At 70.4% G+C, this 56,657-nt stretch carries 46 protein-coding genes and 8 pseudogenes (1 of these 54 running past the window's edge); 21 read left to right on the top strand and 33 right to left on the bottom strand.

Annotated elements, in window-relative coordinates; all coding sequences use genetic code 11:
* Positions 1-90: 90 nt before the first annotated feature.
* The 4 genes and pseudogenes from ACZ4UB_RS32325 to ACZ4UB_RS32340 all read right to left on the bottom strand — a co-directional run bounded on the left by ACZ4UB_RS32325 (position 91) and on the right by ACZ4UB_RS32340 (position 4,652).
* Entirely contained in the window at positions 91-936 is an 846-nt protein-coding gene (locus ACZ4UB_RS32325) for a transposase (protein WP_468075703.1), read from the bottom strand.
* Positions 937-982: 46 nt separating this feature from the next.
* Positions 983-1,267 (bottom strand): annotated as a pseudogene (locus ACZ4UB_RS32330) (transposase); the annotation flags it as partial.
* Between the two features lie 244 nt (positions 1,268-1,511).
* Positions 1,512-2,981 carry a peptidoglycan D,D-transpeptidase FtsI family protein gene (locus tag ACZ4UB_RS32335; RefSeq protein WP_468075705.1) on the bottom strand — a complete coding sequence of 490 codons (1,470 nt, stop codon included), beginning with the start codon at positions 2,979-2,981 and terminating at the stop codon, positions 1,512-1,514.
* Positions 2,982-3,035: 54 nt separating this feature from the next.
* The gene (locus ACZ4UB_RS32340) at positions 3,036-4,652 is read right to left on the bottom strand and encodes a penicillin-binding transpeptidase domain-containing protein (protein ID WP_468075707.1); all 1,617 of its coding nucleotides are present in this window, start codon (positions 4,650-4,652) and stop codon (positions 3,036-3,038) included.
* A 426-nt stretch (positions 4,653-5,078) separates the two neighbouring features.
* Between ACZ4UB_RS32340 and ACZ4UB_RS32345 the strand changes: the two genes are divergently transcribed.
* The gene (locus tag ACZ4UB_RS32345; RefSeq protein ID WP_468075709.1) at positions 5,079-6,044 is read left to right on the top strand and encodes a LysR family transcriptional regulator; all 966 of its coding nucleotides are present in this window, start codon (positions 5,079-5,081) and stop codon (positions 6,042-6,044) included.
* Positions 6,035-6,916, top strand: a complete 882-nt coding sequence (locus ACZ4UB_RS32350; RefSeq protein ID WP_468075847.1) for a serine hydrolase — start codon at positions 6,035-6,037, stop codon at positions 6,914-6,916. Before ACZ4UB_RS32345 ends, ACZ4UB_RS32350 begins: the two co-directional genes overlap by 10 nt.
* 28 nt (positions 6,917-6,944) lie before the next feature.
* Here the strand turns inward: ACZ4UB_RS32350 and ACZ4UB_RS32355 are convergent, their stop codons facing one another.
* Entirely contained in the window at positions 6,945-7,214 is a 270-nt protein-coding gene (locus ACZ4UB_RS32355; protein ID WP_468075711.1) for a hypothetical protein, read from the bottom strand.
* A 936-nt stretch (positions 7,215-8,150) separates the two neighbouring features.
* On the opposite strand from ACZ4UB_RS32355, the gene ACZ4UB_RS32360 reads away from it, so the two are divergent.
* Positions 8,151-8,318: a hypothetical protein gene (locus ACZ4UB_RS32360; RefSeq protein WP_468075713.1), complete on the top strand. Its 168-nt coding sequence runs from the start codon at positions 8,151-8,153 to the stop codon at positions 8,316-8,318.
* A 160-nt stretch (positions 8,319-8,478) separates the two neighbouring features.
* On the opposite strand, the gene ACZ4UB_RS32365 is transcribed toward ACZ4UB_RS32360, so the two are convergent.
* Both ACZ4UB_RS32365 and ACZ4UB_RS32370 read right to left on the bottom strand, forming a co-directional pair.
* Positions 8,479-8,922: a hypothetical protein gene (locus ACZ4UB_RS32365; RefSeq protein WP_468075715.1), complete on the bottom strand. Its 444-nt coding sequence runs from the start codon at positions 8,920-8,922 to the stop codon at positions 8,479-8,481.
* A 21-nt stretch (positions 8,923-8,943) separates the two neighbouring features.
* Entirely contained in the window at positions 8,944-9,105 is a 162-nt protein-coding gene (locus tag ACZ4UB_RS32370; protein WP_468075717.1) for a hypothetical protein, read from the bottom strand.
* A gap of 698 nt (positions 9,106-9,803) precedes the next feature.
* On the opposite strand from ACZ4UB_RS32370, the gene ACZ4UB_RS32375 reads away from it, so the two are divergent.
* Positions 9,804-10,619, top strand: a complete 816-nt coding sequence (locus ACZ4UB_RS32375; RefSeq protein ID WP_468075719.1) for an alpha/beta hydrolase family protein — start codon at positions 9,804-9,806, stop codon at positions 10,617-10,619.
* Positions 10,620-10,803: 184 nt separating this feature from the next.
* Here the strand turns inward: ACZ4UB_RS32375 and ACZ4UB_RS32380 are convergent, their stop codons facing one another.
* Positions 10,804-11,175 (bottom strand): hypothetical protein, encoded by a 372-nt coding sequence (locus ACZ4UB_RS32380; protein ID WP_468075721.1) that lies wholly within the window; start codon positions 11,173-11,175, stop codon positions 10,804-10,806.
* A 1,005-nt stretch (positions 11,176-12,180) separates the two neighbouring features.
* Between ACZ4UB_RS32380 and ACZ4UB_RS32385 the strand changes: the two are divergent.
* Positions 12,181-12,444, top strand: a pseudogene (locus ACZ4UB_RS32385) (preATP grasp domain-containing protein); the annotation flags it as partial.
* Positions 12,445-12,978: 534 nt separating this feature from the next.
* A pseudogene (locus ACZ4UB_RS32390) lies at positions 12,979-13,800 on the top strand (IS110 family transposase); the annotation flags it as partial.
* A gap of 320 nt (positions 13,801-14,120) precedes the next feature.
* On the opposite strand, the gene ACZ4UB_RS32395 reads toward ACZ4UB_RS32390, so the two are convergent.
* The 4 genes and pseudogenes from ACZ4UB_RS32395 to ACZ4UB_RS32410 all read right to left on the bottom strand — a co-directional run bounded on the left by ACZ4UB_RS32395 (position 14,121) and on the right by ACZ4UB_RS32410 (position 18,147).
* Positions 14,121-15,467 (bottom strand): extracellular catalytic domain type 1 short-chain-length polyhydroxyalkanoate depolymerase, encoded by a 1,347-nt coding sequence (locus tag ACZ4UB_RS32395; protein ID WP_468075723.1) that lies wholly within the window; start codon positions 15,465-15,467, stop codon positions 14,121-14,123.
* 1,222 nt (positions 15,468-16,689) lie between these two features.
* Positions 16,690-16,854: pseudogene (locus tag ACZ4UB_RS32400) on the bottom strand (alpha/beta fold hydrolase); the annotation flags it as partial.
* Between the two features lie 82 nt (positions 16,855-16,936).
* Positions 16,937-17,803 carry a hypothetical protein gene (locus ACZ4UB_RS32405; RefSeq protein ID WP_468075725.1) on the bottom strand — a complete coding sequence of 289 codons (867 nt, stop codon included), beginning with the start codon at positions 17,801-17,803 and terminating at the stop codon, positions 16,937-16,939.
* A gap of 125 nt (positions 17,804-17,928) precedes the next feature.
* Positions 17,929-18,147 carry a peptidase inhibitor family I36 protein gene (locus tag ACZ4UB_RS32410; RefSeq protein WP_468075727.1) on the bottom strand — a complete coding sequence of 73 codons (219 nt, stop codon included), beginning with the start codon at positions 18,145-18,147 and terminating at the stop codon, positions 17,929-17,931.
* A gap of 363 nt (positions 18,148-18,510) precedes the next feature.
* Between ACZ4UB_RS32410 and ACZ4UB_RS32415 the strand changes: the two genes are divergently transcribed.
* Positions 18,511-19,026, top strand: a complete 516-nt coding sequence (locus tag ACZ4UB_RS32415) for an RICIN domain-containing protein (protein WP_468075729.1) — start codon at positions 18,511-18,513, stop codon at positions 19,024-19,026.
* Between the two features lie 285 nt (positions 19,027-19,311).
* Here the strand turns inward: ACZ4UB_RS32415 and ACZ4UB_RS32420 are convergent, their stop codons facing one another.
* Positions 19,312-20,439: a glutamate--cysteine ligase 2 gene (locus tag ACZ4UB_RS32420; protein WP_468075731.1), complete on the bottom strand. Its 1,128-nt coding sequence runs from the start codon at positions 20,437-20,439 to the stop codon at positions 19,312-19,314.
* 209 nt (positions 20,440-20,648) lie between these two features.
* Here ACZ4UB_RS32420 and ACZ4UB_RS32425 point away from each other — a divergent pair, with 209 nt between their 5' ends.
* The 3 genes from ACZ4UB_RS32425 to ACZ4UB_RS32435 all read left to right on the top strand — a co-directional run bounded on the left by ACZ4UB_RS32425 (position 20,649) and on the right by ACZ4UB_RS32435 (position 27,313).
* A complete protein-coding gene (locus ACZ4UB_RS32425) occupies positions 20,649-22,676 on the top strand; it encodes a serine/threonine-protein kinase (protein WP_468075733.1) in 2,028 nt (675 codons plus the stop codon).
* A gap of 38 nt (positions 22,677-22,714) precedes the next feature.
* A complete protein-coding gene (locus tag ACZ4UB_RS32430) occupies positions 22,715-25,054 on the top strand; it encodes an outer membrane protein assembly factor BamB family protein (protein WP_468075735.1) in 2,340 nt (779 codons plus the stop codon).
* A gap of 96 nt (positions 25,055-25,150) precedes the next feature.
* Positions 25,151-27,313, top strand: a complete 2,163-nt coding sequence (locus ACZ4UB_RS32435; RefSeq protein WP_468075737.1) for a protein kinase domain-containing protein — start codon at positions 25,151-25,153, stop codon at positions 27,311-27,313.
* Between the two features lie 498 nt (positions 27,314-27,811).
* Here ACZ4UB_RS32435 and ACZ4UB_RS32440 read toward each other — a convergent pair whose 3' ends face one another.
* Positions 27,812-28,708, bottom strand: a complete 897-nt coding sequence (locus ACZ4UB_RS32440) for an MBL fold metallo-hydrolase (RefSeq protein ID WP_468075739.1) — start codon at positions 28,706-28,708, stop codon at positions 27,812-27,814.
* 82 nt (positions 28,709-28,790) lie between these two features.
* Between ACZ4UB_RS32440 and ACZ4UB_RS32445 the strand changes: the two are divergent.
* Positions 28,791-28,904 (top strand): annotated as a pseudogene (locus ACZ4UB_RS32445) (LysR family transcriptional regulator); the annotation flags it as partial.
* A 164-nt stretch (positions 28,905-29,068) separates the two neighbouring features.
* On the top strand, positions 29,069-29,512 hold the full coding sequence (locus ACZ4UB_RS32450) for a DUF732 domain-containing protein (protein WP_468075741.1): 444 nt from the start codon (positions 29,069-29,071) through the stop codon (positions 29,510-29,512).
* A gap of 183 nt (positions 29,513-29,695) precedes the next feature.
* Here the strand turns inward: ACZ4UB_RS32450 and ACZ4UB_RS32455 are convergent, their stop codons facing one another.
* From ACZ4UB_RS32455 to ACZ4UB_RS32480, 6 genes are all read right to left on the bottom strand, one after another.
* On the bottom strand, positions 29,696-29,974 hold the full coding sequence (locus ACZ4UB_RS32455) for a hypothetical protein (RefSeq protein ID WP_468075743.1): 279 nt from the start codon (positions 29,972-29,974) through the stop codon (positions 29,696-29,698).
* Entirely contained in the window at positions 29,974-30,108 is a 135-nt protein-coding gene (locus ACZ4UB_RS32460) for a hypothetical protein (RefSeq protein WP_468075745.1), read from the bottom strand. The genes ACZ4UB_RS32455 and ACZ4UB_RS32460 overlap by 1 nt, the downstream gene beginning before the upstream one ends.
* A gap of 119 nt (positions 30,109-30,227) precedes the next feature.
* Complete coding sequence (locus ACZ4UB_RS32465) at positions 30,228-30,656, bottom strand: DUF6086 family protein (RefSeq protein WP_468075747.1); 429 nt, start codon at positions 30,654-30,656, stop codon at positions 30,228-30,230.
* 19 nt (positions 30,657-30,675) lie between these two features.
* Complete coding sequence (locus tag ACZ4UB_RS32470) at positions 30,676-31,644, bottom strand: ATP-dependent DNA ligase (RefSeq protein WP_468075749.1); 969 nt, start codon at positions 31,642-31,644, stop codon at positions 30,676-30,678.
* A complete protein-coding gene (locus tag ACZ4UB_RS32475) occupies positions 31,607-31,786 on the bottom strand; it encodes a hypothetical protein (RefSeq protein WP_468075751.1) in 180 nt (59 codons plus the stop codon). The genes ACZ4UB_RS32470 and ACZ4UB_RS32475 overlap by 38 nt, the downstream gene beginning before the upstream one ends.
* Positions 31,787-32,203: 417 nt before the next feature.
* On the bottom strand, positions 32,204-33,196 hold the full coding sequence (locus ACZ4UB_RS32480) for an alpha/beta hydrolase family protein (protein WP_468075753.1): 993 nt from the start codon (positions 33,194-33,196) through the stop codon (positions 32,204-32,206).
* A 189-nt stretch (positions 33,197-33,385) separates the two neighbouring features.
* Between ACZ4UB_RS32480 and ACZ4UB_RS32485 the strand changes: the two genes are divergently transcribed.
* Positions 33,386-34,021 (top strand): GNAT family N-acetyltransferase, encoded by a 636-nt coding sequence (locus ACZ4UB_RS32485; RefSeq protein ID WP_468075755.1) that lies wholly within the window; start codon positions 33,386-33,388, stop codon positions 34,019-34,021.
* 35 nt (positions 34,022-34,056) lie between these two features.
* Complete coding sequence (locus ACZ4UB_RS32490) at positions 34,057-34,902, top strand: PaaX family transcriptional regulator C-terminal domain-containing protein (protein ID WP_468075849.1); 846 nt, start codon at positions 34,057-34,059, stop codon at positions 34,900-34,902.
* A gap of 203 nt (positions 34,903-35,105) precedes the next feature.
* Here the strand turns inward: ACZ4UB_RS32490 and ACZ4UB_RS32495 are convergent, their stop codons facing one another.
* The gene (locus ACZ4UB_RS32495; protein ID WP_468075757.1) at positions 35,106-36,635 is read right to left on the bottom strand and encodes a helix-turn-helix domain-containing protein; all 1,530 of its coding nucleotides are present in this window, start codon (positions 36,633-36,635) and stop codon (positions 35,106-35,108) included.
* Between the two features lie 155 nt (positions 36,636-36,790).
* Here ACZ4UB_RS32495 and ACZ4UB_RS32500 point away from each other — a divergent pair, with 155 nt between their 5' ends.
* On the top strand, positions 36,791-36,943 hold the full coding sequence (locus ACZ4UB_RS32500) for a hypothetical protein (protein WP_468075759.1): 153 nt from the start codon (positions 36,791-36,793) through the stop codon (positions 36,941-36,943).
* Between the two features lie 617 nt (positions 36,944-37,560).
* Here the strand turns inward: ACZ4UB_RS32500 and ACZ4UB_RS32505 are convergent.
* The 5 genes from ACZ4UB_RS32505 to ACZ4UB_RS32525 form a co-directional block, all read right to left on the bottom strand.
* On the bottom strand, positions 37,561-38,202 hold the full coding sequence (locus tag ACZ4UB_RS32505) for an excalibur calcium-binding domain-containing protein (RefSeq protein ID WP_468075761.1): 642 nt from the start codon (positions 38,200-38,202) through the stop codon (positions 37,561-37,563).
* 274 nt (positions 38,203-38,476) lie between these two features.
* Positions 38,477-38,941: a lamin tail domain-containing protein gene (locus ACZ4UB_RS32510; protein ID WP_468075763.1), complete on the bottom strand. Its 465-nt coding sequence runs from the start codon at positions 38,939-38,941 to the stop codon at positions 38,477-38,479.
* Between the two features lie 281 nt (positions 38,942-39,222).
* Positions 39,223-41,130, bottom strand: coding sequence for a YVTN family beta-propeller repeat protein (locus ACZ4UB_RS32515; RefSeq protein WP_468075765.1), 1,908 nt, complete (start codon positions 41,128-41,130; stop codon positions 39,223-39,225).
* Positions 41,131-41,431: 301 nt separating this feature from the next.
* Positions 41,432-41,848, bottom strand: coding sequence for a GNAT family N-acetyltransferase (locus tag ACZ4UB_RS32520; RefSeq protein ID WP_468075767.1), 417 nt, complete (start codon positions 41,846-41,848; stop codon positions 41,432-41,434).
* A gap of 410 nt (positions 41,849-42,258) precedes the next feature.
* The gene (locus ACZ4UB_RS32525) at positions 42,259-44,010 is read right to left on the bottom strand and encodes a DUF7507 domain-containing protein (RefSeq protein WP_468075769.1); all 1,752 of its coding nucleotides are present in this window, start codon (positions 44,008-44,010) and stop codon (positions 42,259-42,261) included.
* A gap of 840 nt (positions 44,011-44,850) precedes the next feature.
* Here ACZ4UB_RS32525 and ACZ4UB_RS32530 point away from each other — a divergent pair.
* Positions 44,851-45,258: a hypothetical protein gene (locus tag ACZ4UB_RS32530; protein ID WP_468075771.1), complete on the top strand. Its 408-nt coding sequence runs from the start codon at positions 44,851-44,853 to the stop codon at positions 45,256-45,258.
* Positions 45,259-45,336: 78 nt separating this feature from the next.
* Here the strand turns inward: ACZ4UB_RS32530 and ACZ4UB_RS32535 are convergent, their stop codons facing one another.
* Together ACZ4UB_RS32535 and ACZ4UB_RS32540 are read right to left on the bottom strand one after the other, a co-directional pair.
* On the bottom strand, positions 45,337-46,287 hold the full coding sequence (locus ACZ4UB_RS32535) for a sigma-70 family RNA polymerase sigma factor (protein ID WP_468075773.1): 951 nt from the start codon (positions 46,285-46,287) through the stop codon (positions 45,337-45,339).
* Between the two features lie 18 nt (positions 46,288-46,305).
* Complete coding sequence (locus ACZ4UB_RS32540; RefSeq protein WP_468075775.1) at positions 46,306-47,535, bottom strand: NAD(P)/FAD-dependent oxidoreductase; 1,230 nt, start codon at positions 47,533-47,535, stop codon at positions 46,306-46,308.
* A gap of 477 nt (positions 47,536-48,012) precedes the next feature.
* Here ACZ4UB_RS32540 and ACZ4UB_RS32545 point away from each other — a divergent pair, with 477 nt between their 5' ends.
* The 3 genes and pseudogenes from ACZ4UB_RS32545 to ACZ4UB_RS32555 all read left to right on the top strand — a co-directional run bounded on the left by ACZ4UB_RS32545 (position 48,013) and on the right by ACZ4UB_RS32555 (position 50,981).
* Positions 48,013-48,603 (top strand): SMI1/KNR4 family protein, encoded by a 591-nt coding sequence (locus ACZ4UB_RS32545; RefSeq protein ID WP_468075777.1) that lies wholly within the window; start codon positions 48,013-48,015, stop codon positions 48,601-48,603.
* 179 nt (positions 48,604-48,782) lie between these two features.
* Positions 48,783-50,165 (top strand): NF041680 family putative transposase, encoded by a 1,383-nt coding sequence (locus ACZ4UB_RS32550; RefSeq protein WP_468075851.1) that lies wholly within the window; start codon positions 48,783-48,785, stop codon positions 50,163-50,165.
* Positions 50,152-50,981 (top strand): annotated as a pseudogene (locus ACZ4UB_RS32555) (IS5 family transposase). The gene ACZ4UB_RS32550 and the pseudogene ACZ4UB_RS32555 overlap by 14 nt, the downstream one beginning before the upstream one ends.
* A 43-nt stretch (positions 50,982-51,024) precedes the next feature.
* On the opposite strand, the gene ACZ4UB_RS32560 reads toward ACZ4UB_RS32555, so the two are convergent.
* The 4 genes and pseudogenes from ACZ4UB_RS32560 to ACZ4UB_RS32575 all read right to left on the bottom strand — a co-directional run bounded on the left by ACZ4UB_RS32560 (position 51,025) and on the right by ACZ4UB_RS32575 (position 53,365).
* Entirely contained in the window at positions 51,025-51,531 is a 507-nt protein-coding gene (locus tag ACZ4UB_RS32560) for a hypothetical protein (protein WP_468075779.1), read from the bottom strand.
* A gap of 347 nt (positions 51,532-51,878) precedes the next feature.
* The gene (locus ACZ4UB_RS32565) at positions 51,879-52,376 is read right to left on the bottom strand and encodes a GNAT family N-acetyltransferase (protein WP_468075781.1); all 498 of its coding nucleotides are present in this window, start codon (positions 52,374-52,376) and stop codon (positions 51,879-51,881) included.
* Positions 52,373-52,747, bottom strand: a complete 375-nt coding sequence (locus ACZ4UB_RS32570; protein WP_468075783.1) for an ArsR/SmtB family transcription factor — start codon at positions 52,745-52,747, stop codon at positions 52,373-52,375. The genes ACZ4UB_RS32565 and ACZ4UB_RS32570 overlap by 4 nt, the downstream gene beginning before the upstream one ends.
* A 4-nt stretch (positions 52,748-52,751) precedes the next feature.
* A pseudogene (locus ACZ4UB_RS32575) lies at positions 52,752-53,365 on the bottom strand (methyltransferase domain-containing protein).
* A gap of 292 nt (positions 53,366-53,657) precedes the next feature.
* Here ACZ4UB_RS32575 and ACZ4UB_RS32580 point away from each other — a divergent pair.
* The gene (locus ACZ4UB_RS32580) at positions 53,658-55,019 is read left to right on the top strand and encodes an FAD-dependent oxidoreductase (protein WP_468075785.1); all 1,362 of its coding nucleotides are present in this window, start codon (positions 53,658-53,660) and stop codon (positions 55,017-55,019) included.
* Between the two features lie 249 nt (positions 55,020-55,268).
* Positions 55,269-55,364: pseudogene (locus ACZ4UB_RS32585) on the top strand (DUF6233 domain-containing protein); the annotation flags it as partial.
* A 386-nt stretch (positions 55,365-55,750) separates the two neighbouring features.
* Here ACZ4UB_RS32585 and ACZ4UB_RS32590 read toward each other — a convergent pair.
* Positions 55,751-56,657 carry the 3' portion of an FAD-dependent monooxygenase gene (locus tag ACZ4UB_RS32590; RefSeq protein WP_468075787.1) on the bottom strand. 389 nt of this gene lie beyond the right edge of the window, so the window shows 907 of its 1,296 coding nt (coding positions 390-1,296); its start codon lies off the right edge, out of view; its stop codon occupies positions 55,751-55,753.

Here is a 56,657-nt window from a genome sequence, read left to right on the forward strand (position 1 = left end):
GCTGGACGGGGGTCTGCATCACCTGCCAGAGGCCCCTCCTCGACACGGCACACACAACCCCAAGATCAAGAACAACCTAACGAAGTCCTACTAGGGGTGGTCCCGTAGATGATCTTTGAGTCGCCCTGGGCAGGGTCGGTCGCGGTGCGATCCGTTGGCCCATCCGGCGATGGCGAGGTTGTGCATGCGGGCGATGCCGAGGACGGCGTGGTGGACTCCGTCGACCTTGAGTCGGCTGAGTCGGCAGTCGCGGAGGATCTTCCAGGTCTTCATGCGGGCGAAGACGTGCTCGACGCGGGCGCGGACCTGCTTGTGGGACTTGTTGTGCGCCTGCTTCCAGTCGGGCAGGTCTTCGCCTTTGCGGCGGTGGTGCGGCATGACGAGTCCGGTGCCGGGATAGCCGCCGTCGGCGATCGTGAGTGTCTTGCCGACGGCGGCTTTGGCGCCGGATTCCTCCCATGCCTTGCAGGCGTTGCGGTTTCCGACATGCGGCCGGCCGACCACGACGACCAGGCGGGTGTCGGCGTCGATGACGATCTGGTGGTTCGTGGAATATCGGTAGTTCTTGGACTGCTCTGCCACGGCGTGGTCGAGGGTGGGCACCAGGGTGCCATCCACGATCATCACGGTGTCCTTGGCGAACCGCTTGCGGGGCTGCAGGGTGCGCATCGGCCCGAGGTGGTCGATGATGCGGTCCGCGGCCGACTTCGAGACCCCGAACAGCGGAGCGAGCTGGCGCATCGTCAAGTTCGTGCGCCAGTACACCGCCACCAGCAGAGCACGGTCCTCCAGCAGACGGCTCCACGGCCGGCCCTTGCGGACCGCGTCCGCACCCTCGCGCCGCAACACGGTCACCAGCTTCCCGAAACAGCGCGGACTCAGCCCCGTGAACAGGGCTATCCAAGACGGCTCCGACGCCGTGATCACACCAGCCACACCAAGATCATCCAACCTGTGACCAGCAGTTACGGGACAACCCTTAGTCTCCCTCCCGCCACTGGCCAGCGTCCACGAGGCGGCCGACGACGTCACGGACCTGGTCGGTGGTGACTGCGGCCAGGTCGGCACCTGGCTCCAGCCAGATGGCGTCCAGCAGTGCGGTCCACGAGGCCCGCTTTGTCTCCAGCGGGGCGACGATCGAGTACGGCCAGCCGGGCATCAGCTGGTGAATGCCAAGGCCTCGGCCGACGGTGTGGCCGAACGAGGGGTCAGAGCACGTGCCGGCGTCCGGCCGCAACCATGGGGTCACGTCCACCACCAACACCAGGCTCGCTGAACGCCGTGCTCGACCAGCCCCACGATGCCAGCCTCCGAGCCTCAGCGAACCTGATCACAGCATCGGATCCGCCGGCCTTTTGCACGTCTGGTGGAACAGCGGAAGCGTGCCGAGCAAGTTCGAGACCCGTTCGCCCCCGGACCGTAAACGGCAGGCTCAGGGCGGGAACCGTGGTGACGCGAGCAGGTACAGATATCCGCCTGCGGCCCAATGGGTGCGCTTGCACGCCTCCGGATCATTGCAGTATGGCGTTCATGACCGCTTTGGCGATGGGTGCGCCGAGCCGGCCGCCGCCGATGTCGGCGGGTGAGATGTTCATGTCCTCGGGGTCGATGAACACGGCCACGGCGACGGGGGAGGTTCCGTCCTTCTGTTTGGCGTAGGAGACGAACCAGGCGTAGGGGCGTTCGTCGTCCACGTTCATGCCGTGTTCGGCGGTGCCGGGTTTCCCGCCGACGGTCGCTCCGGGGACATGTGCTCCGTCGGCGGTTCCCTCGCGGACGGCGTGCTCCATCATCTCCTGCACCTTCTTCGCGGTGCGTTCGGAGACGGCCTGGCCGTGCGCTGTGGAGGTGGTCTTTGCGATGACGGACAGGTCGGGGGCTTGGATCTGCTCGACGAGGTAGGGCTTCATGACGGTGCCGTTGTTGGCGATGCCGGCGGCGACCATGGCCATCTGCATGGGTGTGCTGGTCAGGCTTCCCTGGCCCATGCCGGTGAGCGCGGTTTGGGGCTTATCGAGCTTGTCGGGGTAGGTTGCGGCGGAGGTGCGCACAGGCAGGAAGTGTTCCTGGTTGAAGCCGAACTTCTCGGCGGTTTCGCGCATCTTGTTAACGCCGGTCTTCAGTGCCACGTCCAGGAAGATGTTGTTGCAGGACCACTGCATGGCCGTCTTCATCGAGACCTTGTCGCACTTGGCGTCGGGCACTGAGTTGCCGATCTTCCTCGAGCTGTCAGGTAGCTGATAGGGGGAGGGGATGCCGGAGGAAGCGTCGATGTCGGTGATGGTGCCGTGTTCGAGGGCGGCGGCCGCGGTGAGGATCTTGAAGGTGGAGCCGGGCGGGTACGCCTCGCGGATCGCCCGGTTGCTCAGCGGCTTGTCCTTGGCCTCATCAAGGCGCGTGAACTCCTCACCCTCCTTGCGAGAGTTCCCGGCGAAGACGGACGGGTCGTAGGACGGGGTGCTGGCCATCGCGAGGATCTTCCCGCTGCGGGGGTCGAGCGCGACCACCGCGCCCTTCGCACCGAGATCGGTGAGCCCCTGGTAAGCGGCCTTCTGCGCGTCGGGGTCGATGGTGGTGACAATGTCGCCACCGCGGGTCTCATTCCCCACCAAGGCGTCGAAGACGTTGGTGTGCAGGCGCCGGTCGGTGCCGGCGAGCAGATCACGGTGGACTCCTTCCAGCAGGGTGGCGCCCTGGGCCTGGGAGAGGTAGCCGGTGACCGGCGCGTACATCGGCCCGTCGACGTAGACACGCTTGTACAGCAGTTCGGATCCCGGGGTCGGTATGGAACTGGTGATGGGGCGTCCGCCGACGATGATGTCGCCGCGCGGGCGTCCGAACGCCTCGATCAGGTTTCTGCGGTTGTTCGGGTCTTTGGCGAGGCTCTCGCCGGAGACGGCGTGGATCCAGGTCGCCCGGGCGAGCAGGGCGAAGAACAGCACCCCGAAGAAGACTGCTGCGTGTCGGAGGGTCTTGTCCATGTTCGCTTTCGGAGGAGGTCGTGCCGCAGGTGAGCGGGCGGGAGGCGGACCGGGTCAGGAAGGGTCTTGTGGGAGGGCTTCCAGCAGGTGGCGTACGACGGGGACTGCGGAGGATCCGCCGGTGATGCCGCCTTCGACGACGACGGCGACGGCGACGTTGCCGCGGGTGGCGACGACCCAGCCGTTGTTCGGGGCGCTCTCGCTGACCTCGGCGGTGCCGGTCTTCGCGCTGACGTTCCCGGGCAGGTCGGCCAGGCCGCGGGCGGTGCCGTCGGTGACCGTGGCGCGCATCAGGGCGCGTAGTTGGGTGACGACCTCGGCGGGCAGCGCGGTGGTGGTGGTCCGGTCTTCGGCGTCGGGGGTGATGGTGGGCTGGTGGAAGGAGCCGGAGACGGCGGTCGCGGCGACGGAGGCCATGGTCAGCGGGTTTCCCAGCACACGGCCCTGGCCGATCATCGAGGCGGCCTTCTCGGTCTGGTCACGGGGGGCGGGTACGGATCCGTCGAAGGTGGGAAGGCCCACGTTCCACTGTCGCCCGATGCCGAAGTACTTCTGAGCGACGTCGCCGAGTTCGCTGTCGCCGACCTTGCCGCGCAGGCTGATGAATCCGGTGTTGCAGGATTCGGTGAAGTTCTTGGTGAACGTGGCGCCGGGGAACTCGGAGGTCTCGACGTTGTGGAACTGTTTGCCGACCGTCAGGTACTTGGGGCAGTCCACGATGTCGCCCGGTTTTACGGCGCCGCCCAGGAGCAGCGCGCTGGTGGTGACGATCTTCCAGGTCGAGCCGGGGGCGTAGGTGCCGGAGAGCGCGCGGTTGAACCCGTTGGCCGGTGAGTTCGCCACGGCCAGGATTTCGCCGTTGTCGATGCGCAGGGCCACCAGCGCGGCGTCCTTGCCGCCGGCCTTCGCGGCCAGGGCCTGGTCGGCGGCCGTCTGCCACGTGGAGTCGAGCGTGCTGCGGATGCTCTGTCCGGCCGTGCCGCCCTCTTTGCCGAATCGGGCCTCGATCCCGGTGACCTCACCGCTCGCCCGGTCGACCCGCTCGATCGCACCTCGCGGACCCGCGCCCGCGCGCTGCGCGATCTGGTCGACCACCGGCTTCAAGGACGGGCCGGCGTCTGCCGTCAGCGGCTTGCCGGTGCGGTCGGTGACCGGGGAGATGCCCGTGTCTTCGCGCTGGAGGCGGAACTTCTCGGTGCTGCTCAGATGCGGGTGGACCAGCGACAGGTCCCAGGCGACCTTCCACGCGCCGTCCTTCTGACGGCGCACGGGTATCTGCGCGTCGTAGGACCAGGTCCCCAGGCCGGTGACCGGCATCTTCGCGGAAAACGTGACGGTGACGGTGCCGTCCTCGGCCGCGTTGGCCGCGCCGGCCGTCAGAGCCGGCTTGGCGATATCGAGACCCGCGGTGAAGTTCCGCAAGGTCGTCTGCGCCTGGTCGGGGCTGGTGGTGCGGGCCCCCGCGCTCTCGGCACGCCCGCCCGCCCAGTCCGCCAGGAACGCCTCCGCCTGCGCCACAGCATCCGGATGGACGGCTGGCTGGCCCTGCTCGAACGGTCCCCACTCCGCGGCGTACGCGCCGCCTGCCGCGACTGCGGCAGCCGTCGTTGCGGCGGCGAGTAGGAAGCGCCGACGCCGGCGGGTGGGGGCAAGGCGTTCGAAGTCGGGCATCACAGGGTCCTTCCGTCCTGCAGCTGGGCTGCTTCACGACTGGGGCGGTGGGTATTCCAGGTAGGCAGCTGCTCAGAGCCGGCTGGCGGGGATGCGGACCGCAGTGCGGAATCAGGGGCGGCCCGGGGCGGCAACGCCCCGGGGAGCACGCAGCGAGGACGCAAGCGCCGCGGGCCGTCGGAGCCGCGCAGGCGCTCTTCCTGCGCCCAGCGTGCCGACGCGGGAAACTCCGGACCGGGCCCGGTCCGGGCAGAGACAGGCACGCATGCCAAGCAGACGCCCACGCCGACCGCAAACAGCAGAGCGATCAGAGCCAGAGCGGGGAACGAAGAGGTGGACATGTCCCAAGATCAGCACTACCACACGCATCGTGTCCAATATCAGAATCAAAACCCCCATAATATGATTCTGATATCGTTGCTGGTTGTGGACATAGTCGGACATGTGCGGTGCTTTGTTGCTGTTGCAGAGGAGAGACATTTCGGTCGAGCCGCTGTCCGGCTGGGCATGGCCCAGCCGCCCCTCTCCCAGCGCATCCAGCGGCTGGAGAAGGAGCTCGGCGTACGACTCTTCGAGCGGACCAGCCGCAGCGTCACCCTCACCCAGGGCGGCGCCCTCCTGTTGGACGAGGCGCGCGCGCTCCTCGCCTCTACCGACACGTTCCTGGCCGGCGCTGCCCGCATCCGGGACGGCCGCAGCGGTCTCCTGCGGGCCGCGCTCCCCTCCCGCATCGCCGGCGAGCCCGTCGCCGCGATCCTTGCCGACCTGCGCCGGCATCAGCCCGGCCTCGAGGTGGAACTGCACGAGCTGTCCACCGCCGATCAACTCACCCGCATGGCCGCCCACGAACTCGACGCGGGAGTGATCCACCACCCCTGCGATACCACCGGACTCGAACTCGGCCCGGTCCTGCGCCGCGAACTCGGCGCCCTGCTGCCACCGGCCTCACCCCTGGCCGCACGAGACGAAGTGCCGCTGTCCGCCCTGGCCGGGCACGACCTGATTCTCTTCCCCCGCGCGGACGCTCCCGCCCTCTACGACGAGCTCCTCACCACCTGCGCCCGCGGCGGCTACACCCCCGACACCGTCCGCCACGGCCAGGGCGACAGCTTCATCCGCGGCCTGATCCACTCCGTCAACGCCGTCGCCTTCACCCCACTCGACCCGGGGCACCCAGCTGACGGCGGCGGCCCGGGCCTTGCCTGGCGTCCCCTGACGGGCGCCCCGCTCGCCTGGCGCTTCTCCACGGCCTGGCCCAAGGACCGCAACAGCGCCGCCGTCACCGCTTTCGCCGAAGCCGCCCTCAACGTCCTGCGCAACACCACCGGGGTGTCCGCCGACCTTCCCCAGCGCCCCCTCCACCTGCGCCCGGCATCGGAGTACTGGCTGTGAACCCCCTCCAGCGCATCCACACCGCCTTCGCCGAAGCCGGCGCGACCGGCTGGCTCCACGCCCTCGACATCGACACCGGCGCCGAAATCAACGTCGGTGGCGACCACCTCGTCGTCACCGCCAGCGTCCACAAGCTCTGCCTGCTCCTCACCCTCCACCAGCACGCCGAGCAAGGCCTCCTGGACCTGACCGAACAGCACGAATGCCTACCCGACGGACGCACCTCAGGCCCGACCGGCCTGGCCGCGATGCTCGACCCCGTCCGAATCTCCCTGCGCGACGCCGCCTACCTCATGACGGCCGTCAGCGACAACGCCGCAGCCGAACTCCTCCTGGAACGCGTCGGCCTCGAAGCCGTCAACACCACCACCCAGCGCCTCGGCCTCACCCGCACCCACGCCCTGCACACCTTCGCCCAAACCCTCGCCACCATCCGCGAAGACGCCGGCCCCGCCGGCGCACAGGCCCTCACCGACCCCCGTGTCATCGCCCGCATGCGCGCACTGGATCCTGCCCGCACCAACCACAGCACCCCCCGCGACATGACCCGCCTCCTCGCCGCCATCTGGCGCGACGATGCCTGCACACCCGAACACGGCGCCGCGATCCGCCGCCTCCTCGGCCTTCAGGTCTGGCCCCACCGCTTGGCCTCCGGATTCCCCTTCGACGACGTCCACGTCGCCGGGAAGACCGGCACCCTGCCCACCCTCCGCAACGAGGTCGGCGTCATCGAATACCCCGACGGCGGCCGCTACGCCATCGCCGTATTCACCCGCGCAGACAACCCCGCAGCCACCCTCCCCGCCATCGACGCCATCATCGGAACCACCGCCCGCATCGCCGTCGACGCCCTCCGCACCCGGCAGCAATAGCGGCGGGCCCTACACAGGTGAGTCCTGATCAGTCGTTGCGGACTGCAGACAGGAACGGGCTTCGCAGCAACGGCACGTGGACGCAGAATTCCTCGTCTCCGCAATTGCGTGACGGAGATACGAGCGAGTCTGGTGCCAGCTCTTCGAGGCGGCTGAGGGGCAGACAGAATCCGCGCACTGTCGGCTGGCCGTCCGGAATGCAGGGGGCCAAGGGTGTGGCGGCTGCGGCCGTCACCAGGCCGGACAGGGCGACCAGAGTCCCGGCCGCGAGGACGGCTCCACGGATGGTCTTGCGCATGGCTACCTCCCGATCGCACCCCGCCGGAGGAGGCGCTCAGCCAATCCGAACGGACCCCAAACCCATGCGCACGCCGACCTGCGCCAGACGGCCCAAGGGCCGCGGGGCCACAAACGAGGTCGGCGTCATCGAATACCCCGACGGCAGCCGCTACGCCATCGCCGTATTCACCCGCGCAGACAACCCCCGCCGCCACCATCGACGCCATCAGCAACGGCCCTATCCACTCGACCACAGCCTCTTCGGGACCGAAGTTGCCGCAGGAGAGGGACTCGAATGCGGGTCCTGGCCCGGTCTAGAGGGCCAGGCTCGCTGACGTGTCGTATGGGGTGATGGGCAGCCAGGACCGAGGCGCAAGCGGGGAAGGGGTGATGGGACTGCGCCCTCCAACGCTCTTACCCGGCATCATTCCCCGAGTTGGATTGAACGTTCATAACGTTGCTCTCTCCTGCAATGCTGTAACTGTTCGACTGGTTCTCCTCGGTGGACAGGCCGAGACCTCCGCATTGGTTCGCAGGAGTGCTGACCGACGCGACTGCGCTCAGGGCCGTGCCAATCCCAGTGGCGCCGGTCGGCTGAGCCGACGCAATACCCCCCAACCTATTCACACACATGTTGTCGTGGGCCGAGTTACCGAACCCGATGACGCTGGTGGCACTCGCCGGAACCGCGGTGAGTGCCACCACGGACGCGGTCAGAGTGAAAGCTTTCACTGCGAAATGGGCTCCCATACCACGGGAACGATTTCGCCCCCGCCAAGTCACCCAAACCAATAACGCCACTGATCACCTCAGCCCAGGCCCGCTGTGGGTCTTGGAGCTCGTCACCTACGGCTGTGAACTCTGACGCAAGCAACAGCCGCCGCCAGGGTGGAAGGATGAGTTCCGACCTTCGCGTGATCGTCTACCCACCTGACACCCAGGGGGCGGCCGCCCGGTGCGCTGCGACGGAGAGATCCTCGGCCGCACCCTCAGCGCCGCTGACCTCCTCGAAATCCTGCGGCGGGCCGGCCTGGACCCGGACACCGTCCGGCTGGACGATCCACTGCTGATCGAGTGGCGCGGCGGTGGCCCGGCCGTCTGGAGCCCGGAGGGTCTCGAGTGAGCCAGCCGGACAGCGGTCACAGGGTCTTGCACAACGGCGGCCGCCTGGGCTGCCACGGCCGCTACCGCCACTTCCGGGCGCGGCGCGGCGGCCTGTCAGGCGGGCGTACGGGTCTGGCCCGGTACCTGGAGGAAAGGCCCGCCGCGAAGAGCTCCCTTCTTCAGTCCCGCGGCCGGGTTCCCTGCCCGCAGCACCTGCTCGGCGGCATTTCGTTGTTCGGGCATGAGTGCAAGTCCACCCGCGCGAGGAACGAGGCGTTCACGCCCGGCTCGTCGGCCGGCGGCGCGGGCGCGGTCACGAAGGTGGCCCCGTAGCCGTGGGCGGCCTGGGACGCGTTGAACCGCGCGGTGTCGTACGTGCCGTCCTCCTGCGGGGCGCCGCCCAGGTCGATGACGCTGACGTTGTCCTGCGCGAGGGTCTCCTCACGCAACGCGGGAAGGTCCTTGACGAGATCGGCCATCGTGTAGCCGTCGGCCACCGCCCGCGCGGTGAACGCCTCCGGCAGGACCGCGGCGGTGCTGCCCGCAGCATTCTCCTGCTGGTACAGGCGTCCGAACTCGTGGACCTCCTCCTGCGACAGCAGCATCTGCAACGGCGCAACCATCCGCTGCTCCAGGTCCGTCAGCTACAGCCCGGCCGCCGCGCGCAGCATCACCCCCGGCAGCAGGTTCGTCCCCCGCGGCGGCGTGAGCCGCGCGGCCCGCGGCCCCACCGGGATGCCCCGCAACGTCCCGCGCACCCGCTCCAACCGCTCGGCTTGCGTAGTCCCGGATCCGACGGACTCCATGAACAACTCCCCAAGCTCGGCCCACCGCGGCTCGGACAAAAGACACGGCCGCGCCCACTTGACCCTTCCGAGGCGTTGCGGAAAGCGGCAGAGTGTTCCTGGCCAGTGGTCGACGGGGCTGGCCAGGCGGGAACGTCGGGACGAAATCCGGTGCTACGGGCAGCCCACCGGCAAACGTCGGAAGATGCAGCGTCGAGGTCGGTGATCAGCCCGGCGGCGAAGGAGGCCAGACCGCACCCTGCACGGCGCAGCAACCTCCAAGCGCACCCCCACAGGCCACCGGCCACAGCCGAAAACCCGCTCCCGCCGAGCCCGCCCCGGACGCAGCGGGGATTCCCGCTCAACAGCCCCGATGGATGACCCTGGAACGCAAAGAGGCCAGCCGGCACGCGGACCAGGTCAGCCGCAGAGGCCGGAGCCGGGACCTGTGCGGTGCTACTTCGTGGGCAGCTCTTGGCCGTCGAGCGTGAGGTCGCGGGTGTCCTCGGAGTTGAGGCCGGGTCGTGTGATCAAGCCTGACGAGGGAGTTTTCCCGCCAATGCGTCTGTCCCACCCATGAAGTGCGCGAAACGTCACCGCCTGGGTGGGGGGCGGTTGGGACAGTGAGCGGACGCATCGGGTTCCTGGTCTGGAAGGGGCTCGGGCTGGGGGCGGGGTCCCTGGCTGGCAGGTGCCGTGCGGGACAGGGGAGGGCCTACATGGCCGTTGACGAGCCGACCGCGAAGCCGGACGGCGAAGACAGGGACAGCTGGCGCTACATCGCGCCGCCGGAGGGCCGCCAGCGTGCGGAGGCCGCGCGCAAGGAGCTCGAGGCGCTGCAGCACACCGTGATCGTGGGCGACGAGAAGATCGCCTGCGGAGTTCTGCAGCCGCACGGCGCGCAGCCGGGCCGCAGCGCGGTGGTCCTGCACGGCGCGGGCACCGCGGACCAATCGGTGCACCGGCAGTTGGCGCACCTGTTGGCCGAACGAGGGTGTCGTGTACTCAGTCCCGACTTCTCGGGCCACGGTGCCAGTACCGGCCAGCTGCGCAAGCTGAGTCTCGAGCGCCGATTCCAGCAGGCCCAATCGGTCATCGACGAACTCGTACCGGATACCGACCGCCTGGTGCTGGTCGGTGCGAGCATGAGCGGGCAGACCGTCGGTGACCTCCTTGGCCACTACGGCAACCGCATCACGGCCGTCGCCCTGCTGGCCCCGGCCGTCTACGCGCGCCGGGCCTGGTGCCTCCCCTTCGACGCGGGCTTCACCGAGGTAATCCGCACCCCCGGGGCGTGGCGCGACTCGGCAGCACTGGACGCCTATACAGACTTCCGCGGGCGAGCCGTCCTGGTGGTACCCGCCGAGGACCACGTCATACCCCCCGAAGTGAACCGGGCCCTGGTCCAGGCACTCTCCAGCCGCGCCGACTTCACCCACCTGGTGTTCCCCGCCGCCACCCACCACCTCGGGCGCTACTTCCGGGCCCACCCCGACGCCTGCACCCGGCTCGCCGACGCACTCAGCGCCGTGTAGCCGCACGCCACGCCCGCGCACCCAGCCACTGATATTCATGGTCGGGTCCCGGACCAGCTCGGCGATATTCGTCGGAAGCCGCCCAAGCGAGGAGCCAGTTGCATCCGGCGCCCGTGCCGTCTGCCGGCCTTGACCCGCTCCCCCACGTGGCCGGGGCACTCCTCGTCGTCCTTGCCGGCGGGCCTTAGGGATCCGTTGCCAGAACGGCATGGTTGCCCCGCGGCGGTGCGGGGAGCCCGTATTCCTTGCGGAGCGCCGCGACCATGTGATTGCTCACGCTGAAGCGGCGGCCGGTCTCTGCCTGGGAGGAGTGTCGTGCGAGCTGCGCCAATGCCACTCTGGGCAGGCGGCGTTTGAGTTCCTCACGCTTCGTTCCGGCGAGCCGTGCCTGGTAGAGGTTCTGCGCGAGAGGCGCTCGCTCAAGGATGTGGTGGATCGCGTGGGAGGAGGTGCCGAGCTGGCCGGCGGTCTGGGCGGCGGTCAGGACCTGTTTCCGCATCAGTTCATGAATCTCCTGGGCCTGTACTGCTGCCGGGTCGAAGCCGGGCAGGGTCAAGCCGCCGAGCCCGAATTCGCCGATCTGCTGGGCAGCATCGAGGCCCGACTGGATGTCCTCGGTGCCCGTGGTGGCGCCCGGGTTGGTGGTCGCTCGGTGCCGGGCTGCCCCCGAGCGGTGACGGTGTCAGCCGTGGAGGGTGTGGCCCAGACGATCATTCCGTGGCCGGGTTCCGCGGAAGGCTGGATCAGCGGCTGCGGCCTGAGACAGGATGAGGAATGCCTGTCAAAAAGGGTTTTTCATGCATCAGGAGACAGCAGACACCTCCGCCGGGGTCGCCGTGCGGCCCGCCCCCGGCAGGGAGCTGGGCGTGTTCGCACTGCGTGACTATGCACCCGGCGACACGGTCCTGATCGGCCGGCCCACCGAACGCCTGGACCGGCGCACGGACCGCTCTTTCCAGACCAGCTGGGATACCCACGTCGAACTCGACGCCCCGGCCCGGCTGGTCAACCACTCCTGCTCCCCGAATACCGGACTGCGCGACAACGCCGCGGGCGGCTACGACTTCTCACCCTGCACCCGATCGAGGCCGGTACCGAGATCGCCTGGGACTACGCCACCACCGAGTGGGAGAGCATCGCCGTCCCGCGCTGCGCCTGCGGCAGCGCGCACTGCCGCGGCGCCTCCCGCGGCTTTCGGCACCTGACCGAGGACCAGATGGCCGCGGTGCGAGGCTTCGTCGCCGACTATCTGCGCACCGCTCCTGACCGCGCCGCCACCGCCGAGACCGCGACGGCGGACTGAACCTGCCCCTGCCCGAGCCCGCGCCGCCCGTGGGCGTGCCCAGGAGGGCCGCCCTTCCGCCCGCACCGCGCAGGACCCCTGGGCGACGGCGGCTGGGTCCCTGGCAGGCAGGACAGGATGGACCCGTCAGCACCGTGGACAAGGGGGAGCGCCGTGCGCAGCCTGTGGGTCGGCAACTGCAATAGCGAGTACATGGTGGACCGTCTCGACGAGCTCGACCCGCGCGAGCTGGCGGGCACGCCGGTCGTCGCGACGCGGATGGTGTGGCTGCTGCGCGAGGGTGACGCCCTGGTCATGCCGCAGCCGGCCGACCCCGCGTACGTGGCCTATGTGGGCGACCTGATGGGCTTCGACCCGGACCGGGTGGACCTGCTCACCCCCCAGGACAATTCGGCGCGCATGCTCAGCCAGGAGTCACTGCACCACCCTGGCCTGCTGGACCGGCTGAGGAAGCTGGTGGCCGTGCCCGAGCAGTGGCGGCTTCGGGCCTATCTCGCGGACCGCGGCACCGCCGCCCTGGCCCGGGCCCTCGAACTGCCGCACGGCACGGCCCGCCCGTTCGACGCCGAGGGCGGCGCGGAGCTGTTCAACAGCAAGGTCATCTTCCGCGCCATTGCCGCCGCCCTGGGCGTCCCGGTCCCCGACGGGGCGCTGTGCGCCACCAGCGGCGACCTGGAACGCGCCTTGGACCGCCTGGCCGCACCCACCGGAGCGGTCATCCTGAAGACTGACCGCAGCGGCGGCGCCGGCAACCTGCTCTGCCTCACCGACCCCCACCTCCCGCCAGCCGGCGCCATGCGCACCCTGCCCCCCCGTTACCGTCTTCGTGGCTCCGCAATGGGGCTACCGGCCTTCGGGTCCGGCATGACTTCCCCCCTTGTTGCGGTTGATGATCCGGGGGGTGGTGTCACAGGGCCCGGAGGCATCGACGGACCGCTGATGAGGGGCGTGAGCACCGGCTTCACCCGAGCCGGAAGAGCTCTCCGTAACGTGGGTGTGGCAGCTCGGTGCCGAGGCAAGGCCGGACGAAAGCGTGAGCGGAGGGGCTCGCACGTGATCGAAATCAGCGACATCGACGTCTTCCTCGGCCTGGACGTCGGCAAGGGCGAACACCACGCCACCGCCGTCACCCCGGCCGGCAAGAAGGCCTTCGGCAAGCGGTTACCCAACACCGAACCCAAGCTCCGCGAGCTATTCGCCAAGCTGCAGGCCAAGCACGGAACGGTGCTGGTCGTGGTCGACCAGCCGGCCTCGGTCGGGGCTCTGCCGCTGGCGGTCGCGAGGGACATAGGCTGCCCGGTGGCCTACCTGCCAGGGCTGACGATGCGGCGGATCGCCGACCTCTACCCGGGCTAGGCCAAGACGGATGCGAAGGACGCGTTCATCATCGCGGACGCGGCCCGCGCGATGCCCCACACGCTGCGGGCGATCGACGGCGAGGACGAAACCATCGCCGAGCTGGAGATGATCGTCGGCTTCGACGACGACCTGGCCGGCGAAGCGACCAGGGTCGCGAACCGGCTCCACAGCCCGCTGACCCAGATCCATCCGTCGCTGGAGCGGGTGCTGGGGCCCCGGTTGCAGCACCCGGCCGTCCTCACGCTGCTGGAACGATTCGGATCACCGGCCCAGATCCGCAAGGCCGGCAGGCGCCGACTAGTCACCCTGCTGAAGCCTAAGGCCCCGCGGATGGCCGAGCGGCTGGTCGAGGACGTCTTCGCCGCGTTGGACGAGCAGACCGTGACCGTTCCGGGCACAGAGGCGGCCGCGCTGATCGTCCCAAGCCTCGCCAGCTCACTGACCGCCGTCCTTGAACAGCGCAAACTCCTGATCGAGGTCGGTGGCGGCAGCACCTTCCCGACTGCCGGCCACCTCGCCCGACGACGAGCCGACGTCCTCTTCGCGATGCTCCGCGACGGCACCTTCTACGAACCCCGGCCAGCCTCAGCCGGCTGATCCTCAGAGGCCTCGCCGCACACGGGACAGTCCCGCTCGTCGACCGAGTCCAACACAACCGGATGACCGCAAAAGTCGCACGGCCGCAGGCTCTCGCCCGCCGACTCTCGAACAGGCACGTCATCACTCATGACAGCCACACTGACACCCGACCACCTTGACCAAAGACATAGGGGCACCCTCCATACGGCTGGCCCGCAGGAGCGCCTCACCAGGGATGCCCCTGCGGGCCGGCCATTGTGTCACCCCATCGTCCACTGCTGGTTCGTGCCGCCGCTGCAGGACCACAGCTGGACAGGCGTGCCGTCGGTGGTCCCCAGGCCGGCCACGTCCAGGCAGAGCCCAGACGGCACCCCTGTGACGGTACCGTTCGGGTTGAACTGCCACTGCTGGTTGGACTGGCCGTTGCAGGACCAGACGATCACCTTGGTGCCGTTGGTGGTCCCCTTGGCGCTGGCGTCCAGGCAGAGCGTGCCGCCCCCGACGTTCACGGTCAACTGGTTCGACGCTGTACGCGTCCAGGTCTGGTTCGCGCTGCCGCCGCAGGCGTGGATCTGCTGCTGCGTGCCCGGCGTCGTGTTCGCGTCGGTCAGGCATTTACCTGCGGCCACCGCACGCAGCGCGCCTGTCGTGCCGCCGGAGGAGGCCGCGTCCAGCCCCATGAAGTGGACCGCGGCGGCGGCCATCCCCGTGCCCTGGACCGGCAGTTGGTGTCCGGCCCCGGCAATGCTGTACGCCTCGACTTGGGTGGCGCCGGCGCTGTTGTTGTACCGGGTCCGGGTCCAGTTGGTCGCGGGGGTGTCCGTGGCCGACGGCGTCTGGCTCACGCCGTGGACGTTGGTCCACTGCTTGATCTCTTCGCCGAGGTTGTTGTGGTTCAGGATGGTGTCGGCGGTCCCGTGCCACAGCTGGACACGCGGCCGCGGGCCGGTGTAGCCGGGGTATCCGGTGTTCCGCACCAGGCCGCCCCACTGCTGCGGGGTCATGGAGACCTTGCCCTGGGCACAGGCCGAATTCCAGCCGCGTACCGAGCCGGTGGCGAAGCAGTGGTACGGCACTCCCATGAACGCCGCGCCCGCCTTGAAGACGTCGGGGTAGTTGGCGAGCATCACGTTCGTCATCATGCCGCCCGAGGACTCCCCGGTCACGTACACGGCATTGGATTGGCCGCCGTAATGCTGCTCCGCGTAGGTGATCATCGACATGAGCCCGACCGGGTCGCTGCCGCCGTTACGGGTCAGCGCCTGATCCGAGGAGACGTCCCAGCAACTTCCGCTCGGGTTCGTCGAGGGGTAGATGACGAGGAACCCGTACTGGTCGGCCTGGGAGGCGAAGTCGGTGCTCGAGTACATGTAGGGGCCCGTCCCCTGGCAGCCGTGCAGGGCGAGCAGGATCGGCGGATTCGCCTTGACGTTGTTCGGCACGTACAGGTGCATCAGCAGACCGGTCGGGTTGGTGCCGAAGTTCGTGATCTGGGCCAGCGAGGCGGCAGCGGCCCGTGGGGCCGTCTGCAGGCTCAGGCCGACCGCGAAGCCGAGCACGGCGATGATGCCGAGCAGCCGGAACACGAGCGAGCGGGATCGGGACATGGGACCTCTCCGTCGGGGTTGCCAAGAGCGTGAGGAGGTTCCGGCGCCCACCGCGGAGATAACGCCACCGATACTCGTGCCGGTCCACCGCGTTCGTCAACAGCCGTGCCACGAACTCCCGGTGGCCGGTCGGAGCTCGCTCCACCGACCTGCGGATTCACCGACAGCCGGACCTGGACCCCGCCGTACGCGGAGAAAGGCTGCACACGGGCTGACCTCCGAGAGCGGGGGACACACCCCGGCCGCCGCCTCGGGGCGCCTCGTGCGCGGAGTATTCACCACACGCATCGCCCGATGCAGATTTCACCGGGGGAACCGTGGGGGGGGCTTGTCCCACAGGGAATGTGAGCGCTAACATTCCTCGCGAGGGGCCCGGCACCCACCCATTCCCCTCAACCCTTCCCGCCCCGTTCGCCCCGCCGCTCAAGCTTGCCCGGCGGCCTGCGGGCCGCAGCCGCAGCAGTGCATGGCCCTCGTGGCCGGTATCCCCGGGCCCCGGGCAGGGACCGGGGAACGCTACGCCCTGGCGGGCTTCCGCCGGCTCCTCGAGGACAAGGTGCGCCGCGCACGGGAGCGCTCCGACGTGGCCGACGACTGGCTCCCCCACGTGTAGCCACGTCCCCGGGGTGACCGCGATGGCCGCCCGGGGTGGAGAGTGCTGCCCAGGGAGAGGGGTCCCACGCTTCGCGGGACCGCCGCCCCGCCATCGACGAAGCCGATGTCGGTGAGGTCTACGTCCACAGCCTTCTCCCACCCGGCGGCCGCGAGGAGGACACGGATGTCGGACGGGCGGTCCGCGACCCCGATGGCAGTGCCGTCGTAGCGGACCCGGCGCCGGCCCTGCCCGTCGGGCGGGTAGACGATCAGCTTGGCGGACGTGCGCTCAGGCCCTTCCCCGCATGCCTTAGCGGCACTTGACCGAACCCACTACTCACCCGTGACTCAGCCGTTCACCGGCCTGGGCGCGTTCGAGAACAACACCTTCGCCCCGGCAGCGGTGCGTGCTCCATCCGCGGTAGTGGACCACAGCACGACTGTGCCGGCTCCATCAGCGGCTCCCCCACTTCCCACGGAAGTCACCGCCGGAAGGCATCCTCGGTCTTGCGCAGCGGCCGGCGCCGGCGGGATGGCCCGCTCGGTGCACGTTCCTTCGGCGTCGCAGTTTCTTCCTCTACCGAGCGAATCACCGTCTGCCATCGTTCCCGCCAGACCAGTCAACCCGGCGCTCGGGGTGGGCGGTGAGCAGGTGCACGGCGGTGATCGCGCCCGAGCTGGAGCCGAACACCCGTGCGGGCTCACCGGGCGACAGCAGGTCCATCATCCGCAACGCGTCGTCGGCGTGCCCGGCCACCCGCCGCTCGGCCTCGGGGTCGTCCAGCGCGCTCTGCCCGGTGTCGGCGTCAGGACCGGCGTCGGCCTCGCCGCTCGGCCGGACGGGAACCACCGGCACCGGTGCCGTCAGGCCCAGGTCAGTCGCCCGGGAGCATCGCGGCGAGAACCCCGCGTACGGCGGCCGCTTTGGCGTCCTTGGACTTCTTCTCGGCAGCCAGAGCATCCACGTTCTGCGCGACGATGACCCGCTGCCGCTCGGCCTCCACGGTCGCCCACACACCGATCACGTTGACCCGCGCCTTGCAGTCCACGTCTGCGACAGCGGTCCGCTGCTCGCCTTCTCCAGGAGCGGTCCCCGCATAGGCGGGGGCACCGATGGCCGCCATCGGGTCCGGGAAGTTCAATCCTTTCTCCCGCATGCATGCGGACCACTGCCGGTTCACCTCACGGACGCGGGGATCCTCTGTGGATTCCGCGTAGCTCCGCAGGTCAAGGTCTCGGGCGAAGCGGATCCGAGCCTCGTCCTCCGGTGACGAGATCTCCCCCTTGGCCTCGCCGACGCACCCGCCCTCCGGGGGGCGAGGCCCTCCCCCGCCCTCTCCCTCTCCCTTCAGGAGAAAGAGGTCCCGGGGCGAGAGCTGCTCCTCCTGCCCTTCGGGAGCCGCGGCGGGCATGTGGTAGCCGTGCTGTGCCGCCATCACCCTGTCCGTCAGCCCGTACCGACGCTCGTTGCGGGTGCGCGGGCCGGGGAATTCACCGACCGGGGGCGGGGCATAAGCGGACCCCAGCCGCCGCATGCACTGTCCCAGCAGAACCCGGTATGCGCCGACCTCGTCCTTCGTGTCGGCCCGGGATGGCAAATAGGCGTCCAGCGGGAGAACGAGTGCATCGCTGCTCGTAAGCGCGGGCGGCAGGAATCCGGATGCCGAGGGCGACACCCCGACCTGCTGCCCGGACACCGAGCATGCGGACCCCGTGGCGAGTACGAGGAAGAGGAGGGGCATTGCGCGAACGGTTCGAGAGAACGGCACGGGAATCCTTAGAATTCTACGGGCAACACCCCGGCGGTGCGTCGTCGAGCAGTGCACCACCGGGGTGTTGACAATGCTTCAGGGGAGAGCCGTGGCGATTACAGCCATTTGAAGGAAGCGTTGTTGTTTCGCAGGTTGACGAGATTGATCCAGTCGTTCGTGTTGACCTGCTCGTTCGGGCCGCCGTAGTTCGGGCTGTAGTAGACGAAGACGAACCTGGACGACGAGGTGTTCTGCACCGACGCAGCATTGTTCCGCACGCCCTGGCCGCTACCGGCACCGTAGCCACCGAACTTGTCTCCGGACTGGTCCGGCACATTTCCGTTGTACTGGTAGTACCTGAACAATCAGTGCGAGATTCCTTGACGCCCTGTGCGCAAAATCCGGAAGGGTAAATTCCGAATCCACACGACAGGGGATTTCGCAGACCGACAGCTCGCCACCAGAAGCTCTACTGGGCGCTCGTGGCTCCTGAAATCGTGCAGCGGTGTCGCATTTGCCGTACTTCACCACCGCACCTGGACGCAGTCGAAGCCCGCCATCGGAGAGCGCCGCTCGGACATTGAGCGAGCAGCGGGCGGATAGCCGATCTGCGCTACTCCGCCTATCGTTCGCTGCGCGGCCACGTGACGATCACGACTGCCGCTCCAGTCATCAGCCACTTCACACGGGAGACACCCATGCGCAAGGGCGCGACCGCCACCTTCATATCTGCCGCAGCTCTCATCGCTACGGGCCTCTTCGCCACTCCGGCCAGCGCGGCCACCTACTACGAGCAGATTCAACTGCACAACGGTTTGTGCTTCGACGTGCCGAACTCCAACGCGTCGTCCGGTGTGCAAGTTCAGCAATGGACGTGCAACCGCACCGGCGCCCAGAAATGGGCCTGGTACCAGGTGGACAGCACCCACTATGAGATCCGCAGCTACCTGAACCCCGGTTTGTGTCTCAACAACTGGGAGGGTGGCGACACGTCCGGAAACCACATCAAGCTGTACGCCTGCGGCTCGAACAATTCTGACCGCGTCTTCAATTTCGTCTACAAGGGCAACGGAGCGCAGCTCCAGCCCAAGAGCGCGTGGCAGAACTGCGTCAACGGATGGGGCGGCAACGGCGTGGGCAACGAGCTGCGCCTCTTCACCTGCGCGGATGTGGACAACGAGAGCATTGGGCAGTGGGCACCGGTCTCCTCGTAAGAACGCCTTGACGTCGCCTCCGCACGTACCGAAATCAGCGGCCGATTCCGCGCGGCCCCGTCGCGCGGCGGGCGGCCTGCGTGCCGAGGCCGTCATACCGGGGCCGCAGATGGTCGGGGCGGGCTTGGGCGATCGCATGGAGGGTCACAGTGCTGTGACGCGCAGGACGTACGGCTTACTCGCGCTGATGGCTTCCGTCTGCTGCGGGAGGACTACTCCTTCCTCGGCACCCGCGGCCTCCGCCGGCCCTGCGTCACCCGTCCACGACCTCCCGGGGCAATACACCTAGGGCCGGGAGGCGGACGTGGTGGTGATCTCCGCGCACCGCGTGACGACCTTGGCCAGGTCGCCTTCGGTCCGCATGAGTTCGCGCTGCACGCGCGCCCCGTTCCCGTCCCGCAGGAGGGCGGCCAGGCCCTCCCGGACCAGGCGGTCGTCGCCGTGGTCGCGCAGCGCGTCGCCCACGTGGCGGTGGAGGGCTGCCACCGCTTCCTCGGGCGAGGTCTCCCGCATGGTCTCGGGATGGAGCAGGGGGCCCTCCAGTCCCGAACGGCCCGCCTGCCACGACGCCAGCCGCAGCAGGCTGGTACTGACCGGCGCGGGCGGTCGCCCTGCGTGCCAGTCGCGCGCCGCCGTCTCCACCAGGCCGCGGACGAGCGCCGCGAGCAGGACCGGCGTCGAGGCGTCCAGACACACGTCCGCGACCCTGACCTCCACCGTGGGGTAGGCGGCCGACAGTCGGGCGTCCCACCAGATCATCCCCTCGTCGCGGAGCACGCCGCTGTCCACCATGGCCCGGACCTGGGCGTGGTAGCCCTTCGCGGACCCGAAGAGGTCCACCGGTCCGGCCGAGGGCAGCCGGTTCCACACTCTGCTGCGGTAGCTCCCGTACCCCGTGTCCCGTCCCTGCCAGAAAGGCGAGTTCGCGCTGAGGGCGGTCAGGACCGCCAGCCAGGGCCGGATGCGGTCCAGGACCGCGACCCCCTCCTCGTCCGACTCCACCGACACGTGGATGTGGCAGCCGCACGTCAGCTGCTCCTGCGCGGTCAGCCCGAACTGCTCCGCCACCCATTGGTAGCGGCGGCCGGTGTTCAGCGACGGCTCCACGGGCAGCGGCGAGGTGCCGAGGGCGGCCACGACCGCGCCGACGCCTTCGGCGTGCCGCGCGGCCTCGGTCCGCCAGCGGCCGATCTCGCGCGCCAGCTCCCCCAGATCCGTGACCGGCTTCGTCGCGAACTCGACCTGCTCCTTGGCGAGTTCCCGCTCGAAGTTGTGCCCCTGCTCCCAGCCCTCGCTCGGGCCCGGTCCGTCGGCGCGGTCCGCGGCCTCCAGCACGTGCCCCGAGAGAGCCAGCGGGACGCCACTGGCGGGGTCCACCAGCAGCAGTTCCTCTTCCACGCCCACACTTCGCATGCCTGCACCCATCACATCGGCGATCGAACACGTCCCGCCTTCCCTGGACGACCCCGGACCATGCGCGCCATCCCGAACGCCACATTCCGGGCATCCGGCGGCGGGCCTCCACCCGCCCGGCGCGGCCCAGGCGCACCCCGGCCGGTCGGGAGCGAGCAACTTCGCTGATTCCCATGGTGGTTGGCGGGCGCGCGCATACGATCAACGGCATGACACCAGTGATCGCCCCGCTGCCGGGCGGTACGCCCGCACAGCTCGGAGGTCACCGCATCCTGGGGGTGCTCGGCGCCGGAGGCATGGGGACGGTCTACCTCGCCCGCCACCGGGGGCGTCCGGTCGCCCTGAAGACCATCCGGCCCGAGCTCTTCCGCGACGCGGACCTGCGCGAGCGGTTCGCCCGCGAGGCCGCCGCCGCGGCAGCGGTCCGCAGCCCCTTCGTCGCCAACGTGCTCGGCTCCTCCACCGCCGACCACGTGCCCTGGATCGCGGCCGAATTCGTCCCGGGCGCGACCCTCGCCGCGGCCGTGCTGCGGCACGGACCCCTGCCCGCGCCCGCCGTACGGGTCCTCGCCGGGGCGCTCGGCGGGGCCCTGACGGCCCTGGGCGCGGCAGGCGTCGTACACCGCGATCTGAAGCCGTCGAACGTCATCCTCGGCGCCGACCGTCCCCGTGTCGTCGACTTCGGCATCGCCCGGGTGACCGGGGACGCCACCTTGACCGCGACCGGGCAGCGCCCCGGAACGCCCGGCTACATGTCGCCCGAGCAGGTGGTGAAAGGGCCCCTCGGACCGCCGAGCGACGTCTTCTGCCTCGGCGCGCTCCTCGTCTTCGCGCTGACCGGCCGGCACGCCTTCTACGACGGAGACCCGGTCCGCTCGGACTTCCGCATCGCCTACGAGGCACCCGACCTCGCCGGCGTACCGGCCGAGCTGCTGCCCGTGATCCGCGGTTGCCTCGAAAAACAGCCCCGGGACCGGCCCGCCGCCGCGGAGGTGGCCGCTGAACTGGACCCGCAGAGCGCCGCCCTGCGCGCCGCCACCCGCTGGCTGCCGCCCGCGGTGCTCGCCGACGCCGCCGAGATCGCCCGCGCCGCGGCGGCCCTGGGCGCCGGCCCGCGGCTGCCCACCCGGCGCGGGGTGCTCACCGGCGTGGGCGCGGCCGTGCTCCTCGCGGCGGCCGGTGCCACCGCCCTGCGCGCTCTCCCGGAGGACGACGACCCCGCCCGCACCCCCGTCCCTCGCTGGAGCGGCCCGCCCGGCACGGTGCCCGAGCCCCTGTGGTCGTACGACGGCGCCGCGGCGCAGCCGGCCTTCGGGCCGGTCGACGTCGACGGCGGGGTGTGCTTCGCGGACGGCGGTGGCGAGCTCCTGCTCCACGATCCGGTCTCGGGCGCACGGCGCTGGCGCGGCCCGGTGGTGCGCGACCTCGTCGGCGGCCGCCGACCGGTCGCCCTGGCCCCGGACGGGAGCCTGCTGTTCCTGGACCCCGCCGACGGTACGGTCCGCCACCGCACGCGCGACCGGGTGACCGGGCTGCTCGCCGCCGACGAGGAGCAGGTGTACGTGCTCGACGCCAAGGGCGGCGTGGTCGCGTTCGAGCGGGCGGACGGCGGGGTGCGCTGGCGCGTGTCCGTTCCCGTGCCGGGGACCGCGCTCTCGGCGGCCGCCGGGCACGGGCACCTGATCCTGGCCTCCGCCGTCGGAGGGGTGGTGGCCCTGTCCGCGACCGACGGCAGTCCCGTGTGGCGGCGGCCCGCCGACGCCAACGGTTCGCGGGCGGCCTTGTCCGCGCACGCGGTGCTGCTGGGCGGGGCCGGGGACCGGACGCTGACCTGCCTGGACCGGGAGCGCGGCGACCCGCTGTGGACCCTGCCAGCGGACGACAGCGCGGGCTTCGGCGTACCGACGCCGGCCGGCGACGACGTGTACGTCGCCGACGGCCGCCAGCTCAGGAGCGTCGACGTGAAGACCGGAGAGTCCCACTGGACCGTGCTGGCCGCCGAGGAACTGGCGCAGGACCAGGCTCCGTTGGTGGCGGGAGCCGGGATCTTCGCGCCGCTGCGCAGGCCCGAGCTGGGCATCCTCGTGGTGCACCGCGGGCGGGCGGCCGAGCAGTACGTGTTCGCGCCGGCCCCCGCCGGGGAGGTCCGGGCCGACGTCTCCTGGCGGGGAGCGGTCGTCGGAGGCGGCGTCATCTGGCAGCGCGGCGGCGCCGTCCGCGCCCTGCCGGGCATGTGACCGGCCCCGGGCGGGGCCACGAGGTGAGGGGGGAACGCATGGGGGGCGGACGTCTGGGCGAAGGCCCTGGTCCCGAGGACCCGCGGTCGGCCGGGCCGTACCGGCTGCTGGCCGGTTGGCCCGGCCCTCGGCCGGCGCCGCAGCGGGGCGGCATGTACGTCGGCCGCGACCGCGGCCACGGGCACGCCGTGGTGTGCCTGCTGCCCCCGGCCGCGCACGGGGCGGCCGAGGAGCTGAGCCGCGGGCCCGTGCCGGGGGTGCCGGCCGTATTGGACCTGGACACCGGGACCGAGCCCGCGTGGGTGGCCCTCGCGCACACCCCCGCCGTGTCCCTCTCCGACGTGGGGCGGCGGCCCGGCACGGAGGCCGGGATCCTGTCCGTGGAACAGTCGGTACGGCTCGCCGCGGAGGTCGCCGACACCCTGGCCGCCCTGCACGCCCGGGGCATCAGCTACGGCGCGGTGGCACCCGACGGGGTCTGGCTCACCACGGCCCGCCCGCTGCTGATGGCCCTGCACGCCTGCCGCATGCCGTCGGCGCGGCCGCATCGCGAACCGGGCCGCGGGCCGGGGACGGGGCCGGTCGAGGGTCCGCGGCCCGACGCGGGGACCGGCCGGCCCGAGCCGCCGAGCCGGGTGTCGACCGTGCCCGCCGCCTTCATGGCACCGGAAGTGGCCGCGGGGCGGCCCTCCTCCGCCGCCTCCGACGTGTACTCCCTGGCGGTGCTGCTGCTCCACACGGCCACCGGCCGACTCCCCTTCGGCGACGGCCCGCCGCCCGTGCTGGCCTATCGCGCCGTCCACGACCGGCCCGAACTGCCCGAACTGCCGGGAGAACTGGGCGAGGTGGTGGCCGCGGCGCTGTCGCCCTCCCCGGCGGACCGCCCCACCGCCGCGGAACTGTCCCGGACGCTGGCTCCCGGAGGGCAGGACCCGGAGCGGACCCCGGACGCGCTGCCCGGCCGGGTCGTCGCCGCACTGGCCGTACGCACGCAGGCGATCGCCGACCTGGAGAGCGCCGGCGCGGACGGAGAGGCGGACGACCGAGCGGCGGACGCCGACGCGCACGAGCCCGAGCACCCCGCCACCCTGGCCGTGACACCCCCGGCCACCGGTCCGGTTCCGGCCCGTACGACCACGCCCGGCTCGGCGGCCCCACCCACCCGCCGCCGGGTGCTGTCCGGCCTCCTGACCGGTGCCGCGGGCGCGGCCCTGGGGATCTCCGGCACCCTCGCCTGGTCCACGCGGACCCGCGCGGACGGCCCCACCGCGCCATCCGCGGCGGGCGGCGCTTCCGGTACGAGCCCCCGCGTGCCCGGCATGCCGCCGGCCGCCCTGTGGCGCCTGGACGACCCGACGGGCCGCATCCGGCTCCTCCCCGTGAGCAGCTCCGACCGTTGCCTGATGATGCGCGGCGACGTCCTGTACGGGCACGACCTGCGCACCGGCAGGGAGGTGTGGCAGCTGCCCGTCGACGACAACACCTCGCCCGTCCTCGTCCCCGCCGACCGTTTCCTGATGGCCACGCGCGAGGGGCTGTCGCTCTGCTCGACGCGTGACGGACGTACCCAGTGGCTCCGGCGCGACGAGCAGCTCTCCAGGGTGCTCGCCGCCGACAGCTCCACCGCGTGGCTGCTCGTGCACGATGGTGGCGCGTCAGGCGGATACCTGCTCGCGGCGTTCGACCTGGAGCACCGCAAGGAGGTGTGGCGCACCCCCCTGCCGAGCGGATTCGGCGACACGGAACTGACCACCACCGTCGGCCCGGAGACGGTCGTCGTGGAGGTGCGGGTACCGCGGCCGGCGTTCCAGGACGTCACGGCCGTCCGGACCCTGTCGATCGCGGGCTTCGAGCGGAGCGGTGGACGCATGCTCTGGAACCGCTCCTACCCCGGCGTGCACAGCGGCCCGGCCTCCGTGGTGGACCCGGCCGGCGGCGGGCGGCTGTTCCTGCTCTCCGGCGGGCGCGCCCAGGCTCACGACCTCAAGGCCGGCACCCGGCTGTGGGAATCGCAGGCCCTGGTCGCCGGGACCAACGCCCCGCCCTTCCTCAGCGGCGGCACCTTGTACCTGTGCGACGACGGGACGGGCCCCGTCGTCGCCGTCGACCCGGACACCGGTCGCACCCGGTGGGAGCAGGCACTGGACGAGAACCTGGCGTGGAACATGCTCGGGAGCATGACCGCGAGCACCTCCGGACGCACCCTCTACCTCGCGACCCTGCACCAGGTCACCGCGACCGCCCTCCCCTCGGGCAAACGGACGTGGCAGACCGGGCTCGCGGGGGTGCAAGCCCGGGAACCGTTCCAACTCGCCGCCGTCCCCGGCGTCCTGCTCGTCGCCCGGCCGTCCGTCGTCGTGGCCCTCCCGGCGGACTGACCTCGCGCCCCCTCCCCCACACGCCCTCCCCGCCCGCCGACGCCGCACACGCGCACACGCACGGCTTCACCGCTGCCCCGAAGGAGTCCACCGGTCATGTCCACGCTCCTGCCCCTGCTGCCCGACGATCCCGAACGCCTCGGGGAGTACACCCTCCTCGGCCGGCTGGGCGGCGGCGGCATGGGGACCATCTTCCTGGCACGCACCGCCGGCGGCCGGCTCGCCGCCGTCAAGACCGTCCGGTCCGACCTGCGCGACCGGCCCGGCTACCGTCAGCGGCTGACCATGGAGGCCGAGGCCGCGCGCGCCCTGGGAGCGGAGCACACCGCGGCCTACCTCGGCGCCGACACCGACGCGGCGCGGCCCTGGCTGGCCACGGCATACCTCATCGGACCCTCACTGACCGAGGCGGTGGCGGCCGGGGGGCCACTGCCCGAACCGGTCGTCCGCCAACTCGGCTCCGCGCTGGCCGCCACCCTCACCGCCCTGCACCGTGCCGGGTTCGTCCACCGGGACGTCAAACCGTCGAACGTACTGGTCACGGCGCAGGGCCCGCGCCTCATCGACTTCGGGCTCGCCCAGGCCCCGGGCAGCCCCCGTCTCACCGAGACCGCGGAGCTCGCGGGCACACCGGCCTACATGTCACCGGAGCAGGCGCGCGGGCGACCGCCCGGCCCGGAAGGCGACGTGTTCGCCCTCGCCGCGGTCCTCGTGTTCGCCTCGACCGGTCACGGCCCCTACGACGCCCGCGGCCGGCAGAGCACGCTCGAACTGCTGCGGGACAGCGCCGACCCCGACCTGACGGGCCTGCCGGACGGGCTGCGCGAGACGATCACCGCCTGCCTGTCACAAGAGCCCGGCGACCGACCCGCCCCCGGCCGACTGCGGGACGTGTGGGGGCCGTTCGACCCCGGGGAGTTCGCCGAGCTGCTGCCGCAAGCCCTCCTCGCCGACCTGTCCCGCCGGATCGGGGACGTCGCCACCGTCTCCCCCGCCCCGCTGCGCGCCCCCGCCCCGCGCCGCGCCCTCTCCCGGCGCACCCTGCTCGCGGGCACGGCGGCCGCCGCACTCACGGCCGTGGGCGGAGGCGCGGCGCTCTGGGCCACCGGAAACCTCCCGGGCTCGGGCTCCGGATCCGGCTCGGGAGCCACTACGGCGCCCGGCCCCGGCCGCGGCTCCCGTCCGCCCGGCACTCCACCGGCGCCGCTGTGGTCGGTTCCGTCCCCGTTCTCAGCCGCCCCGGTCGTCGCGTCCGGCGAGGTGCTGATCCACACGAGCGACGTCCTGCGCGGTATCTCGACGGCCGACGGCCGGATCCTGTGGGAGACCAAGACCGCCACGGTCGATGTGGTCGTGGCGGGAGAGCGCCTCGTGGGCCTCGTCTTCGACGACGACGGCAACGCGAGCGCGGGATACATGGACCCGCGCACCGGCCGCCTCCCCGCCGACGCCGCCGACCCGGCCGTGCTGGGCGGCCTCGCCCACACCACCCAGTTGCTCGCCGCGGACGCCCAATGCCTTTACCTGAAGGCGTACTTCCGCTCGGACGACCGGCGACAACAGGAGGAGGCCTGGCTGGTCGCCTACGATCTGGGTGCCCGGAAACTGCGCTGGCGCACGCGCGTCGAGGGCGCCGTCCTGGACTCGCTCGGCTCCCTCATGATGTCGTCCATCATCTCCGGCGGCCGCCTGATCTGCTCGGATCCCGCACGCGTCTTCGCCGTCGACCTGCGCGACGGCCGCCTGCTGTGGGCCTGCCGGGTCCGCACCGACCAGGAGGCGACGTCGCCCGACAAGTCGGGCGGCATCAACCCCCCGGTCGCCTCGGACCGCCACGTCTTCGACTTCGAGGAGCGCATCACGGCGGTGGACCTGCTGACGGGCGCGGTGGCCTGGAAGCTGGAGCCGGAGGGGGCGAAACTGCTGAGCGCGCCCGTCTGCGTGAACGGCACGGTGTACGTCGCGGACGGGAAGCTCCAGGCGTTCGACGAGTCGACCGGGAAGAAGGTGTGGACCCACGACCCGGGCGCGTACGTCTCCATGCTGGCGGCGCCCGCCCCGTTCCGCGGTGAGCTCTACGCCACGGTCGCCGGCGCCGGTCAGGCGGTCGTCGCGGTGGACACCGCCACCCGCCGCGTCGCGTGGACGCTCTCGGCGGGCGCCGTGAACATGCCCGACGGCCCGAGCATGATCGTCCAACGCGGCAACCGCCTTTACCCCCAAACCATCGACCGCCTTGCGTCCGTCCCCCTCGACTGACCACGGGAGCGTGAGTTCCCGGTCGCCGGTTCGTTCCAGGGAACGAGCTGACGGCCGACGTGCCACGGTGCGCGCTCCGTCCCGCATCCGAGTTCCGGAACGACCCGAGTTTCACGCGTTTTCTGCGGACCCTGGCCGCGGAGTTCATGGTGGGGAAGCTACCGCGCGACAACGCGTCGGGCTGGACCGTCAGCACGGGAGGCGCTCGGGTCCGGCACGCCGCCAAGGGGCCGGGGGCGGTGGGCAGGACCAGCCTGTTCAGGAGGAGGGACGGGCACCGATGAGGTGGGGGCCGAAGCCGGGCACCTCGCCCTCATCGTGTCGGCCGGCTCCGCGGTCCTCGACCCTGACCTCGTCCTCGGCGGCGGCCGGGGCCAGAGCGCCGGTGTGCCGGGCGAAGACGCGCGGTCGCCACCGCCCCGGACGCCGCGCGCGACGTGGCCTTGCGTCGGCGCTGCCCCGGGGTCGTCGGGCTCCGTGCGCCGCGGGCGTCACACCTCACGCCCCGTGCTCCGCGCACAGGCACCCGACACCGCGTTCGATCCACTCCTGCCCGGTCCACTCGGGGTGCCGCTCGACCAGTAGCGCCCTGACCTCGGCGACGATCTCGTCCGGGCCCATCGCGCAATCGCGTCGGCGCCAGGTCTCGTCGCGCAGCTCGCGCAGGTAGTCGCCGACGACGGCGAGCACGCCCGGGCCGCCGGGGTCGCCGTGACCCGGCACGACCAGCCGGGGCCGCCGGGCGGCAATCCGCTCCAGCGCCGACAGCCATCCCACGCCGGAGACGTCCGTATCGTGCGGCGGGAACCACGGGAAGATCGCGAACTGCCCGGTCTCGGCCAAGTCCCCGGTGAACAGCGCCCCGGCGTCCGGCACCTCGACCACCTGGTCGCCCTTGGTGTGCCCCCGGCCGGTGGACCGCAGCCGGACGGTCCGCCCGCCGAGGTCCAGGTCGTACACCGCGTCGTCGTAGACCACGTCGGGGGTGGGCACCGGTACGCCGTCGAGGCGGTGGGATATGGGCCCGCCGAGGCCCCGGAACATCTCCAGGTACCCCTGCCCCTTCGTCTTCAGGTCGTCGGCCTGCGCCCGGTTGACAAGGTAGGTGGACCGGCCGGCGAACACGTGGGCGCCGAAGGCGTGCTCGGGGTGGAAGTGCGTCGTGGTCAGGTAGATCCGACGGCCCTTCGCCACTTCCAGCGCGAAGGCGAGGACTTGCTCGGCGTTGGCGGTGCCCAGGCCCGTGTCGACGACGAGCACGGCCCGCGTACCGCCGATGACGCCGATGTTGGGCACCAGCCCGACGCGCCGGTTCGGGATCACGAGCAGGTCGGGGGCGATCTCCTGGGCGTCGGAGGGCCGCACGGCGGGGTCGGGAATCGGTTCGTCTTTCATGCCCCGATTCCAACGCACGGGCCCGGCGAGCGTCCAAGACCGTTTCGGTGACGCCGATGCCGAACGGGTATCGCCACCGGTCGTGGAGTTGCGGACGCTGCGCTACGACGTGGCCGTCGCCGAGGAACCGCACTTCGGCCGGGCGGCCGCCCGGCCGCACACGAGCCAGCCGCCGCTGAGCCGCGTGGTCCGTCGTGGCGCTCGCCGCGATCTCCGCGGGAGACGTCGGCATCACCTACGCGACCCCTGACCCGCGCCCGATGTAGCCACCCCCCTCGGACGGATCGTCAGGCCCTGCGAGCGCGTAACGGATTAGTCACAGTCCACCCATACCGGTCCAGGCGCCGACACCATGACACGATGCGCACCCACCACATCACCCTCCTCGCGGCCGCCGGCCTCCTCGCCCTCACCGGCTGCTCCGAGGCCGTCACCAACAAGCCCAAGTCCGACGCCAAGGCCATGGCCCCGCCGTCCGCATCGCAGTCGAGCACCGCCCCAGAGGCGCTCCGCTCCGCAGCCGCAGCCGCCGGCATCCCGCCCAGCCCCGCCCCCGAGCAGCGCGCCATCTACCTCGCCGCGCTCAACAAGATCGACCCTGAGATTGTCAATGGCAAAGACGACAAGGCCATCAGCCGCGGGCTGAGCCAGTGCCAGTCCATGAAGGAGGAAAAGGACCCGACCAAGCGTGTCGATTCCACGAACCGGCGCTTCATCAGCCCCAACCATCCGGACGGCTTCGGCCCCACCAAGGCCGCCTTCATCCTCGCCGCCGTGCAGACCAACCTCTGCCCCACGTACTGACGGGGCTACAGACCACCACAGTGCCAGTGGGTGCCGGGAACGGCTGCCATCCTGGCGCGCGAGGGTTGCCAGGATGTGGATGTGGTCGGGAGCGTGGCGTACGGTGATCCACCGGCAGGCCTGTTCGTCGCCGTGCTCCGCGATGCCCGCGGCGTGCACCATCGCGGCCGCGACCTCGCTCGATTACGCGTCCGACAGCAGCCGGTCGTCGGCGTGATTGCGGACCGAGATGTGCCACACGTGATCTTCCGGCTTCGGTCCGCGCAGCGCTTCCACGGGAGCGTCCAGGAGAAGCGCCAGGTCGGCCAGCGTCATACGGTCCGGGGTGCGGGCGGGACACGGCAGGTCCGGATCCCAGCCCGCGACGAGGTGGGCATCGACGTGCCCGTCGCGCTCGCCCGGACCGAAGAGGTATTCCAGGAGGTCGATCGTCGTCGAACCGCTCTCCGCCTTCTTCGGCATCACGACCGCGGGCGCCTCTCCCGCATCACCGCGACCGTCGCCGCATCCACCCGCGCCACCGCCGCCGCCTGCTGCACAGGATCGAGGCCGTAGGTCGGGGCGAGCTGCTGGACCAGGGCTGCGAACTCGCGCATGACTCCCGGGTCGAAGGTGTTGTTGTGGTTGTGCTGCTCGACCTTGCCCTGGAACCCGGCGACGATATTGGTGCCCTTGATCCTGATGGCTTCCAGGCACTTCGCGGGGCCGACCAGGTTCAGGCCACCATGAAGCGGCCCAGCTCGCGTGACTTGTCCTGAAGGGCGGCTACCCAAGCCCCCTCAGAAGAAACCGGGGCCGCAGGGACCTGAACATCCTTGAGGCCGCCGCCCTCGGCGATCCCTACTGGCTGCCAGTTCACCTCGATGCCTGCCCTCTCCGCCAGGACCAGCATCGTGGCGACGAAGCCCTCGGACAGAGCAGCCATGACTGCGTGACTCGTTCTCCGATGCCACGCAAGCAGGGCGTCGATGAACTCTTTGAGCGCGATGGGGTCGATCTGGCATTCGTCAGCTTGCATGGGTCCGATGCCGGACGGCAGCCCCAGTTCGGCTTGGTAGACGCTCACCTGGCTCATGAACAGCCGTGAGGCCCCGTTGGACGGGTTCCACAGGGTCTCGTCACCCATGTCGTAGTACTGGCTCAACGCAGCCCCTCCCTGCTGGTCATACCGGCCAGCGTCGCAAGCACATGACATTACGGTCAGTCAGCCCTCCACGGAAAGTGAGCCAGAACCCGTTCTCATGAACAAAGCCAGCCCCGCCCCGAACTGCGGCACGTCCTCCACCGTCACGTCCAGGCGCAGCCGTTGCAAGCGGAGCGGGTGACGGAAGACGCCGCCGCGGTCCACGGCCCGGTCGGCGCTGACCTCCGCCACCAGGCCGGGCCGGGACCGTGTCCAGGACTTCGCGGGATCCCCACGCCGCGGTGAATCGCGCCCCTGTCCACGGATGCCCGGGGTCGGCGGCCGCCAGGTGCTCGGCGACTTGGCGCGCCTGCTCCGGGCGCAGCGGGACGGTCCGGCCGACGGAGCGCAGTCGGCCCGAAGCGTCGTAGCGGCCCAGGGCGAGGAGCTGCGGGTGCGCGAGGGTGCCCGTGATGGCGCCGATGACTGCCTCGGTGGCGTCCCTCCTTCTGACCTTGGTCCCTCCGCGGCATCCAGGCAGGTACTTCTGGGGCATGCTCTTGCAGACCAGACCCTCGACGCCTGAGACGTCGGTCCAGGACTCCAGCCAGTCCCGCGCTGTCGCGAGGTCCGTCGTCATCGGGCACAGCGTCCACGGCGCCGTCAGGCCATGGTCGGTGAACAGTGCCTCCAGAAGAGTGCGGCGTTCCTTGTACGGGCGTGCCAGCAGCTCCTGTCCGTCCAGTTGCAGGACGTCGAACGCCATGCAGTAGGCGGGCCAGCGGGCGGCCAGCGCCGGCGCCGGCGCGCCGCGGCCGCGGCCGCGGGCAGCGGCCCCGCGCTGCAACGCCTCGAACGACAACCTGCCCGCCTCCGGATCCCAGACGAGGAGTTCGCCATCGAGGACCAGTCCGGCGGGCAGCTGCGCGTCGCCCGCCGCGACCAGTTCGGGGAAACGGTCTTGGATCAGATCAAACGGCAGCGCGCCGGCCCCGGACGCAACCGGCACCGACTCCGCGGCCTGCGCCGGCGGTCGCGAGGAAGACCCGGATGTCGGAGGGGCGGTGCGCGACCCCGATAGCGGTGCCGTCGTAGCGGACCCGGCGCCAGCCCTGCTCGTCGGCCGGGTGGACGATCAGCTTGGCGGACATGCGCCCAGCCTCTTCCCCACCAGCCTCACCGGCACCCAGGCACGTACAAACGGGTGACGCGCCGCCATCGAGCAGCACGGCACTCAGGCCCGCTGACCTGCGGCGGGGAGCTGTCGTGGTGACTACAGAACCACCACTCACCGGCACGTCACCGAGCTCACCCACCCGTTCACCGGCGTGGGCGTCCGAGAAGCCGCCACGCGTGGACGACTCGGCCGCTGCACGGGTCCAGAAAGGGCCCGGGCTGACGGCGGGGACATCGGCGGTCTGTGCGCGGGGTCGGGTTGTCGGGGTGCGGCCCCCGTCGCGCGGCCCTACGGGCCACGGCCACACCCCTGGTGTCGGCATACGCTTCAAAGTGCACCGGGCGGTACACGCGAACGTGCACCACGCGTCATGGCCGATCTTGCTGGACTGTCACGGAGTGGCGTTGCCGCCTCGGTCGAGATCCTTGAGGAACTGTCGTTGGCCGTCCAGGAACCCGTCCGCGAAGAGCGAGCGGGGCGAGAAGAGCGCAGTGAGCGTGAGCTTGAGGTCCGACTGCTCGACGGACTGCTTGAGCAATGAATGGGTCGCGTCCGGGTAGCGCTCGGCCGTCAACGCGCCGCCCGCGTCCAGCACCTCGCGGTAGACGCGCTCCGTGTCGGCGGTGTCTACGTTGATGTCATGACCCGCGAGGGCCAGCAGCACCGGTACGCCGCGCAGGGCGCGAAGGTCTTGCGTGGCGTCCGCGGTGTAGTTCTTGGAGATGAAGCCCCAGCGATCGGCGGTCATGCCGTCCGCGTCGCCGCCCATGGCCTTGACGTACTCCTCGAAGGTCGCGTGGCGTTCCAGCAACCGTCGGGTGGTGTCGCTCCTGGCGATCGCCGCGTTGGTACGGCCTGCTGACGCGCCGTCGGCGCGCAGCTCGGCGAGGAGGTTGTAGCGGCCCTGCTGCAGCCAGTTGATCGCGGGCGAGACGGCGATGACGAAGCTCACGGGCGTCTTGGCGGCCACCTTCGGCAGGACCCAGCCCGCCTGGCTCACACCCCAGAGCCCGATCCGGTCGCCGTCGATGTCCGGGCGGGCGCGCGCCCAGGCGATAGCGGCGGCTGCCTCGTCGGCCCGCTCGTCCATGGACTGGCCGAGCCAGTTCCCGGGCGCGCCCGCGACGCCGGGCTTGTCCCAGGACAGGGAGGCGTAGCCGGCCTTGGCGTTCGCTTCCCACAGGGGCTTGTATCCGTCGTCATGGGTGGCGTCGACGGGGCCGTCGCCGTGGACGTACACGACCAGGCCGTGGTGCTTGCGGCTGTCCTTGGGGGTGGCCAGTACTCCGTTGAGGGTGTGGCCGCCGTGGCGGATCGATACCCGCTGCTCGTCCATGGCGTAGGAGTGCTGCCACAGCACCACACCGACGAGACCGGCAGCCACGACCAGGGCCGTGACGAGTGACCACACGGCTATGCGGAGCCCGCGCCGTTGAAACGGAATCTTTGGATGCATCGGACCTGACCGCCTCTGTTCGGGTGAGCGAACCTGAAACTATCAGCACAAGCACGGTCGTAGTAAGAATGATAGTTTTGAGTTTCGGGTTGCAGTGAGAAAAGAGGAGGGCACGGCATGGGACTGGACACGACGGACACCGGTACTGGACCGGTGACGGTCCGGCGGGGCCTTCCGGCCGGCGCCGAGCGGCGGGCGGCCGAGATGTACTGGGACGCCTTCGGCCGTAAACTCGGCCCCGCGCTGAACCCGCCGGACAAGGCGGTGCCCTTCATCGCCGCCCACCTGAACGCCGATCGCGCGGTGTGCGCGCTCCTCGACGGGCAGCTCGTCGGCCTCGCCGGCTACCAGCTCGGCGGCCGTGCCCTCACCGGGGGATCGGCCTCCGCCGTGCTGCGCGTGTACGGACACTTGCGGGGGCTGCCCAGACTCCTGCTCCTCGCCCTGTTCGAACGCCACCCGGCCCCCGGACAGCTCGTCATGGACGGCATCGCCGTGGACCCGGGCATACGCGGGCATGGCGTCGGGAGCCTGCTCATCGAGGAAGTGGTCGCCGTCGCGGCGGAGCAGCACTGCCGGGAGATCAGACTGGACGTGATCGACACCAATCCGCGCGCCAGGGCCCTGTACGAGCGGCGCGGCTTCACGGCCGTGCGGACCGAGCGCATGCCCTACCTGCGCGGGCTGCTGGGGTTCGGCGCGGTGACCACCATGCGTCGCGCCGTCGGAACGAGAGGGGCGAGAGAACTGTGAGCACCGAGGCGGACCACGTCGAGGTCCCCACCCGCATGCTCGTCCACGCGCTGATCCGCGAGGACGGCACCGTCAGCGCGGGCGAGCTCTACACCGTCGCCAACACCCTGGGCATGAGCGACCAACAGGTGCGGCTCTGCGTCAAACGCCTCGTGGCCGAGGGACGGTTCAGCCACGAGGGCCGTGGCCGCAAGGCGGAGTTGCACGCGACCGCGGACACCACGCGTGCCCTGGCTCCCAACGCGGACTTCCTCCGGCACGCGTTCCAGCAAGACGCCGGGCTCGCGCCCTGGGACGGTGTCTGGCACCTGGCCGCCTTCGCGGTGCCCGAATCTGCGCGCACGGCCCGGGACGCCCTGCGTGAGACGCTCGTCCACCTCGGCGGCGCCCCGCTCCAGGGCGGACTGTACGTCTGCGCCAACGCCTGGGAACCGTACGTCGAAGAAGCAGCCCACCGCCTCGGCGCCCATAGTGCGCTCACCCTTCTCACCACGACCGACCTGCGCAAGGGCGACACCCAAGAGCCTGTCGAACTCGCCCGCCGCCTGTGGTCCCTGCAGGAGATCGCCGACCGCTACCACCGCCTCAGCCGCCTCGCCCGGCCCCGCCTCGCCCGGCTCACCGGCCCTGCCGGACTCTCCCCGTCGGCACTCCTCACCATCGCGGTCGAGCTCGCCGCCGAACTCACCCGCGCCATGGAGCCCGACCCGCTGTTGCCGCCTCAGCTCCTGCCCCAGCCCTGGCCCGGCACCCAGGCCCGGGAGCTCATTGCCCGGTGCTGGGCGGTCCTGCACGAACGCGAAGGCGGCGAAGCCCGCCCAGCCCTCTTCCGCCTCTACGCCGACATCACCCGAGAAGCAGCAGCCCGGGCCGCGCGCTGAAGACGGAACAGAGGGCGTGCCCTTTGATGCGTACCAACCGGTACATGTTCGGGTGTAGCCGACACCTGGCACCACCAGACACACACGCAGGTAGCCCGCCCGCGCGGACCTCGGGTTGACGCTCGAAGACTCCAGGCCGGCTCGCTCCAGACTGTCCCCACCGAAGTCCACGGGCCTGCACGGATGGAGTTGGAGCTGCGCTACTACTTCGCATACTGCGGAACGGGCCAGGGGAAGAGGTCGAAGAGCATCAGGATGATCCAGACCAGGTGGAAGGCCGGAACCAGAATGCCTGCGGAGGTCTTCGGGACTCCGACGAGCCTGAGCGAGATGTAGAGCGGTGCGAGGCAGAGGACCGTCGTCGCGAGCACATCTGCCCACCGGGCGCTGACATTGCCGTGCTTGGCGGCCTGGATCTGGCCGGACAAGTAGGTCATCACGAGGACGACACCGAGCAGAACGCCCAGCAGAACGCGGAAGACCTTGAGGAGCTTGATGATCTGGGACGGCTCCGTCTTCGGAGCCGGGCCCGGGGCGGGAACGGTGGTGGGGCTGGAGGTCGGTTTCGGCGCGTAGGTGACAAGCCCCAGCCACAGAAGAAACTCCACCCACAGCGGGTCCCGCCTCGACGGCGGAGTGGGGCTTGCCTCCAGGGTGGTGGCCGCGCGGTGGGTCGGCACACGACGGACGGGACCGGCCGCGCGTTGGGCCGGTACGAGACGGGCGGGACCGGCCGCGTGGAGAGCTGTGGCCAGGCGGGCCGGGCCGGCGGCGTGGAGTGCCCGTGCCACCTGGGTCAGGGCGGCCTGGCGCTCGGTGTCGCTGCTGGTGGGGGCCTTGTCCAACACGGTTTTGGACACGGGTTGGACAGCGTCTTGGACAGCCACAAGGATCGATGGCCCGTCCAGGTCGTGGTCGGGCCGGAGGTCTTCCTCGTCGGGCTGGAGGTCTTCCTCGATCAGGGCGTCGTCTTCGAGGCCCTCGGCCGTGATGTGATCCAAAAGGGCCTCGAAGGCCACCTCGTCCACCTCGTCCGCCGTGTCCCGGTGAGCCGGCCGCAGCAGCTCCGGCGGGACTACGAGGACGTCTTGTGCTTCGCGCTCCAGCCGGCTGATCTCCTCCTGGGCGCTGAGCACCTCTGTCATCCAGAAGTCCTGCTGTTCCTCCGCCGTCATCCGGCGGCCGCGGGCTCGCTCCTGCTGGATGCGGACACGGCCCAGCCACTCCTTGGCCTGACCCAGGCGGCGCTCTCCCCGGGCCCGCTCCCGCTCACCGGCCAGCCGCAGCTGGAGCTCGGCGTTCTCCAGCCGGCTCTGTGTGAAGGCCAGCATCGGGCGTAGTTCCGCCAGGTGCTTCTCCGCGTTCGCGGCGAGCGCCTGGTACTTGACGACCTGTTGGAGGGCGTCGTCCCGGCGCTGGTGCTGACGCACCACTTCCCCGCCGGGCGCCATGCGTGCGGTCCGGCGCTCGGCGTCCGCCGCACTCCACCGCTCCCAGGCGTCCCTCACCGCGGTATCTCGGGCCGGACCGGGCTCGGTGAACGCCTCCAACAGGTTCCTGACGAGGTCCTTGGGGATGAGCTGGGAGCCGTTGAGGTAGTTCCCCCACGTCGAGCTGCTGCGGCCGAAGCGGTCCGCCAGCTGTCGGACCGTCGCACCCCCGGTCAGCCGGACCAGGAACAGCGCCAGCTGCCCGCCCGCGGTCTTCTTGTCGATCTCACGCTGCTGCGCCACCGCGCCCCTCCCCCGCCATCCCGTCCAGTCCTGACCACCTCATGACCAACCCGATTCCCCTCCCACCAGCCGCAATACAACCCTTCGCCCCTGGACAGGCACTCGCCGGTCACGCTCCTCTCACCCAGTCCGCCCTCTCAACAGGGGAGAAGACCATGACGCTGTCCATGCTCTACGCCTTCCTCGGCCATGACCTCCTCGGCAACGTCCTGGCCGCGGCCCTCATCAGCGGGGCCGGGTACACAGCCAAGAAGATCCGGGCCAAGCTCCGCAACCGGAACGCCGATACCGACCACACCACTTCCTGACCGAACCATCCCGGGCCCCCCGGTAACGGCGGCAACCTCCGTCGCCATGAAGCTGGAGAAAGCGCGCACCGCAGCCTGATCGGATATCGGCCGAACCTGCCTCATCCGAGGGACTGCTTCGCTACGGCGACGCGGCCGCCGCGCATGCGAGCGCCCCGGATCGGCGCCGACCCGCTCAGTCACCTGGGCAGCCATCATCCTCATGACCCGCCGCATCATCAAGACACGCAAGCCCCCCGAGCGGTTCTCACCCCAGCTCTGACCGGGCAGTTAGGAATCGGTGACCTCAGGGCTGACGGGGGGGTAGCGCCCACGGTTCCAGCGTTCCGTCACAGAGCTCGGCCAGGAACTGCACGACTCCGCCTTCGTAGTGCCACCAGCCCCGTTCCGAGACGCGACGGTGACCCGCCACTTCCGCGGGCTGTGCTCGATGGAGCTCCACAAGAACCGGTCGCCCTCGGCTGACTCACCCCAAGGCAGCAAGCCGCCGGGCGCCGGATGGGGAAGACGCAGTTCGGCGGCGTCATCAGAGTCCCACCAGTCCCGATCAATCTGCTCGTCTACCCAGGCGAAGTGGTCCTCCACGAGGTGCTCAGCCATCCGGTGCCGCCTCCGGGTCACTCGCAGGCGATGCCGTCGCCATCACGGTCGAGGTGCGATCCGTATCCGGGGTCGCCACGGCGGATCGGTGCTGCGCCGGCCTCGCGGACGGCGGTGCAGTTCCGGTACGAAGCACCGCCACCGGAGCCGGAGCTGCTGGAACTGCTTAGGTCTGATGACGGGCCAGTGATCGCGGGGGCGTCGGCCCGGCTTGGGGTCTTGCCGTCGTCGGCAGCGGCTGGCCGCGACACCGACGGCCGTTCAGCAGGCGGCGGCGCGACAGCGGCATCAGATGCCGGCGCACTCGCTGTGGGGGCGGTCGGCGTGGAAAGAGACGGTGAAGCCACCGGGGCCGTAGCCGGAGCCACCGGCGCGGGCGCTGACGGGGGTGCGGCGGTGACCGTGACGGTGACAACCGGCTGCACTCGCGGCTTGGCATCGTCCTGCACGGTCTTCTGTCCCGAGCTGACTGCGGCGAGAAGCACCATGAACCAGAGCGAGGCCAGAACGACCGTCACCGCCCTGCCGGCCTTGTCCCAGCGCGCCATAAACGCGAGCGCCGCTCCGAAGGGCGGCACGAACAGCGTCGCGAGCACCACGACGGGAACAGCCAGCAGCGGATGCCACCGACGCACCGGGACCGGCTCGGTCAAGGTCACTTCAGGGGTCGGATACACACACGTCTCCAAAACCGAGCAAGTAGATGAGAACGGTGCCACCCCGCACTGCTCCGCGACCGGATACGCCTTCGGAGTCGTGCGGCAAGCGGCCCGCGGTGAAGGGATCGGTACCGGCAGCTGGGAGCTCGAGCTTGGGTCGTTTTGGTGCGGCAGGCAGGCAGCCGGCCGGCCTGGAGGCACCCTGGCCGGGGCCGGCTGAAGGCCCGCATGGCACCGCAGGCAAGTGCCCTGGGGTTGCTCCTGGGGCGAGAGGTCAGTGGCAGCTTGTGTGGCCGCGGCCGTTGGCCTTCCAGGAACGGGTATCCTTCTTCGCCCCGCCCGGCGCGGTCGGGGTGAGGGAGCCGGAGGAGTTGTTGAACCAGAAGGTGTCCTTCTTACGGAACACGGTGGCAGCGGTGTTGCTGCCCTGCCCGTTCTTCAACCGGACCGTCTTGTCCGCCGCGAGCGCGAAGGCCGGGAACGTGTACAGGGCCCCCGCAGCCGTCTTCACCGTGTAACCCCGCAGCTGTACGGCTCGTGCGGTGTTGTTGTGGAGGTCGACGTACTCGGCGTTCAGCTTGCCGTACGTCCGGGGCAGGTCTGCGCCCGGCCCGTCGAACTGCAGCGCACCGTAATTCAGACCGCCCTGGTGCACGGCGGCACCCGCGGGACCGGCCTGCGAAACCATGAACACCGCGGTGCAGACCGCGACGCCGGCGAACAAGACCTTCTTCTTCATGTGCGTTCCCCTCCCGAATACGGCGGCGTCACCACACCACCTACGGATCCGACAGCAGCCGGCGGAGAAATCCGGGCTGTCCACGGGTGGATCAACGCCAGCGCGGTCGAAACGGCACGGGCACCCCGGTCCCCGGGTGCCGGGATGCAGTGCGCCGCCCTGTGTGGCGCGAGCTGGTCGGTGGCGCTCTCAGCGCGTGGGCGTACACGTGGATGGGGGCCGCCCGCATTCACGGGCGGCCTCGTTCTCATGTGTACCAGCAGTTGGTCAGCAGCAGTTGGTCAGCAGCTGGTGGTGGTGTCGCCCGGGTCGGTGGTGCAGGTGTCGGTGCCGAGGCCGCCGTTGGCGGTGTCGCCGCCGGCGCCGTCCTGGACGTTGATGGTGTCGTTGCCGAGCGCGCCGCTCATGGTGTCGGTGCCTTCGGTGTCGAGGAGGGTGTCGTTGCCGTTCTGGCCGTCGAGGTCGTCGTTGCCGGGGCCGCCGTAGATGTGGTCGTCCCCGTTGTCGAACAGGTACAGCAGCGAGCCGAGCAACGTTTCGCCGTAGTTGGTGTCGTTGCCGGCCTCGCCGTAGAGGTAGTCGGCGCCGTTGCCGCCGCCCATGATGTCGTCGCCCGCTCCGCCGTACAGGGTGTCGTCGCCATTGCCGCCGTCGACATTGTCGTTGCCGGTCCCGGCGTAGACGGTGTCGTTGCCACCGGCGGCCTTGATTGTGTCGGCGCCGCCCAGGCCGCAGATCACATCGTTACCGCCGGTGCCGTTCAACGTGTCGTTGCCGGGGGTTCCGGTGATGGTGCAGCCGTGCCCGTTGCCCACGGTGGTGGGTTGGACGGCGGTGTCGTTACCGGTGTTGGCGTCGGGGCTGCTGGCCGTGACGGTGCCGGTGGTGGTGACCACGCCGGTCGCGGTCGGCTCCACGACCACGGTGATTGTTGCGGAGGAGGAGGGCGCGAGCGCGCCGACGGTGCAGGTCACCTTCGGCGCGGCGACCACACAGGAACCTTGGGTCGAACTCGCGGACACCATGGTGCGGTTTGCGCCGGACAGGGCCAGGACGGCGGTGACGCCGGTGGCCGCGGCCGGGCCGTTGTCGGTGACCGTCGCGGTCAGGGTGTAGGTGTCCCCGAGCGCGACGGGGTCGGCGGAATCGGCGACCGAAACGGACACGTCGGCCGACGGCACGGCGGCGGCCGGGCTGAACGCCACGCCGAACGGCTCCGCGCCGACGGGGAGGGTCGTGGTGACGGTGTTGGTGGCGGTGTCGAACACCGACACGTCGTTCGACGCGTTGTTGGTGACGTAAGCCCGCGTTCCGTCCGGGGAGACCGTGACACCCAGCGGGACGCTGCCGACGGGGACGGTCGCCACGACCGTGTTGGTGGCCGTGTTGATCACCGAGACGGTGCCGTTGTTGATGCTCGTGATGTAGGCCCGCGTACCGTCCGGGGACACCGCGACACCGAACGGGAAGGCTCCGACGGGAACGGTGGTCACGACGGTGTTGGTGGCCGTGTCGATCACGGTGGCCACCGAGGTGTTCTGCGAGGAGACGTAAAGGCGGGAGCCGTCCGGGGTTACCGCGATCCCGTTGGGCTTGTCGGCCGGCACGGTGGCGGTGACAGTGTTGGTGGCCGTGTCGATGACTGACACCGTGTAGCTGTTGCTGTTGGCGACGTAGACGCGGGTCCCGTCCGGGGCCGCGGCGATGGCGATCGGCTGGTCACCGACGGGGACGGTCGCCACGACCGTGTCGGTGGTGGTGTCGATCACCGAGACGGAGTTGGAGGTGTAGTTGGGGACGTGGATTTTGCCCGGCGTCGCGGCGGGCCCGTACGGGCGGGAGCCGACGGGGATGGTGGCGGTGACGGTGTTGGTGGCCGGGTCGATCACCGACACGGTGCCCGCGTTGGTGTTGGTGACGTACACCTTGCCGGCGTCCGCGGTCCACACCACGCCGGACGGGGAGGACCCGACGGGGATGGTGGCGGTGACGGCGGTGGTGGCCGGGTCGATCACCGACACGGTGTTCGAGCCGCTGTTGGCGACGTAGGCCACCGGTGCGGCCGGAGGGGCGGCGGTGGCCGGGACGGCCACTGCGATCAGCCCGGTCAGCAGCAGAGCACCGGAAGCGACCAGTGCGGTGAATCTCTGTCGCAGACCCGGCGGGCGTAACGCAGAACGTGAGGACATCAGGTGCCTCAACCCTTCCTCAGGGCTCGTCCCGCCTCGGGATGTCGCAGGGGCGCCTGAGACGCCGCGTGTTCGCCAGCCCCCGGTCACCGCACCGGGACGTACCCGCAACGGAGCGAACATCCTTGGTGACCAACAGTGTTGGCCCCTCGACCCGCCCAGCATGCCACCTCCAGCTCCACAGCAGACCCGAACCCGTACATCCGTGGATCGTGCCCGCACCACAGCAGTGACTGCTGTGGAACCACCCCCGTCTCCAGGATTCCGGGATGCGGTAGCCCGCCACGACGTGGCCAGGCGATCACGAAGTGGTCGGCGGCAGGTTCTTCATAAGGACGATGCTGTCGTAGTCGGTGGCGTCCCACCGCCACGCCTGTGTCGATCCGAGGGCGGTAATGCGTGCCTCTGCCAGAGCCAGCAGCCGCCGTCCGAGACCGGTGCCTCTTCGCGATGGCTCGACAGCCGGTTGCCAGAACGAGCCCCCGCCCTCCGGCACTGGATGTCCCGCCGGAGTGGTGCGCGCAGCTGACACGGTGACGGTGCCCACCAGTACGTTTCCGTTCATCGCGACCCAGCACTCGCCTTTGCTCAGGCGGTGCTGTGTGTCCTGCGCGGATTGGTAGGTGCCCCCTGCCTGGACGGCTTCGACGAGGGGTGCGTGGAACGCAGCGAGGCCCTCTGGTGGGAGCGGAGTGGGGCTGCCGATGAGGTGTACCACTCGTCCGCGCCGGTGTACTGGATACGGACCCGGACGGTGTCGTCCGGCCCGGCTTGGGTCGTCAGGGAGACGTCGCCGGTGATGACGCCGACCTCGTCGGTCATCGCCCCGCCGGGCCCCGCCTTCACGTGCGAGGTCAGGGGAACCGACCCCCCGGAGCCGGCATCGGAGCCGGGCCGTTGTCTCGACGGCGGTTAGGCGTGATGGGCATCGCGTTGGCGGGCTGCCCGGAAGACTTGCCGGTCCGGGCCGATGTCGTCGAACGGGGCGCGTGAACTGCGGGAGCGTGAGGTCCCAGGAGTCTGACGAGTCCTGGGACCTGTGGTCCGCTGCGCTGACGGACCTGTTCGGCGGATGGGGCGGACACCTGTCACGCCCCGTTGACGTCCGTTTTCGTCAGCGCGGGGTGTCTAGGCGGTGCAGCTGGTGGGGTGTTCGGTGGCGGGGCAGGTGTCGGGGCCGTTGCCGCCGTCGGCGGTGTCGTCCCCTGCGCCGGCGTTGATGGTGTCGGCGCCGTTGCCTCCGTTGAGAATGTCGTCGCCGTCACCCCCGTTGAGGGTGTCGTTTCCGTTGTCACCGTTGAGGGTGTCGTTTCCGGAGCCGCCGTAGACGGTGTCGTTGCCGTTGTCGGCGTGGATGGTGTCGTTGCCGCCCAGGCCGCAGATGACGTCGTCGCCGGTAGTGCCGTTGAGGGTGTCGTTGCCGCTGGTCCCGGTGATCGTGCAGCCGTGGCTGTTGCCGACCGTGGTGGTCTGCGCGGCCGAGTTGTTGCCCGGGGTGGTGTCGGCCACTGCCGAAGTGGTGGTGCCGGTGGCGGTGATCGTGCCGGTCGCTTGCGGTTCGATCACCAGGGTGACCGTCGCCGAGGCGGCGTTCGCGAGGGTGCCGAGCGTGCAGTTGACCGTCGGGGCGCTGATCGTGCACGCGCCCTGGGAGCTGGTCGCGGACACGACGGTGGCGGAGGAGCCGGACAACGTCAGCGTGGACGTGGTCGAGGTCGCGCTGGCCGGGCCGTTGTTGGTGACGGTCTGGGTGTAGGTGAGGGCGTCGCCCAGGGAGACCGGGTCGGTCGGGTCGGCCACGGCGGACGCCAGGTCGGCGTTGGGGGCGACGTAGGTGAACTGGTCGGCGGCGCCGGTCGCGCTGGTCCCGGCCGGGGTGGTCACCTGCACGTCGACCGTCCCGGCGGCGTGCGCGGGCGAGGTGGCGGTGCAGGAGGTCGCGGTGCAGGACACGGCGGTCGCCGGGTTGCCGGGCCCGAAGGTGACGGCAGTTGCGCCGGTCAGGTGGGTGCCGGTGACGGTGACGGCGGTACCGCCCGCGGTGGGCCCGGAGGCGGGGCTGATGGCGGTGACGGTCGGCGCCGGGGCCAGCACCGGCACCGTCACCGTGGACGGTGCCGATTGGACCGGCGGACCCGACGGAGGTGTACCCGCCGCGGTCGCGGTGTTGGAGATCTGGCCCGCGTCGACATCGGCCTGCGTCACCGTGTACGGGGAGGACGTGCAGGTCATCGACGCGCCCGGAGCCAGCATGGCCTGCGGGCAGGTGACGCTCACCGGCGGGCCCGCGGGAGCGGTCGGCACATCCGTGACCGACACACCGTTCAGGGCGGCGCCGCCGTTGTTGGTCACTACGTAGGAGTACGTCACCGTGTCACCGGCGGCCGAGACCGTGGCCGGCGCCGCCGACTCCGTCACCGAGATCCCCGCACCCTGGACCACCGGCACCGTCACCGTGGACGGCTCCGAGGTGAACGGCGTGCCCTCCACATACGTGGCAGCCGCGGTCGCGGTGTTGGAGATCTGGCCCGCGTCGACATCGGCCTGCGTCACCGTGTACGGGGAGGACGTGCAGGCCATGGACGCGCCGTCAGCCAGCGTGGTCTGCGGGCAGGTGACGGTCACCGGCGGCCCCGCGGGGGCGGCAAGCACGTCCGTGACCGACACATTGTCCATGCGATCGGTACCGGTGTTGGTCACCAGGAACGAGTACGTCACCGTTTCACCAGCGGCCGAGACCGTGGCCGGAAACGCCGACTTCTCCACCGCGAGCCCCGGAACCCCGGCGAAGGCGACGCCCGCAGGCAGCGCGACGACGGAGGCCGCCGCCAGGAGAAGTGTCACCACCAGCGCGGCGAAGCTCCGGCCCGTGCTCTGCAAGCGTCGCAGCGCGCTCAGCGCTCCGGTGCGGGACTGGGCCCCTCGCTGGCTCAACGATGTTCGCGGGTCAGGCAGCGGGTGATGACAACGGGGTCGGATCATGACAGACCTCTTTCGCAGGACGTGTCGATCACTGGCGGGATCGAGTGAAGGTATGGGTGTCGCGCAGGGCCGCCCTGACCGTTCCCGCGGGAGTGACAGCTGGTCGGGGCAGGAACGGCACCTGCCTGTTGGGCTGGCGCCCGCCTCGCAGAGCGGGACCTGTCCGGTTTGGCATACCCGACCGCGCGAGCGCGTGATGCACGTGATGCAAGGGCTCACGGAGGGGCAACCAGCTGGGACAGCCGTTCGGTTCGCTGAGTGATCGTTTCGCACAGCGTCCCGGCCGCCGGAAGCCTCAACATGGCCTGAAACGAACCTCACTAGAGCCGGGTGAGAAGAGATGCATACAGCTCGAAACGGAACGCTGTCACCGTCCTGAACGCATCTCGTTGAACCTCGTGCTCGGCCTGTTCCAGGACCCGGACGCCTGCCGCGCCGACCTCTCCTCGCAGGATCAGCCCGGGGTGAGGGCGGCCGGGCCGTCACGGGTCGTGGCGAAGTGCGCTTCTGACGGAGGTAGGCGCGAACGCGCTGTTAGCTGCTCTGGTAGCCGAGCGGGACGATCTCTTCCGACAGTTTCCCGGCGTTGGTGCCGCCCTCGTTCCAGCGGTCGTCGGGGTAGGGCCGAGTTGCCGCCGGATCGCGAGACGGCTGTGTCCTGCCTCCACCAGGGCACGGACGGTGGCGTTGACGGTTCGGGTTCGGTCGGCGAACCGGTGCCCGGTCGGCCATGGCGAATTGGACGACTGCACCTTCCTCTACCGCCATCGCGACCTCCTCGACGCACTCCACACCGCGGCCCGCGAACCCGCTGGCCCGGCCGGCCCGGGTTGGCAGTTGCCTCCGCTTCGCTACAGATCCGACCTGGCCAACGCGAGCGCACGCAACGCACGCCTGGCCGCCCGCGTCCACCAGCTTGAACAACGCCTGTCGGCAGCACTCGGCGAGGAAATCTGGAGGACCGTCGGCCTGGGGCCACCCACCGACGTCGCTGAGCTCGCCAACAGCATCACCCGACGCGAACAGCGAAACGTCGAGCTGACAAAGGCGTTGGAGGAACGGCATGCCGAGCTCGACGCCGCACGGTCCGCGACCCGGCATCTGACCCGGGCCCTGAACCGGCCCAGGCCGCCGGCCGGCCGTTGACGTAGCCGTCGCCGGTTGTCAGGTGTCACGCGGACGGACCGGGCCTGACTCGTAGGCGAGCCTGGTCAGCCGATCCGGTCACCATGTGGCGATGACCGGCGCGTCCGGTGCGTGGCGGCTCCAGGCTGCGTTGATGCGCCCGAGCCGGACCGCTGCGCCGATGCCGCGCAGGGACGCGACCTTCCCGTCACGGACTTCGAACGCCACGGCGCCCACAACCCTGTCGTCGACCACGGCGAGGACGGCCGGGGAGCCGTTGACCAGCGCGAAGTGGAACGTGGGCGCGCCGCCTGCCAGCCGCCGCTTCGCCGGCGTCGGCTTGAAGCCGGCCCGCACGTACGAGGCAACCTGCTCGGGTGTCGTGTACTTCAAGAGCCGCTTGGCCAGGCCGTTGCCGTCCGAGAGTGCCATCACGTCGTCGGTGAGTAGCGCCACCAGCCGTTCTGTGCGCCCGGACGCGGCGGCGGCGAGGAATTCCTCGACGATCCGGCGTGCGGACGCGGGGTCGGCCTCGCCGCTGCGGCGGCGCTCGTCGGCGACCCGGGTCCTGGCCCGGTGGACGTGCTGCTGGCTGGCGGACTCTGTGATGTCGAGGATCCGGGCCATCTCGGCGTGGCTGTAGGAGAAGGCCTCGCGCAGGACGTAGACGGCCCGCTCGACCGGCGAGAGGCGCTCCATCAGCGTCAGTACGGCCAAGGACACCGATTCGCGCTGTTCGAAGGTGTCGGCAGGGCCGAGCATCGGGTCGCCCTCCAGGAGCGGTTCGGGCAGCCAGGCGCCGGCCGTTCGCTCGTGGCGCGCCTGTGCCGAACGGAGCCGGTCGAGGCACAGGTTGGTGACGACCTTGGTCAGCCACGCTTCTGGCACCTCGATCCGTTCCCGGTCGGCGGCCTGCCAGCGCAGGAACGTGTCCTGCACGGCGTCCTCGGCATCGGCGCCCGAGCCGAGCAGACGGTACGCGAGCGAGGCCAGCCGGGTCCGGCTGGCCTCGAACCGACTGGTGCCGAAGCGCTCACTGGCGGTGTCCATGTGGATCACCCTAGGCGGCTACGCGACCGCCTTGCCGGCCGGGTCATCCAGCGCGTACGGGACCGCGTTGACGGCGGAAGACTGCGGCGCGGTGGCCAGGTGGCGCTTGCGCTTGGGCATGCAGAAGGTCGGGTGCGAGTTGGTCCACAGCGACATCTTGAGGATGCCCGCCTTGATCCGCGCGGCCTTGCGGCCGCCCATGTACTTCGGCTTCGCCTGCGCCTCGTGGTCGACCATCTGCAGGATCCCGTCCTGCCGCCCCAGGCTGATGTGGTTGCCCGGGTAGTCCAGCTTGACGTGTCCGATCTTGCTGCCGGTGAGGCGTCCCACGATGGCCTTCATAGCCTGCATGCCGGTGTAGCCGGCCGTGGCGCAGGACATCGGCAGCGGCCGGCCGTTGTCGCCGACGGCGTAGACGCTGTCGCCGGCGGCGTAGACGTTGGGGTGGGAGAGCGAGCGCATGGTGCGGTCCACGAGGATCCGGCCGTCCGCGGTGACCTCCAGCCCGCCGGCGGTGGCGATCGGGTTGACCGCGAACCCTGCCGTCCACACCGTCGCGTCGGACGGCAGGGCGGTGCCGTCGGTGCACAGGACCCGAGTTCCTTCGACGGCTTCGACGCTGGTGTGCTCCCGGACGGTGATGCCCAGCCGGTCGCAGGCCAGACGCAGGTGGCCGCGGGCTCCGGCGGAGAGCTGGGCGCCCAACTCGCCGCGGGCGACCAGCGTCACGGACAGGCCGGGACGGGATTCGGCGATCTCAGTCGTGGTTTCGATGCCGGTCAAGCCATCGCCGACGACCACCACGTTCCCGCCTTCCCGCAGGCCGTCCAGTCGCTCGCGCAGGCGCAGCGCCGAGGGCCGGGCCGCGACATCGAAGGCGTGCTCGGCCACTCCCAGGACGCCGCGGTCGTCACCGTGGCTGCCGAGCGCGTAGAGCAGTGTGTCGTAGCCGAGCTCGTCGATGCCGCCATCAGCGCCGGCCACGGTGACGACCCGGCGCTCGGGGTCGACGGTGGTGACACGGGCCAGGCGCAGCCTTATCCCCGTGCCGGCGAAGATGTCGGCGAGTTTCTGGGTTTCGATCTCCTGGCCGGCCGCGACCTGGTGAAGCCGCAGCCGCTCGACGAAGTCCGGCTCGGCGTTGACCATGGTGATCTCGGTGTCGGCCGGGGAAAGTCGGCGGGCCAGGTTCCCGGCCACGTAGGTTCCGGCGTAGCCGGCGCCGAGGACGACGATGCGGTGCTTCATGTGATGCTCCTGTCGGTTCGCTGGGCTCTCGGCGACTTGAGCGGGACAACCCCCCGATTCCTGACAGGAACTAGATGTGACGTGAGCCACAGGGCGAAAGGTGATCGCCCCGCGTATGTCGGTGGTTGCGGCGACGACGGCACCGGCCATGAGTTCCGCGCGGTGCGGGACCTGGAGCTTCTGGTGGGGCGGCCAGGGAATGCGGGAGGCGGTCGCGTAGACGACCAGTGCGAGGCCCGGGGCGAGCGCGATGGCCGTCCGGGCCGCATGCAGCCCCGTTGAGGGCCTGTCAGCGCGTTTCACCCAGACCGGCGATGGCGCCACACCTGTTGCACTCGCTACGGTGGATGAAACTGACGCTGAGCTGCACAAACCGCTTAGCTTGTTCTTTATCTTCCAGCCCGCCCAAGCGCATGAGAAGTGCCCCTAACTGCACCTCTCAGCCGGCTGCTGAACCCGGGTGAGATGCTTCAGCTCATGATTGAGCCGCCTCTGATCGGCATCACGCCGGCGATTCCACCTGTTGCCACCTCGTGGCAGCGCATCGACACATGGCTGGCCCGGCATGCGCCCGCTCGACTCGCAGAGCTTGCTCCTCCGGCTTCGCCACATGCCGTCGACCAGCTCGAAGTCGCGTTGGGCGTACGCCTTCCCCACGACCTGCGCGCGTCACTGCTGTGTCACGACGGGGATTCGTCCTATCTCGGCATATTGCCGTGCGGCCCGCTGTACTCCACGGATGCAATCGCCGACGTGAGACAGAGACGCATGAAGGTCTGGGAGGGCGAGGACGATCCAGACGAGCAGGAGGCTCCGTGGTGGGGAACGCAGTGGATCCCCTTCGCCGGCGGCGATGGCGACGAGCACTTCATCGACGCGGGCCCGGGGTTGTGGCATGACCATCTCGGTCGTGCCCCGCACGCCGACTACGCCTACTTCCTGGGGTGGCCGAGCCTTGGAACCTGGCTCCACGAGGTGGCCGAGGCCATGGAGCACCACGATCGGACCGACTGGCGTGACTCCGTCGCCCACCCCTGCGTGGGCGAGGACGGAGAGCTCGCCTGGTGAGCGTTGTCGAGTCCGGTGGGTCGTACTCGCATTGGCATGTTTGGATCGATGTGGCATCCGGCGTCGAACGACGTCTCGCACTAGGTCGCTCACCTGGGCATTCGCCGGACATGGGGGCCGCCTTCGTCTGATCCTGTGCTCCGACCAAGGTGCACGTGACCACGACGAAGGCCGTGAGGGTGAGTTTGCTGCCTGATGCTGTCCGGAGGAAAGCTTTCGCGGAGGCGTCACGCTTCCGGGGAGAGTTCTACGAGTGTCTGACCGCTCGGCGCGACGAGTTGTTCGAGCTGGTGGACGCGGTGTTGTGCGCGGACGGTGCGGTGAAGTCCCCGGTGGACTTGACGCAGTTGCCCGAGCATCGTCGTGGGCACGGAGCGATGTACGGCGGCTTGAACCACGGCCGGATCGATGTCGGTCGGCTGCGGGCGGTGCTGGCCGGGCCGTCGCTTCCGCGTATCGACGGCGGGCGCCTGGTCCTGGCGGTCGATGTGTCGCCGTGGCTGCGCTCCGACGCGCCATGCTCGGCCGATCGGCTGTTCTGCCACGTCTACGGCCGCGCGAAGACGGCCTCGCGGTTCATTCCCGGCTGGCCCTACTCCTTCGTCGCCGCGCCGGAGCAGGGCGCCACGTCCTGGACCGCGATCCTGGACGCGGTCCGGCTCGGCCCGGCGGACGACGCGACCGCGATCACCGCCGCCCAGCTGCGGGGTGTCGTCGAGAGGCTCATCACCTCGGGCCAGTGGCAGACCAGGGACCCGCATATCGTGATCGTCAGCGACGCCGGCTACGACGTCACCCGCCTGGCATGGGTCCTGCGCGACCTGCCAGTCAAGCTGGTCGGCCGGGTCCGCTCCGACCGCGTGCCGCGTCTGCCGAAACCACCGCGGATGCACGGCGTCAACGGCCGGCCGCCCAAACACGGCCCGCAATTCCGCTTCACCAAGCCGGAGACCTGGCCCGAACCCGCGATCACCACGATCACGGACACCACTACCTACGGCAAGGCCGAGACCCAGGCGTGGGACCGGGTCCACCCAAGGCTCACCCACCGCTCCCCCTGGCTCGAACAGGACGGCGAACTACCCTTGGCCGAGGGGACGTTGAAGTGGTTGAAGGTCGAGCATCTATCGAAGGACCAGGATGCCCCGCCGGTGTGGTTACGGTCCTCGACGACCGGCGCCACCCCGGACGATGTGGACCGCTTCTGGCAGGCATTTCTCCGCCGCTTTGATCTGGAGCACACCTTCCACCTCGCGAAGCAGACCCTCGGATGGACCACCCCGAAACTCCGCACTCCCAAGGCGGCGGACCGCTGGATCTGGATCCTGATCGTCGCCCACACCCGGCTCCGACTCGCCCGGCCACTCGCCGCGGACCTCCGTCGCCCCTGGGAGAAACCCAACGCCTCCGACCGGCTCACCCCTGCTCGGGTCCGCCGGGGGTTTCGAAACATCCGCGCTCACCTCGCCTGCCCTACCCGTGTTCCCAAACCCCGAGGCGCTAGGCAGTGTCTTCAAATGATCACGGCTGGTGGATCATGGTGGCGTGATACGTCGTCATGAACTGTCAGATGCCGAGTGGGAGTTCGTCCGGCCGTTGCTGCCCGAGTCGTTGCGGGGGCGGAAGCGGCTGGACGACCGGCGGGTCCTGAACGGGATCGTGTGGAAGTTCCGGACCGGGACGGCCTGGCGGGACGTGCCCGAGCGCTAAGGCCCATGGGCCACGCTCCACACGCGTTTCCGCAGGTGGGCGGCGGACGGCACGTTCGACCGGATGCTGCGGGCCGCCCAGGCGAAGGCGGACGCGGCGGGCGACATCGAGTGGCTCGTCTCGGTGGACTCCACGGTCGTCCGTGCCCACCAGCACGCGGCCGGAGCCCGAAAAAGGGGCTCCGCGACCCGGCGCTCGGCCGGTCCAGCGGCGGGCTGACCAGCAAGATCCACCTGGCCTGCGACGGCCGGGGACGCCCGCTCGCCTTCGTCGTGACGGCCGGCAACACCAACGACTGCACCCGGTTCACCACCGTCATGGAAGCGATCCGGGTGCCCCGGATCGGACCAGGACGGCCCCGCGTCCGGCCCGATCACGTCTTGGGCGACAAGGGTTACAGCTCGAAAGCGATCCGCACTTGGCTCCGCCGCCGCGGCATCCCGCACACGATTTCCGAGCGGGCCGACCAGGCCCGCAACCGGGCCCGGCGAGGCAGCCGCGGAGGCCGCCCGCCGACCTTCGACCGCGAGACATACAAACAGCGCAACGTCGTGGAACGGTGCTTCAACCGCCTGAAGCAATGGCGAGGGATCGCCACCCGCTACGACAAGACCGGCGAGTCCTACGAAGCAGCCGTCACCCTCGCATCACTCCTCATGTGGGCATGACCCTCAAGCCCGTCTCCTGTGGGACCACCGAGAAGATGACCGATCAACGCGTATCGAATCCCAGACGATTCGGCACATCGTCCATTGTGCAGAGCGCCGTGACCTGTTCCTCCAAACGGCTCAGGGCGTCCGGAAGGGAAAGCCGATCGATCCGCTCGTGGTACAGGGTGTGGACATCGGCGCCGAACTCTCCCAGGGGTTGTTCAAGGGCAACATCGACCATGGCTTCAACGATGCACCCGGTCGAGGTGATGGTCACACCTGCCGAGAACCGCAGCTCACTGACATCCGGATCGCCCTCCGCGAAGAAGCCGAAGCAGTGGTAGGTCCTCAGTTCAGGTCCCGCAGCGTGTTCTTCAATCAAGATGGCAGGCGCCAGCCCGGACTCATCCCCGAAGTCATAGGCGATGTAGAGCTGAGTGGTGAAATCGTCCAGCTGCTTGTGCAGCCGATGCATCGTGGTCAGCAGGAGAGCCGTGCTTGCGGCATCGTCCACATCGGTGACGTTCAACATCAGTGGATCATCGCTCATGCGCACCAGCGCTGGCATGTGGGTTTCGCTCAGCAGGCCGCCCCGTCCTCCACACCGTTCAGCCCTGACCCCACGGTCCGTTTGACGACACGACCTAGCCCCGGCCGGCGACCCGCCGCCAAGAACAAACACCGGGCACCCGCTAAGACGTCGGCAAGACCGTCAAACGCCCCGAGACCCTCAAGGCCACCGGCAAGTCAGGAAGTGCGGGTGGAAGGAGACCTCGACCTGCCGCCCGAAGACCTACAGCTCTACAGCACTACAGCACTACAGCGACACCTGGAACCGCGCCTTCGACGAGGGCGCCGTGGTCGACCCGGACCGCGCCGGACAGCTCCCCACGCCGTCCGGGCAGTGATGGGGACTCACATGAGGTGAGGGCTTCGGCGCTCCAGCAACACGACGTCGCGCCACAGCCCGTGCTGGCGGCCGATGCGTTCGCGGGTGCCGATGATGCGGAACCCGGCCCGCTGGTGCAGGGCCAGGCTCGCGGTGTTCTCGGGGAAGATCCCGGACTGGATCGTCCAGATCCCCGCCACCTCGGTCGAGGCGATCAGCGCGTCCAGCAGGCAGCGGGCGACACCTCGGCCGCGGGCGGCGGGGTGGACGTAGACGGAGTGCTCGACGACGCCCGCGTACGCGCAGCGGTCGGAGACACGGGTGGCGGCGACCCAACCAAGCAGCGCGCCGTCGGCACCGGTCGCGGCGAAGCGGTGCTCGGGCAGTTTCGCCGCGTCGAAGTCGGCCCAGGTGGGTGCGGTGGTCTCGAAGGTCGCGTTGCCCTCGTCGATGCCGGCTTGATAGATGGACAGGACCTGGTCGGCGTCCTCGGCCCGGAGCGGGCGGATCCGCACCGTGTTCACGCGGCCGCGGTCTTCGCCGGTCCGGTGAGCAGGGCGCCCATCGCCGCGAGGACGGACGGCTCGACCCGGTAGTACACCCAGGTACCCCGGCGCTCGGAGGACAGCAGACCCGCCTCCTTCAGCTTCTTCAGGTGGTGGGAGACGGTCGGCTGGGAGACACCCACATCGGAGATGTCGCACACACATGCCTCGCCGCCCTCGTGGGAGGCGACCGCGGAAAACAGGCGCAGGCGCACCGGGTCGCCGAGAGCCTTGAACATCTTCGCCGCGATCTCGGCCTCGTCGGCGGACATCGGACGCTCGTTGAGCGGAGGGCAGCACGGGGCGACGGCCTCGGGCTCCAGGAGCGACAGAACCTTCGCATTCGACATACGTCTATGTTGACACACGTCGAAACACGAAGGTAGTGAGGCCACGGGGCTGCGGCCTCCACCTCGCACAGCCGATCCCGCCGACCCGGCCCGCGCCCGCGCGCCTGCCCGCGTCGGCGTCAGCAGCCCGACGCCTGGTCGCCGCGATGGTGACGTCGGTGAACCCGGCCACCCAGGCCCTGTCGGTATTCGATGAAGGAAAGGGCGCCTGTGATGCAGCCGACGTAGTCGCCGCGCTCGGCCCACTGCTCGGGGTGAGGGTGTCGTCGGCGACGACGTCGCAGACGCCGAGGGCCAGCACCTCCTCGGTCATGTCGAGCCCGTACGCCTTCCCACTCGCCCCGACGCGGCGCGCGGACAGCAGGACGTCGATGCCCCCGCCCGAGCCGAGGTCCAGCACGCGGTCACCCTCGTTCAGATCGGCGACCGCGGTCGGGTTGCCGCAGCCCAACGAGGCGGCGACCGCCTCGGCCGGCAGGACGCCGCGCTCACCTTCCACGTAGAGGCCGGCGCCGAAGTTGCCGTCGTTCTCGATCGCCTCCGGGCCGCACCACGCACTGCCGCCCTCGGCCACCTGCACGGCCGCCGCCACCTACCGGAGCGGACCGTCTCGCGCAGCTCGGCCTCCCCGACCGACGTGGGGACGGAGGCGGGGGTGGGGTTCTCGGATGGAGCACTCCTCGGGTTCACGGCCGTCGACCTGCCTCGACGGCCTCACCCCCTGAATCGACGAACGTCAACATAGGTGAGTATCGATACAGCCAGACCAGGACACCGACAGGCCCCCGCCGCCTCGAAGCGCGGGAGGCGCTGCTTTGACGGACATCTATGTTGACGGATGTCGAACCCGGTGTGATGCTGAGACGGCGCCAGCACATCGACAAACGTCGAAACAGATCGAGGAGTCGTCGTGACCACCCCTGCCATCCCCGCCCTGCCCGTCATCGTGATCGGGGCCGGTCCCACCGGTCTGGCCGCCGCCGCGCACCTGGTCGACCGGGGTATCGAGGTCCTCGTCCTGGAAGCCGGAACCGCCGCCGCGACCGCCGTCCGCGCCTGGTCCCACGTCCGGCTCTTCTCCCCCTGGAGCGAGGTCGTCGACCCGGCCGCCGAGAAGCTCCTGGCCCCCACCGGCTGGATCTGCCCCGACGGCGCAACCTACCCGTCCGGCGGGGACTGGGCCACCCTCTACCTCCAGCCCCTCGCCGACGTCCTCGGCGAGCGCGTCCGCTACGACGCCAGGGTCACCGGCGCCGCGCGCACCGGCCGAGACCGCATCGTCGACGCCGACCGCGACACCCAGCCGTTCACCGTCCACTACGAGAGCGCCGACGGCCGCGAGCAGCGCGTCCTGGGGCGGGCAGTCATCGACGCCTCCGGCACCTGGTCCACCCCCGGCCCGGCCGGCGCCGCCGGTCTGCCCGCGCTCGGCGAGAAGGCCGCCGCCCACCGGATCACCTACCGGATCCCGGACCTCAAGGACCCCGCCGTCCGCGCCCGGTACGCCGGCAAGCGCACCGCCGTCATCGGCTCCGGAGCCTCCGCCTTCACCGCGCTCGCCACCCTCGCAGACCTCGCCCAGGCCGACGACGGTCCGGGCACCCACGCCACCTGGATCCTGCGCCGCGGCATCTCCGGATCCACCTTCGGCGGCGGCGAAGCCGACCAACTCCCCGCCCGCGGCGCCCTCGGCCTCGCCGCGAAGGCCGCCGTCGACAACGGCCACGCCGACGCCGTCACCGGCTTCCGCACCGACACCATCGAACGCGACACCCACGGCCGCCTGATCCTCATCGGAGAGGACGGCCGCCGCCTCGACCCCGTCGACGAGGTCATCGTCCTCACCGGCCTGCGCCCCGACCTCACCTTCCTCGACGAGCTCCGGCTCGCCCTGGACGAGCGCCTCCAAGCGCCCGTCGAGCTGGCGCCGTTGATCGACCCGAACCAGCACTCCTGCGGCACCGTCTACCCCCACGGTGTCAGCGAGCTCGCCCACCCCGAACAGGACCTCTACCTCGTCGGCATGAAGTCCTACGGCCGCGCCCCCACCTTCCTCGCCATGACCGGCTACGAACAGGTCCGCTCCATCGCCGCCCACCTCGCCGGCGACCACGAAGCAGCCCAGCGCGTCGAACTCACCCTCCCCGAAACCGGAGTCTGCGGCGGAGCCGGCCTCTTCGACCAGCCCGCAGCCCCCGAAGAAACCGATGGCGGATGCTGCGCCACCCCGGTCACCCTCACCGTCGGCGCCCCCGCCACCGGCGGCTGCTGACCGAACCGACGGCTCACCGAAGCAGCGGGGCCGCGACCGGGACGGGGGTCCAGTCGCGGCCCCGCACCGTCATGCCCGCCCCGCACCCCACCGTTCAGCGCATCACCCGGACCGGCGAGGCCGCCGCCCAACGGCGGCCCCCGCCGGAACCGCCCGCATGGCTCCTCGAACGCGGCATCGGCACCGGACGGCAGGCCACCCGTCTCGCCCCACACGGGAGACTGCCGGGACACCGAAGAACGCTGCCTCCCCGTCACCACCGAGCAAGCCCGCCAGGCGCTCACGGAGGGCGTGACCGCTTGCACTCACTGCCGCCCGGAAACCGCCCTCGGAGTGCTGGAGTGACCAAGTACAGCACGGTGGAGAGATGAGCCCTGACCTGTACGTCATCGTCTATCCGCCGGACGCACAGGGCGGGCGCCGCGGCCGCGGCCGGGACGAGGACCGCCGCGGCCGGAGGCCCGGGCATCCGCCCACATCTAGTTCCCGATCGTGTACGCCACCTCGCGAAGACCCGCAGTGCGGCGACATCGCGGTCACCGGCTCGGAGGAGTACGCCGACCGGGGTACCCACGCTGGAGAAGCACAACGCGGACGAGCGGTGCCCGAGCGCGGCAAAGCGGCAGCAGGCCACCGAGTCCCGCCTGCCCGAGCGGTCCCTGCTCGGGGCGCTCCGATCCCACTCCGTTCCCGCCCGCCGACCGCACACGACGGTGGCAGCACCTGGCTCGCTAGTGGGCCGTTTCCGCAGACGCGGCGTGGGCTGGTGCGGCCGGGCCGTACCAGTGTTGCAGCGCCTGGTGAAGCCCGTCGGCGTGGTCGTGACCGACGGTCCGCAGCCAGGCGGTGTGCCCGTCCGGCCGCAGGAGGATGGCCTCGAGTTCGGGATGGTCGGGGCAGGTCGCGGTGACGATGTCCACTTGGTCTGCCCATCCTGCGGCCGAATCGCGGATGGTGCCTCCTGCGGTCAGGTCGAGCAGCGCGCCGCGTCCAGAGATGAGCAACCCGCCCAGGCGCGTACGGCCGTCGCCTGTGGTCAGGGCGAGATCGGGCGCCAGGCGGCCCAACCAGGGATGGTCGGAGTCGGGGCGCATCTCGTAGCGGGCGTCTAGCCCGGTGATGGTCTCCGTGAGAGCGCGGTTGCCCGCGGGGTGGCGGGCGACGCGGGTGAGGAGGTCGGTGATCGGAGCGAGCCGTTCATCGGCGTCGCCGAGCAGCACCTGGGCTCGCGTGTTGGCCAACACGTGCGCACCGGCGGTGTGGCGTTCGGCGTGGTAGCTGGCGAGCAGGTGCGTCGGGGCGGTGCCGCGCACCGTGGCGGCGAGCTTCCAGCCGAGGTTGAACGCGTCGTCCAGGGCGACGTTGACGCCGATCGCCCCGGCCGGCGGGTGGATGTGTGCGGCGTCTCCGGCCAGGATGACCCTGCCTCGTACGTACTCGGACGCCTGCCGGGCTGCGTCGCCGAACCGAGTCAGCCAGCGTGCGGCGCGTAGCCCGACGTGGCGGCCGAGCGCGTCATCCATGGCGCTTTGGAGCAGGTCCACGGTGACCGGGGTGTCTTTGTCCGCAGGCGGTTGCCGGTCGGAGGTGATGACCCTCACGTAGCCGGGGCGGGGGATGGCGAACACGGTCCCGCCG

The organism is Streptomyces sp. NPDC028419, assembly GCF_055565515.1.

What these genes read in the sequence shown, in the direction of transcription:
- ACZ4UB_RS32460 (WP_468075745.1), bottom strand. Translation starts at nt 30,108, where the DNA reads ATGCGCGAGTTCGCAGCCCTGGTCCAGCAGCTCGCCCCGACCTACGGC.
- ACZ4UB_RS32455 (WP_468075743.1), bottom strand. Translation starts at nt 29,974, where the DNA reads ATGCCGAAGAAGGCGGAGAGCGGTTCGACGACGATCGACCTCCTGGAA.
- ACZ4UB_RS32370 (WP_468075717.1), bottom strand. Translation starts at nt 9,105, where the DNA reads ATGGAGTCCGTCGGATCCGGGACTACGCAAGCCGAGCGGTTGGAGCGG.
- ACZ4UB_RS32435 (WP_468075737.1), top strand. Translation starts at nt 25,151, where the DNA reads ATGTCCACGCTCCTGCCCCTGCTGCCCGACGATCCCGAACGCCTCGGG.
- ACZ4UB_RS32430 (WP_468075735.1), top strand. Translation starts at nt 22,715, where the DNA reads ATGGGGGGCGGACGTCTGGGCGAAGGCCCTGGTCCCGAGGACCCGCGG.
- ACZ4UB_RS32545 (WP_468075777.1), top strand. Translation starts at nt 48,013, where the DNA reads ATGATTGAGCCGCCTCTGATCGGCATCACGCCGGCGATTCCACCTGTT.
- ACZ4UB_RS32490 (WP_468075849.1), top strand. Translation starts at nt 34,057, where the DNA reads ATGCTCGTCCACGCGCTGATCCGCGAGGACGGCACCGTCAGCGCGGGC.
- ACZ4UB_RS32440 (WP_468075739.1), bottom strand. Translation starts at nt 28,708, where the DNA reads ATGAAAGACGAACCGATTCCCGACCCCGCCGTGCGGCCCTCCGACGCC.
- ACZ4UB_RS32415 (WP_468075729.1), top strand. Translation starts at nt 18,511, where the DNA reads ATGCGCAAGGGCGCGACCGCCACCTTCATATCTGCCGCAGCTCTCATC.
- ACZ4UB_RS32340 (WP_468075707.1), bottom strand. Translation starts at nt 4,652, where the DNA reads ATGCCCGACTTCGAACGCCTTGCCCCCACCCGCCGGCGTCGGCGCTTC.
- ACZ4UB_RS32485 (WP_468075755.1), top strand. Translation starts at nt 33,386, where the DNA reads ATGGGACTGGACACGACGGACACCGGTACTGGACCGGTGACGGTCCGG.
- ACZ4UB_RS32365 (WP_468075715.1), bottom strand. Translation starts at nt 8,922, where the DNA reads ATGGTTGCGCCGTTGCAGATGCTGCTGTCGCAGGAGGAGGTCCACGAG.
- ACZ4UB_RS32570 (WP_468075783.1), bottom strand. Translation starts at nt 52,747, where the DNA reads ATGTCGAATGCGAAGGTTCTGTCGCTCCTGGAGCCCGAGGCCGTCGCC.
- ACZ4UB_RS32560 (WP_468075779.1), bottom strand. Translation starts at nt 51,531, where the DNA reads ATGCCAGCGCTGGTGCGCATGAGCGATGATCCACTGATGTTGAACGTC.
- ACZ4UB_RS32540 (WP_468075775.1), bottom strand. Translation starts at nt 47,535, where the DNA reads ATGAAGCACCGCATCGTCGTCCTCGGCGCCGGCTACGCCGGAACCTAC.
- ACZ4UB_RS32475 (WP_468075751.1), bottom strand. Translation starts at nt 31,786, where the DNA reads ATGTCCGCCAAGCTGATCGTCCACCCGGCCGACGAGCAGGGCTGGCGC.
- ACZ4UB_RS32510 (WP_468075763.1), bottom strand. Translation starts at nt 38,941, where the DNA reads ATGAAGAAGAAGGTCTTGTTCGCCGGCGTCGCGGTCTGCACCGCGGTG.
- ACZ4UB_RS32515 (WP_468075765.1), bottom strand. Translation starts at nt 41,130, where the DNA reads ATGTCCTCACGTTCTGCGTTACGCCCGCCGGGTCTGCGACAGAGATTC.
- ACZ4UB_RS32335 (WP_468075705.1), bottom strand. Translation starts at nt 2,981, where the DNA reads ATGGACAAGACCCTCCGACACGCAGCAGTCTTCTTCGGGGTGCTGTTC.
- ACZ4UB_RS32420 (WP_468075731.1), bottom strand. Translation starts at nt 20,439, where the DNA reads ATGCGAAGTGTGGGCGTGGAAGAGGAACTGCTGCTGGTGGACCCCGCC.
- ACZ4UB_RS32450 (WP_468075741.1), top strand. Translation starts at nt 29,069, where the DNA reads ATGCGCACCCACCACATCACCCTCCTCGCGGCCGCCGGCCTCCTCGCC.
- ACZ4UB_RS32425 (WP_468075733.1), top strand. Translation starts at nt 20,649, where the DNA reads ATGACACCAGTGATCGCCCCGCTGCCGGGCGGTACGCCCGCACAGCTC.
- ACZ4UB_RS32395 (WP_468075723.1), bottom strand. Translation starts at nt 15,467, where the DNA reads ATGTCCCGATCCCGCTCGCTCGTGTTCCGGCTGCTCGGCATCATCGCC.
- ACZ4UB_RS32500 (WP_468075759.1), top strand. Translation starts at nt 36,791, where the DNA reads ATGACGCTGTCCATGCTCTACGCCTTCCTCGGCCATGACCTCCTCGGC.
- ACZ4UB_RS32405 (WP_468075725.1), bottom strand. Translation starts at nt 17,803, where the DNA reads ATGCCCCTCCTCTTCCTCGTACTCGCCACGGGGTCCGCATGCTCGGTG.
- ACZ4UB_RS32375 (WP_468075719.1), top strand. Translation starts at nt 9,804, where the DNA reads ATGGCCGTTGACGAGCCGACCGCGAAGCCGGACGGCGAAGACAGGGAC.
- ACZ4UB_RS32355 (WP_468075711.1), bottom strand. Translation starts at nt 7,214, where the DNA reads ATGCGCAAGACCATCCGTGGAGCCGTCCTCGCGGCCGGGACTCTGGTC.
- ACZ4UB_RS32535 (WP_468075773.1), bottom strand. Translation starts at nt 46,287, where the DNA reads ATGGACACCGCCAGTGAGCGCTTCGGCACCAGTCGGTTCGAGGCCAGC.